The following is a 55993-nucleotide window of genomic DNA, read 5'->3' as shown; positions in this document are numbered from 1 at the left end:
CGGCAATGACGAGGAGTTCAGCGCGCCGGGGCTGCGGGAGGCGCCGCTGGTGATCGGTTTCGAGGTCAGCGACACCGGGATCGGCATCAGCGAGGACAAGCTGCAGGTGATCTTCGAGGCGTTCCAGCAGGCGGACGGCACCACCAGCCGGCGCTACGGCGGCACCGGCCTGGGTCTGTCGATCAGCCGCAACATCGCCCATCTGCTGGGCGGGGAGATCCACGCCAGGAGTCAGCTCGGGCGCGGCAGCCGGTTCACCCTCTATCTGCCGGCGCAATACCAGGGGGCCGGTTCCCCGCCACCGCCGGCGGAGGTCGAGCCGCCGGTCTCTTCGGGGCGCCCGGCCCCGGAGGCGGCGGCCGGTCCGGCGCTGGCGGAGTTCCTGGAAGAGCCTCCGGCCGACCATCTGGACGCCGTGCTGTCCGGGCGCAAGGTGCTGATCGTCGACGACGACGTGCGCAACGTCTTCGCGCTGACCAGCGTGCTGGAGGGCTACGGGATGGACGTGCTGTACGCCGAGGACGGCCAGGCCGGCATCGACCTGCTGCAGCGCAACCCGGACGTGGCCCTGGTGCTCATGGACGTCATGATGCCGGGCCTGGACGGGTACGCCACCACCGAGGCGATCCGCGGCATGCCGCAGTTCACCGACCTGCCGATCATCGTCATCACGGCGAAGGTCATGAAGGGCGACCGGGAGAAGAGCCTGGCCTCCGGGGCGTCCGACTACGTGCCCAAGCCGGTGGATGTGGATCATCTGCTGGACCTCATGCGAACCTGGCTGCAGCGCGCCACGGTGCGCTGAACGGCCGGCCGGGCGCCCCGCGCCCGGCCGGCGGACGGCGGACGGTCAGGGCGCACGATCATGATCAGGAGACACCAGGCGTGGACGACAAGGCGAAGATCCTTCTTGTGGACGACCGTGAGGAGAACCTCGTCGCGTTGGAGGCGATCCTCAGCTCACTGGACCAGGACCTGGTGCGCGCCCGCAGCGGCGAGGAGGCGCTCAAGGCGCTGCTCACCGACGAGTACGCGGTGATCCTGCTGGATGTGGTGATGCCGGGCATGGACGGGTTCGAGACCGCCCGCGACATCAAGCGGCGCAAGAAGACCCGGGATGTGCCGATCATCTTCCTGACCGCGGTCAACAGCGACCCGGACTACGCCTTCCGCGGTTACGCCGCCGGTGCGGTCGACTTCATCGCCAAGCCGTTCGACCCGTGGGTGTTGCGCGCCAAGGTGTCGGTGTTCGTGGAGTTGCACCGCAAGAACCGGCAGTTGCGCGACCAGGCGGCCCTGCTGCGCGACCAGGCGGCCCTGCTGCGCGCACGGACCGGGTCCACCGAGCCGGGGCCGCCGCCGGCCGAGCTGTCGGCCGGGCTGGCCGGGATCGAGGAGCAGGTCGGCGCGGTGCTGCAGCAGTCGCCGTCGACGCTGCGGCCGACGGTGGAGGAGCTGGCCCGGCGGGTCGCCGACCTGCGCGCCGCGCTGGACGGGCTGTCCGATTCCCGGCATCCGGCCACCGGGCGTACGGGAGCTTCGGAGAACTGACCGTTCGGCCACGCTTGTCCGTCTTGGGCACCGGGCAGGGTTCCGCTGCGGAGGTGGGCGCATGGCGGGCTCTGCGGGCGGCGGGACGGTGGCGCTCTTCGCCGCCGGGGCGGGCACGGGCCTGCTCGCCGGGGCCGCCTCGTGCGCGTCCGTCCAGTTCGGGCTGCTGACCGGGGCGGTGCGGGAGGCCGGCCGGCCGCTGCTGCCGGTCATCGCGTTCCTGACCGCCAAGCTGGCCGCGCACACCGTGCTGGGGGCGCTGCTGGGCGCGGTGGGGGCGGCGGTGGCGCCCGGTCCCCGGGTCCGCGCCGCGCTGCTGGTGGCAGCGGGTGTGCTGCTGACGGTGTTCGCCCTGGACCTGCTCGGCGTCCCAGCCGCGCGGCGGCTGCTGCGGCGGGAGGGCCAGTCCGGGCACTGCGCCGCACCGCCGGCCGGTAGGGGGCCTGGAGTCGTGGGAAATCCCGGGGCGGCGCGCTCGCCGGGAGCCTTCGGGCGGTTGCGGCGGCCGGTGGCGCTGGGGGCCTTCACGGTGCTGGTGCCGTGCGGGCTGACCCTGTCGGCCGAACTGCTGGCGGTCGGTTCCCGCTCGGCCCTGGGCGGCGCGGCGGTGATGGCCGGGTTCGTGCTGGGCACCGCTCCGGTGTTCGCGCTGCTGGGGATGGCGCTGGGGCGGGGGCTGGGCGCGCTGGGCGGCGGCCTGGGCGCCGTGGCCGGTGCCGTGGTGCTGGTGGTGGCCGGGTGGACGCTGATGTCGGGGCTGCGGCTGGGCGGCTGGCTGCCCTCCCCCGGCCAGGCGCGCGCCGTGGCGGAGGGGTCGGCGGAGTTCGTACGGACCGACGGCGCGGGCGTGCAGACGATCACGGTGTGGGCGCTGGACCGCGGATACCGGCCCTCGGCGATCGTGGCGCGGTCCGGGCTCCCCACGGTGCTGGTCGTGCGGACCAGGGAGACGCGGGGCTGCACCAGGGCGTTCGTGATCCCAGGGCGGGACCTGGAGCGCATGCTGCCGGTGACGGGCGAGACCAGGATCCCGCTGGGCTCCCCCGCCCCGGGACGGCTGCGCTACACCTGCGCCTCGGGCCACTACCCCGGCGGCATCACCTTCCGCCGCTGACCGCGCCTGCAAGCCGCCCGGCCGTCCGCGCCGTGCGCTGGGCGCTTGCGGCCGTATGACGATCGTCCGGGCACGCGCCCGTCTCGATCATCGTCCGGCGATCGGGACCGGGCGCGTGCCGCGACGGCGGGTCGGCGGTCAGCCGGTGAGGCGGGTCCGGGCGGCGGCGATCCGGGCCAGCGTGGTGTCCCGCCCGAGGACCTCCAGCGACTCGAACAGCGGGAGCCCGACCGTGCGGCCGGTGACGGCCACCCGGACGGGGGCCTGGGTCTTGCCGAGCTTGAGGCCGAACCCGGCGCCGACCTGCTCCAGCCGGGTCTTCAGCTCCTCGGTGTTCCAGGGGGCGTCGCGGTAGGCATCCTCGGCGGCGGCGAGGATCTCGGCGGCGGGCTCCTTCATGGCCTTGTTCCAGGACGCCTCGTCGAAGACCGGCTCGTCCAGGAACGCGAAGTCCACCATCGTCACGATCTCCGACAGCACCGCCACCCGGGTCTGGGCCAGCTCCGCCAGTTGGGCGAACACTCCCATGTCCGCCTCGAAGGGCGCCCGCTCCAGGAACGGCAGGCAGGCGGCGACGAAGTCGGCGGCCGGCAGCGCCCGGATGTAGTCGCCGTTGATCGCCCGCAGCTTTTTGACGTCGAAGAAGGCCGGGGATGCGTTGACGTCCTCGATGCGGAACTCGCGCTCGATGACCTCCCAGGGCACCACCTCGCGGTCCCCCGACGGCGCCCAGCCCAGCAGCATCAGGTAGTTGCGCATCGCCTCGGCCAGGAAGCCCTCGGCCTGGTAGTCCTCCAGGGCCACCTTGTCGCGGCGCTTGGACAGCTTCTGCCGCTTCTCGTTCACGATCACCGGGACGTGCGCCCAGACCGGCGGCTCGTGCCCGAGCGCCTCCCACAGCAGCTGCTGCTTGGGGGCGTTGGACAGGTGCTCCTCGCCGCGGACCACGTGGGTGATGCCCTGGGCGATGTCGTCCACCGCGTTGGCCAGCAGGAACGGCACCGACCCGTTGGAGCGGGCGATGACGAAGTCCTCCAGCACCCGGTTCTCGAACGTCGGCTTGCCGCGGATCAGGTCGACCACCGTGGTCTGCCCCTCGTCGGGGGTGCGGAAGCGGACGGCGCGGCCGTCGCCGGGGCCGAGGCCACGGTCGCGGCAGTACCCGTCGTAGCCCTTGTTGGAGTCGCCGGTGCGGGCGATCACGTCCTCGCGGGTGCAGTCGCAGTAGTAGGCGCGGCCCTGCTCCAGGATGGTGTGCAGCGCCTGCTGATGCGCCTCGAGGTTGGCCGACTGGAAGTAGGGGCCCTCGTACTCGTCGGCGTCGATGCCCAGCCAGGCCAGCGCCCGGATGATGCCCTCGGTCCACTCGGGCTTGTTGCGGGAGGTGTCGGTGTCCTCGATCCGCAGGACCAGCGTCCCCCCGGACTGCCGGGCCATCACCCAGTTGAACAGGGCGGAACGGGCCCCGCCGACATGGAACATGCCGGTCGGGGAGGGTGCGAAGCGTACACGGATCGAAGACGTCGACATGGGCACAAGCCTAGGGCTTCCCGGGCGCCGGCCCGGCATCGTCACCCGGTCAGGGTGTCCAGTGCGGGTCGCGTCCGGCCAGCCCCAACGCACGGTCCAGCGGCGGCGCGGACTCGGGGACCTCCACCTGCGGGCCGAAGGCGCCGTACTTGCGGGCCGTGTCGGCCATCTCCCGGACCTGCCGCCACAGCGCCTGCTCCAGTTCGTCCCCGAAGCCGGGCTTTTGGCCGGTGGCCGCGGCCAGGTCCCAGCCGTGCAGCAGGAACTCCGCGAACATCATGCCGCCGACGAAGGAGGCGGGCATCTGTCCCGCCGGGGTGAGGGCGGTGACTCCCTCCCACGCCGCCGGCTCGGACCAGGCGGCACCGGTACGGCGGGCGCGCTCGGCGTACCGGGACGCCCAGCCGGGCTCGGCGGTCAGGTCCGTGTCCCCGTCCGCGGAGTCGGGGGGCGGCGTCTTGCGGGCGGCCGCCTCCCCGGGCCCGCTCGTCCACTTGATGAGGTGGTTCACCAGTGCGCGGACGTCGAAGTCGGGGCACGGGGTGGGGTCGCCGAGCCGGGTCTCGTCGATGCCCTCGACGACCGCGACGGCCGCCTCGGCGGCCTGTGCCATCAGGGGCCTGAGTTCCATGATCGCCTCTCCTGGGTGTGTCGTCCGGATCAGTCCATGAGGATCGCAGCCCGAGCGGGTCCGCGATCCTCGTGACTGTCCACCTTAGGAAAGCCCGGTTCGGGCGGTCTTGAAGAAATGCGACACTGGGCCCCATGACCGGGAGCGTGCCGGACTCGACCAGGGGCATCCTGCGGGCCACGACCGCCCTGCGGCGCTTCCGGATGCATCGCCTGGCGCCCTCCTCCGAGCTGGCCCCCTACGCCGAGTATCACTGGATCCTGCGCTGGGACCTGCGCGGCCAGCCCCCGCACAGCCAGCAGGTGCTCACCCACCCGTCGGTGCACATGACCTTCACGACCGGCGGGCGCGCCCGGGTCGTCGGCATCGTCCGGGGGGTGTTCACCGAGACCATCTCCGGGCACGGCAGGGTGGTGGGGGTACGGTTCCTGCCCGGCGGGTTCCGCCCGTTCCTGGACGGGCCGGTGTCGGCCCTCACCGGCCGGTACGTGCCCGTCGAGGAGATCTTCGGCCCGCAGGCCAGGGTCGTGGCCGACAAGGTCATCGCGGCGCCCGAGGAGGCCGAGGCGATCGCCCTGATGGAGGACCTCCTGCTGGCGCGGGTCCCCGAGCGGCCCGACCCCGCCGTCGCCGAGGTCGCCGCGATCGTCGGGCGGATCGCCGCCGACCCCACGATCAGCCGGGTCGACAGGCTGGCCGCCGACCTGGGCGTGGGGACGCGGTCGCTGCAGCGCCGCTTCGCCGAGTACGTGGGGGTCGGGCCCAAATGGGTGATCGGCCGCTACCGGATGCAGGAGGCGGCCGAGCGCGCCGCGGCCGGAGACGGCGTCGACTGGGCCGCCCTCGCCGCCGAGCTCGGCTACGCCGACCAGGCCCACTTCGTGCGGGACTTCACCGCCACGGTGGGCACTCCCCCGGCCCGCTACGCGCGGGACTGCGCCACCGGAGCCCCCGGCGAGGCCGGGCGGAGGGGCTGAGAGGATCGGCGGATGAGCGAACCCCTGGACGGTCCCCCCGACGACCCCCTGACGAGCCTCACCGCGTTCACCGATCTCGCCCGCGAACGGCTGGCGGCCCACGACCACACCGTGCTGGACGGCGGGCCGGGCGTGCGGCGGGCGGCCGTCGCGCTGTGCGTGGTGGAGCACGAGGGCGCGCCCTCGGTGATTGTGATCAAGCGGGCCGCCCGGGGCCGCAACGCCGGCCAGTGGGGTCTGCCGGGCGGCGGAGTGGACGCCGGCGAGACCGCCGAGCAGGCTGCCCTGCGCGAGCTGCACGAGGAGATCGGCCTGTCCGCCGGTCCCGCCGACGTGCTGGGCAGGCTGGACGACTTCCCCGCCGCCTCCGGGTTCGTCATCACCCCGCTGGTGCTGATGCCGGCCGATCCGGGGCCGCTGCGTCCCAGCCCCGATGAGGTGCACTCGGTGCACCATGTGGGCCTGCGGCGGCTGGCCGCCGACGACGCGGTGCGCTGGGTGCCACAGCTGGACGGCGGGCGGCTGCTGCAGATGACGCTGGGCCCGCGGATGGTGATCCACGCCCCGACCGGCGCGATGCTGTGGCAGTTCCGCGAGGTCGTGCTGCTGGGCCGCGCCGCCCGGGTGGCCGACTTCCTGCAGCCCGACTGGACACGCCGGTAGGGCCCCCGGGGCTCAGTCCTCTGCGTTCAGGCGGGTGAGCCAGGCGCGGGCCCGGTCCAGGTGGCCGTCGAGCAGGCCCTGCAGCGGGTTGATGCGGACCAGCAGGTGCGAGCCCTCCGCGAGGTGGTCCAGCAGGCGTTCGGCCGCGTCCGGCTCGTCCTCGAACCACACGAACGGCCGGTCACCCACCCAGGCGGCCACGTGCCGGGCCTTCCACGCGCCGAGCGAGACCGCCTCGGCCGTGCCGGGGAAGTCGGGGATCGGCACGAACGGCAGCGTGGGCAGCCCGATGCGCGGCGCGATCCACTGGTTGGCCCTGTCACACCAGTAGCTGGCCCAGGCCAGCTCGGCACCAGTGGAGGCGGCCAGCTCGACCAGCATCGGCCCGTGCCCGCGATTCAGCCAGAGCTTGAAGGGGACGCCGTTGGGGGCGACCCGGTGACGGCGGTAGCCGATGTGCGGTCGCTGGAAGGGGTTGAGGACTCCGTCGACGTCCAGCAGCACCAGCGGCTTGCCCATAGGAGGACACTACGGCACCGCTCACCTGGCCGGAAGACAGGGCGCATCGGCGCGACAAGCGGGTCGAACACCTGCACAATTGCTGCCGACGACCGAACAGAAGGCGGATCGAGATCGTGACGATGTCCCAGACGTCTCAGACGTCCCAGACGGGAGCGGGGAACGGCCCCGGCAACGCACTGCACCTGCGGATCGCCGAGGAGCTCGGCGTGCGGGAACGGCAGGTCCAGGTGGCCGTGGAGCTGCTGGACGGCGGCGCCACGGTGCCGTTCATCGCCCGGTACCGCAAGGAGGCGACCGGGGCGCTGGACGACACCCAGCTGCGGCGGCTGGAGGAACGGCTGCGCTACCTGCGCGAGCTGGAGGAGCGGCGCACCGCGATCCTGGAGTCGATCCGCTCCCAGGGCAAGCTCGACGAGGCCCTGGAGAAGCAGATCATGCAGGCCGACTCCAAGGCCCGGCTGGAGGACATCTACCTGCCCTACAAGCCCAAGCGGCGCACCAAGGCGCAGATCGCGCGGGAAGCCGGGCTGGAGCCGCTGGCCGACGGGCTGCTGAACGACCCGACGCGGGACCCGCAGGCCGCCGCCGAAGTGTTCGTCGACCCCGGCAAGGGGGTGGCGGACGCGGCGGCGGCGCTGGAGGGCGCCCGCGCCATCCTGGTCGAGCGGTTCGGCGAGGACGCCGACCTGATCGGGGCGCTGCGCGAGCGGATGTGGTCGCAGGGTCGGATGGTGTCGCGGGTACGGGAGGGCAAAGAGGAGGCGGGCGCCAAGTTCGCCGACTACTTCGAGTTCTCCGAGCCGTTCACCAAGCTGCCCTCGCACCGGGTCCTGGCGATGTTCCGCGGCGAGAAGGAGGAGATCCTCGACCTGGAGCTGTCGCCCGAGGCCGACGACGACGCGGCGGCCGCGCCCGGCCCGAGCTGGTACGAACGGCGGATCGCCGGCGCCTTCGGGGTCGCCGACCAGGGCCGGCCGGCCGACCGGTGGCTGGCCGAGACGGTGCGCTGGGCCTGGCGCACCCGCATCCTGGTGCACCTGGGCATCGACCTGCGGACCCGGCTGCGCCAGGAGGCCGAGGACGAGGCCGTGCGGGTGTTCGCCGCCAACCTGCGCGACCTGCTGCTGGCCGCGCCGGCCGGCACCCGCGCGACGATGGGACTGGACCCGGGCCTGCGCACCGGCGTAAAGGTCGCGGTGGTGGACGCCACCGGCAAGGTGGTCGACACCGCCACCATCTACCCGCACGAGCCGCGCCGCCGCTGGGACGAATCGATCGCGGTGCTCGCCGGGCTGGCCGCCAAGCACCGGGTGGAGCTGGTGGCGATCGGCAACGGCACCGCCTCGCGGGAGACCGACAAGCTGGCCGGCGACCTGATCAAGCGGCACCCGGAGCTCACGCTCACCAAGATCGTGGTGTCGGAGGCGGGCGCCTCGGTGTACTCGGCCTCCGAGTACGCCGCCCACGAGCTGCCCGACCTGGACGTGTCGCTGCGCGGGGCGGTCTCCATCGCCCGGCGGCTGCAGGACCCGCTGGCCGAGCTGGTCAAGATCGACCCCAAGTCCATCGGGGTCGGTCAGTACCAGCACGACCTGTCGGAGACCAAGCTGTCGCGGTCGCTGGACGCGGTGGTGGAGGACTGCGTGAACGCGGTCGGGGTGGACGTCAACACCGCCTCCGCGCCGCTGCTGACCCGGGTGTCGGGCATCGGCGAGGGGCTGGCCGCCGGCATCGTCGCGCACCGTGAGGCCAACGGCCCGTTCCGCACCCGGCAGGCACTGCGGGAAGTGCCGCGGCTGGGCCCCAAGGCGTTCGAGCAGTGCGCCGGCTTCCTGCGCATCCAGGGCGGTGACAACCCGCTGGACGCCTCCAGCGTGCACCCGGAGTCCTACCCGGTGGTGCGCCGCATCCTGGACGCGACCGGCACCGACATCAGGGCGCTGATCGGCAACGGCAAGGCGCTGCGGTCGCTGCGGCCGGCGCAGTTCGTCGACGACACCTTCGGGCTGCCGACCGTCACCGACATCCTGGCCGAGCTGGAAAAGCCGGGCCGTGACCCGCGCCCGGCGTTCAAGACCGCCGCGTTCGCCGACGGGGTGGAGACGCTGGCCGACCTGAAGGCCGGGATGGTGCTGGAGGGCGTGGTCACCAACGTGGCGGCGTTCGGGGCGTTCGTGGACGTCGGCGTCCACCAGGACGGGCTGGTGCACATCTCGGCGATGTCGAAGACGTTCGTCAGCGACCCGCGCGACGTGGTCAAGCCCGGCGACATCGTCAAGGTGCGGGTGCTGGACGTGGACATCCCGCGCAAGCGGATCTCGCTCACACTGCGGCTGAACGATGACCCGGCCGAGCGCCGCGACCGCTCCGGGCAGGGGCGCCGCGACGGGGGGCGCCGGGACGGCGGGCAGCCCCGCGGCGGTGGGCGCGGCGGATCCCGCGGTGGGCCGCGGGGCGGCTCGCGCGGGCAGGGCGGGGGCTCGCAGGGCGGCGGCGCGCTCGCCGACGCGCTGCGCCGCGCCGGGCTCGACAAGGGCCTGCCGGGCCACAACCGCTGACCGCACGGGTCACCGCGAGGAGATCCGTCCCGCCCCGCAACGCCCTGCCGCACGGCGGGCGTTGCGGGGCTCTCCGCTCCCGCGGAGCCCGGCGGTGGACGCCGGGCTCCGGCACGGGTCCCGGAGAGGTCAGCCCTCGTCGGCGCTCTCGTCGAGGTCCAGGCCGACGACGGACGAGCAGTTGGTGCAGATCCATTCGGCGATGACCGCCTCGGCCTGCATGTCGCGGGTCTGGTAGGGGCGGCCGACCCGCCGCCGCCGCATCCCGTGGCCGCAGCCGGAGTGCAGCAGCAGGCCGCACATCCGGCACGGCCACACGTCCTCGTCATGGCGGCGGCAGCCCGGGCAGGGCCGCACCGCGGGCAGGTCGGCCGGGTCGAGTTCGGCCAGCCACTCCCGCTCCAGGTCCAGGTACTCGTCGGCCGGCCAGTGCCGGTCGGCCAGCCAGGCCAGGTACTCCTCGGCCTCGGGTTCGAGCACCGCGGTCATGGACTCCGGGTACCTGGCGGACGCCTGTGCCTCCCGTCTGGCGGGCCGGCGTGCCGTCACGATGAGACACGTCGCGAACATCGCGACGAACATGGAGAGCACGATCATGTCCTCACGCCGGTGGCGTCCCTTCCGTCCGAGCCCGCGTGCGCCTAACCGGCGCGTAATGCTGAAAGCGCTCGAACGCTACAAGAAAGAACCCTCCCGGAAAAGTCGATCAAAAATTGATCTACCTGGACATGACGGAACCCGGTCGGGCGGGACGCCCTCCCGGGTTCCGCGCTCCTCGCCCGGACCCCCGCGCCGCGGGGGCCCGGGTCGGACCGGTGAGCCTCAGCCGAGGCCGTTCCTGATCGCGGTGATCTGCTCACCGCCGGTGGTGTCGCCGCTCAGCTCCCAGAAGAAGGCGCCGCCCAGACCCTGGTTCTTGGCGTAGCCCATCTTCCCGCCGATGGTGGCGGGGGTGTCGTAGCTCCACCACTGGTTGCCGCAGTGGGCGTAGGCGGTGCCGCCCACGGTGCCGGTGGCCGGGCAACGGGTCTTGAGCACCTTGTAGTCCTCGATGCCCTGCTCGTAGGTGCCGGGCGCGGGGCCGGTGGCGCTGCCACCGGGTGCGCTCTGCGTCACGCCCGTCCAGCCGCGGCCGTAGAAGCCGATGCCCAGCAGCAGCTTGCTCGCCGGGACGCCCTTGGCCCGCAGCTTGGCGATGGCCGAGGCCGAGTCGTAGCCCTGGATGGGGATGCCGTTGTAGGAGTTCAGCGGCGAGTGCGGGGCGGTCGGCCCGGTGCCGGCCCAAGCGCCGAAGAAGTCGTAGGTCATCGGCAGGTACCAGTCCACGTACTGGGCCGCTCCCCCGTAGTCGGCGGCGTCGATCTTGCCGCCGGAGGTGGCGTCCGCGGTGATCGCGGCGGTGACCAGGTTGCCTGAGCCGAACCGGGCGCGCAGCGCCGACATCAGGGTGCGGAAGGAGGCGAAGCCGCTGGTGTCGCAGGTCGCGCCGCAGGCGTTGGGGTACTCCCAGTCGATGTCGATGCCGTCGAAGACGTCCGCCCAGCGCGGGTCCTCCACCAGCTTGTAGCAGGACTCGGCGAACGCGGCCGGGTTCTGCGCGGCCTGCCCGAAGCCGCCGGACCAGGTCCAGCCGCCGAACGACCATAGCACCTTCAGGTGCGGGTACTTCTTCTTGAGCTTGCGCAGCTGGTTGAAGCTGCCGCGCAGCGCCCCGGTGTCCCAGCTGTCGGCGACGCCGTCCACGCTCTCGGCGGCGCTGTAGAAGCGGTCGTAGTCGGCGTAGCTGTCGCCGATGGTGCACTGGCCGTTCTGGACGTTGCCGAAGGCGTAGTTGATGTGGGTGAGCTTGGCGGCCGAGCCGCTGGTGTCGATGTTCTTGACGTGGTAGTTGCGCTGGTAGACGCCCCACTGGGCGAAGTAGCCGATGACCTTGTCGCCGCCGCCTCCCGAGCCGCCGGGCTCGGTGGTGACGCTGACCGCGTTGGAGGCCGCCGAGGTGTTGCCCGCCGCGTCTCGCGCTCTGACCGTGAAGGTGTAGGCGGTGTTGGCCGACAGGCCGTCGACGGTGGCCTGGGTGCCGGTGACCGACGCGGCCTTGGTGGAGCCCCGGTAGACGTCGTAGCCGGTGACGCCGACGTTGTCGGTGGAGGCGGTCCAGGCCAGGGAGACGGTGGAGGAGGTCTTGCCGGTGGAGCGCAGACCGGTCGGCGCGGTCGGGGCCTGGGTGTCGCCGCCGGGGCCGGGGCCGGACCCGTCACAGGCGGCGCCGTTGACCAGGCAGCCGGAGATCTGGCCGCCTCCGGAGCCGTTGAAGCCGAAGCTCGCCGTGGCCCCGGCGTTCAGCGTGCCGTTCCAGCCGACGTTGGTGAAGGTGTAGTGGCCGCCGGAGGAGGTGCGGACGGCGTCCCAGGACGAGGTGATGGACGTGCCCGAGGGCAGGTCGAACTCGACCTTCCAGCCGTTGACCGTGGCCGTGGTGCCGTTGGTCACCGTGCACCGGCCCTCGAAGCCGGTGCCCCAGTCTGAGGTCTTCGTACACGAGGCGGTCACCGCGGCGGCGGAGGCCGTGGGTGCCAGCGCCACCGCGCCGGCGGTCGACAGCAGCGCCGCGACGGCCACCGCCGTCACCCGCCGCCCGCTGGTCATGGGCCCTTTCGGGAACATGGTCCTCCTGTCAGCTCGGCCCCCGAACCACTAGGAACAGACATCTCTTAGGAAAGTTTCCTAAGAATTGGCCTGAGGATAACGCCCGGCACACTCCGCTACAAGGCGGTCGACGCAGCGTTCTGTGCCGGGTCCGGGTGGTCTATCGGCCATGCAGGGGACGTACGGAAGTGGAGCCGGCGAATTTCTGCGGCCACGGATCCGTCCCGCCCGCATCACGGCATGGCGGCCCGTCCGGCGGACGCCCGGACCATGAGCCCGACGCGATGCGGGTCACTCCGCAGGGCCGGCCGAAGGAAGGGGCCGACGGCCGGACCGGCCGGCGGGAGGGTCAGCCCACGGGATCGACCGGCGGCGCGGGGTCGGCCCGGACCGCGCGCCAGATCCGCTCGGGCAGCAGCCGGGCGGCCTGCGCCAGGTCGATCCCGGGGTCGCCGGCGAGCCGGCGGCGGGCGGTCTCCGCCACCGGCCCGATCACCAGCATCTCCAGCAGTGGCTCGGGCAGGTCCACGATCCGGCCGGCCGCCACGTGCGGGCGCAGCCAGGCGGCGATCCGCGCCATCCGCGGGGCCTTGGCCTCGGCGATGCGCGCGGCGTGGGCGGGCAGGAAGCCGGCGTAGGACGAGGCGTGGATGAAGTGCGCCGCCGGAGGGTTGTCGCGAACGAACCCCAGGTAGGCCCGGACCAGGGCCTGGACGCCCGCCCGTGCCGTGCGGGCGTCCTCGAGCGCGTCGGCGATCGCGTCGAGCAGGTCCGCCATGCAGCGGGCGTACAGCGCGGCGGCCAGGCCGTCGACGCTGCCGAAGTGGTGGTAGAGGCTGCCGCTGCTGACCCCGGTCTCGGCGATCAGGGCGGTCATCGTCAGCGCGTCGGGCCCCTGGGCCGCGTACAGGTCGAGGGCGGCCGTCAGCACCCGGTCGACGGTCGCCTCACCCCGCCGGTGCTTGGGCGACATGCTCCGGCAGCCTCAGGGAACGTCGTGGCGGACGGGCGGTGGCGTCTGCGGCACGCCGGTGAGCCCGGCCGCCTGGTCCCACAGCCGCCGTGCCAGCGTCCGGTCGGCGGCGACGGGCTCCAGGGCGTGCTCGTCCTCCAGGTGGAAGTAGCGGCCGGTCAGCCCGGCGGTCTCGCCGGACAGCGCCAGCCGCACGACGGGCCGGGCACCGGTCTCCGGGCTCTTCCACGTCAGCTTGACGGCCTTGAGCAGCCAGCCCAGCGGACCGCGGCGGTCCCCCAGCCCGGTGCGGATGACGCCGGGGTGCAGGGCGTTGATGGTCACCCCGGCATCCTGCCAGCGTTCGGCGAACAGCGGGACCAGTAGCAGGTTGCACAACTTGGTGTCGGCGTAGGTACGCATGGGGTGGAAGTCCAGCCCGGTGGGCGTCCGCTCCGGATCGGCCCGCCCCTTGACGTAGAGCCCGGCGCTCACCTGGACGACCCGGGCGGACGAGGCCGCCAGCAGTTCCTCCAGTTCCAGGTTGAGCAGGAAGGGCGCCAGGTGGTTGGTGACGAACGCCTGCTCCAGCCCGTCCTCGCCCAGCACCCGGCGGCTCGGCCACAGCCCGGCGTTGTGGATCAGCACGTCGATGTGGGGGCAGGCCTCGCGCAGCGCCTCGGCGGTCGCCCGTATCGTCCGGACACCGGACAGGTCGCCGACGACCAGCCGAGGACTGCCCACGGCGGCCAGGCGGGACCGGGCGGCCTCGCCGCGTTCGCGGTCCCGGGAGACCAGGACGACGTCGCAGCCCTCGTCGAGCAGCCGCGCCGCGACGGCGTACCCGATGCCCCGGTTGCCTCCCGTCACGACGGCGGTCGGGCAGCGGTCCGGTCGGTCTGTCCGTGCGTTGCTCATGACGGGAGCGTAGGGGATTCCAGAGAGCTTCTCTAGAGAAGTTCTCTATTTGTGGTCTGCTGTCACCCGGCGGCCGCGCACGGCCGGGCCGGCGTCCGCGGTCGCCGTCCGGCCGGCGGGCGGAGGCGTTCCCGCCGTGGCCGGGTACGGGTCGTCAGTCCCGTTTCCGGGTCCGGGCGGCGTCGCGTTCGGCGGCCAGCCGGCGGGTCTCCGCCGAGACCGGGGCGGCCAGGATCGCGGTGACCACGTCGATCAGGTAGCTGGTGAACAGCCGGTCGTCGGAGTGCGGACCGGACCGGGCCCGCCGGGCCAGTTCGATCGCGGCGTGCAGGATGGCGGTGTAGCGCCGGTGCAGCCGGGCGGCGTCCTCGGCCAGCAGCGGCTCCACCAGCGCCCGCCAGCGGTGCAGGCTGCCCCCGATCTCCCCCGGGTCCGCCGGGACGCGGCCCGGCGGACCCTGCGGGCGGCTCACCAGCTCCGCCCAGATCTGCAGGAAGTGCCGGCCGCCGTCCGGGTCGGCGAGCTTGGCGGCCGGCGGGCGGACCAGCGCGGCGGCCAGCGCCCGCACGTCCGGTTCGCCCGCCGCCTCGTAGGCGTCCAGCAGCGCGTGCCGACGGGCATCCACATCCGGCAGATGCCGGGCCATGATCGCCCGCAGCACCCCGGCCCGGTCCTTGAAGTGATACTGAACGGCGACGGCGTTGCGGGCCCCGGCCGCCTGGTTGATCTCACGGAGGCTGACCGCGTCGATGCCGCGTTCGGCGTAGAGCCGCTCGGCGGCCTCCAGCAGGCGGGTCCGGGTGTCGGTCACTGGTTCCCGATCGCGTGTTCCAGGGCCTCTTCCAGGGTCTCGGCGTAGCGCTCGCGGGCGGCGGCGCGGCGGGTGGGCAGGTGGGCGGTGGGCCACAGGCCCGGCACCGGCTCGTACTCCTTGAGCAGTTGCCGGGCGAGGGTGATCTTGTGCACCTCGGTGGGGCCATCGGCGATGGCCAGCGCCTCGGCGCCCAGCAGCATGGCGGCGAAGGGCATCTCGTTGGACACCCCGAGCGCCCCGTGCAGGTGCATGGCGCGCTGGACGACGTCGTGCAGCACCTTGGGCATGGCCGCCTTCACCGCGGCGATGTCCTTGCGGACCCTGCGGTAGTCCCGGTGCTTGTCGATCAGCCAGGCGGTGCGCAGCACCAGCAGCCGGAACTGCTCGATCTCGATCCAGCTGTCGGCGATCTTCTCCCGGGTCAGCTGCAGCTTCGCCAGCGGCCCCCAGCGGGTCTGCCGGGAGACCGCCCGCTCGCACATCATGTCGAAGGCCCGGCGGACCTGCGCGATCGTGCGCATCGCGTGGTGGATGCGGCCGCCGCCCAGCCGGGTCTGGGCGATGGCGAACGCGCCGCCCTCCGTGCCGAGCAGGTGGTCGGCGGGCACCCGGACGTCGTTGTAGCGCAGGTAGCCGTGCGAGCCCTCCCGCCCCTCGTGGCCGGGCCCGACTCCGACGTTGCGGACGATCTCCAGGCCGGGGGTGCCGGCGGGCACGATGAACATCGACATGCCCTCGTAGGCGCTGACCTCGGGGTCGGTCACCGCCATCACGATGATGAAGGCGGCGTGCTTGGCGTTGGAGGAGAACCACTTCTCCCCGTTGATGACCCACTCGTCGCCGTCCCTGACCGCGCGGGTGGTGAACAGCGTGGGGTCGGCGCCGGCGTGCGGCTCGGTCATCGAGTACGAGGAGGAGATCTCCCCGTCCAGCAGCGGCCGCAGGTAGCGCTCCTGCTGCGCGGGGGTGCCGAACAGCGCGATGATCTCGGCGTTGCCCGAGTCGGGCGCCTGGCAGCCGAACACCGACGGCGCCCAGCGGGAGCGGCCCAGGATCTCGTTCAGCAGTGCCAGCTTGACCTGGCCGTACCCCTGGCCGCCGAGTTCGGGGCCGAGGTGGCAGGCCCACAGCCCGCGGTCCCTGACCTGCTGCTGCAGGGGCCGCACCAGCGCCCGGTGGCGCGGGTCCGCCTTGTCGTAGGGGTCGCCGAGCACCAGGTCGAGCGGCTCGACCTCGTCGCGGACGAACGCGTCGGCCCAGTCGAGCAGCTTCTGGTAGTCGGGGTCGGTCTCGAAGTCCCAAGCCATGGCCGGCCTCCTCGGTGGGGGTTCCACCGATGATCTATCCGCCTCAACCATTAATGCAAGCGCATCACTGTTACTCTCCGGCATGTGAGCGCGCAGATCAATCCGGACGTGGTGGACTTCGGGGCCCTGGCCGCGTGGATGGACGAGCAGGGCCTGCCCGGCGGGCCGCTGGAGGACATCGGGCTGCTGGCCGGCGGCACCCAGAACGTGCTGGTCGGGTTCCGGCGCGGCGGCCGGGCGTACGTGCTGCGGCGCGGGCCCCGACACCTGCGGGCCCGCACCAACGACGTGCTGCGCCGGGAGGCGCGGGTGCTGGCGGCGCTGGACGGCACCGACGTGCCCGCCCCGCGCCTCATCGCCGCCTGCCCGGACGAGCAGGTCATGCACGGCGCGGTGTTCTACCTGATGACACCGGTCGAGGGGTTCAACGCCACCACCGAGCTGCCCGAGCCGCACGCCGGTGACCCGGCCATCCGGCACGAGATGGGCCTGGCCGCGGCACGTGCGCTGGCCGCGCTGGGCGCGGTCGACCACGAGGCCGTCGGGCTGGCCGACTTCGGCAGGCCGGAGGGGTTCCTGGAGCGCCAGGTCAGCCGGTGGATGTCGGAGCTGGACTCCTACTCGGCGCTGGACGGCTACCCCGGCCCGGACATCCCCGGCCTGGAGAAGGTGGCCGACTGGCTGGAACGGCACCGGCCGCTGTCCTGGCGTCCGGGGATCATGCACGGCGACTACCACCTGGCCAACCTGATGTTCGCCCACGACGGGCCGCGGGTGGCGGCGATCGTGGACTGGGAGATGTGCACGATCGGCGATCCGCTGCTGGACCTGGGCTGGCTGCTGGCCACCTGGCCGGACCAGGCCGACGGGACCGCGCAGATCGCCGGCCCGCTGGGGCTGGCGGGCGGGCTGCCCTCCCCCGCCGAGCTGGTGGCCGCCTACGCCGGGCGCCCGGAGGCGACCGCGGGCCGCGACCTGGACTCCATCGGCTGGTACACGGTACTGGCCTGCTTCAAGCTCGGCATCGTGCTGGAGGGGACGCACGCGCGGGCCTGCGCGGGCAAGGCCCCCCGGGAGACCGGCGACCTGCTGCACGCCATCACGCTGGGGCTGTTCGGCCGCGCCCAGCGCATCATCGCGTCCTGAAGCCGAGGACCTGCGGCGCGTAACGGCGCGGCCGGCCGGCCGATGTCCACAGCGAGGCGGCCCGCGGGCCGCACCCCCCGAAGCCTCGCGTTCGCGCCGGGCGCCGCGCCATCCGGAGGTACGCCTTGAAGATCTTCGGCAGGGACCCGGCCGCATGGCTGGCCCTGGTCGCCGTCGCCGTCCAGTTCCTCGTCGCCTGGGGGGTGGATCTGAGCGAGGCCCAGCAGGCGGGCATCAACGCCGTCGCCACCATGGCGATGGGCCTGGCCATCTCGTGGGTCGTCGCCAAGGACAAGGTGATCCCGGCGGCGGCCGGGCTGCTCACCGCGGTGCTGCAGCTGATGGTCTCCTTCGGCTGGGACATCAGCCAGCAGCAGATCGCCACGGCGGGCGCGATGGTAACGGCGGTGCTCGGCCTGTACCTGCGCACGCAGGTGACCGCGCCGGTCGCGCAGGACGGCAGCAGGGTGCCGACGGAGGGCCCGCTGTCGCGGAACCCGGGACCCGACGGGCCCTCCCCGGCCCCGCAGCGGGTCAGCGAAGAGGGCTGAGCGCGTACGGGGACGGCGGCGCCGCGGCCTTGGCGGCGGCGATGGACTCGACGATCTCACCGACCCGGATCGCGGTGTTGGACAGCAGCGTCGAGGTGATGCCGTGGGTGTGCTCGGTAGCGCCCTGCAGGTAGATGCCGCAGCGCAGGTCGTCGGTGGTGGCGACCCGGTAGTCGCGCCCCACGCTCAGCGCGCCGCCGGGCAGCCGCAGGCAGTGCTCCCCCACCTCGCCCAGCAGCGCGGCCGGGTCACCGACGCGGTAGCCGGTGGCGTAGACCAGGGCGTCGGCCTCCAGCGTGGTGCGCTCCCCGGTCGGCAGGAACTCCACGGTGGCGCGGACGGCGGCGGGGCCGGCGTCGAGTTCGGCGATCCGGGAGACGTTGAGGATGCGCAGCCGCCGCGCCCCGGTCACCTTCTCCTGGTAGGCGCGCCGGTACAGCTCGTCGATGAGGTCCAGGTCCACCACCGAGTAGTTGGTGGAGTGGTGGTAGTCGAGCAGCATCCGCTTGACGTCCTCGGGCGCGGCGTAGAAGTGGTCCACGGCCTCGGGGTCGAAGATGCGGTTGGCGAACGAGCTGTCGTCGGCGGGCGTGTAGCCGTACTTGGTGAAGATCGCGCAGACCTCCGCCGACGGGAACGTGCGGTGCAGGTACTCGGTGACCTCGGCGGCGCTCTGCCCGGCCCCCACCACCAGCAGCCGCTTCGGCTCGCGCAGCCCGCCGGCCCGGTGCAGCAGTTCGTGGCTGTGCCAGACGCGCTCGCCGGCCGTCACGCCCGGCGGCAGCACCGGCTCCAGCCCGGCGGCGATCACCAGGTTGCGGGCGCGGTGGGTGACCAGCTCGCCGGAGCCGCCGCCACGCCGGACCACGACCTCGACGGCCTCCACGGGCCCGTCGCCGGGCACCGGCCGGACCGCGACCACCTCCGCGCCGTACTCGACCTGGTCGGTGAAGCGCGCGGCGGCCCACTCCAGGTAGTCGTGGAACTCCGCCCGCGAGGGGAACATCGTCTTGTGGTTGATGAAGTCGGCCAGCCTGCCGCGCGCCTTGAGGTAGTGCAGGAAGCTGAACTCGCTGGCCGGGTTGCGCATCGTCACCAGGTCCTTCAGGAAGGACACCTGCATGGTGGTGCCCTCGATGAGCATCCCCCGATGCCATCCGAAGGCCGGCTGCCTCTCGAAGAACACCGCGTCGATCCCGTCCGCCGCGTCGTGCTCGCGCAGCGCGATGGCCAGGGCCAGGTTGGAGGGACCGAATCCGATGCCCACCAGGTCGTGCACGTGGTCTGCCGGGCCGCAGGTCGGGGGGAGGGGCATGGGTGTCCTTTCGGCGGGGTCGGCCTTCGGTGACTTCCGAAACGGGCGCTCAACAGTTAGGTTAGCCTCGCCTAACCAAGGCGAGCCTAACCTTCTTAAGGCGCACGCCACAAGGCCGCACTCAGGACACCATGCGCAAGATCGCGTTCGCCCGGGGGTGGGGGCGGGCGCCGCGGCGCCCGCCCCCACCCCCGGGCGAAGTTGCTGGAACGTTCCAAGATCAGGTGCCGAACGGCTTGGGCGCCCCCTTCTCGCCGCGGCCGGAGCCCCACTCGAGGACCTCGTACTTGACGCCCTTGAGATGGCCCACGTCGGTGCCCGCGTGGTACTTGCTCGCGGGCCGGCCGCCATCGTGCAGGTAGCGGAACGAGTAGGTGTCCAGGTCGAGCATGATGCCCCGGTGCGACGGCTCGCCCGGCCCGCGGTCCCCGACGAACCCGACCACGCTGCGCCCGTTGTAGGTGACCTTGACCTTGGTCAGCAGCGGCCAGCTCGGGCTGGCGAACATGCCCTTCTGCATGGGCTTGCCGCTGGCGGGCGCCCCGGTGTCGCCCCGGATACCCGAGCCGTCGTCCCAGAAATAGGAGGCGGTGGTGTAGCCGGTCAGCAGCGCCCTGGGGGCCGCGGCCTTGCTCTCGACGGTCGTGGGCGCCCCGGCCTCCTGCCGGGCGGCGGCCGCGGGGATCTGCTCGGCGGCGGCGGGCTCGGCGGTCAGCTTGGTGATCGTCCCGACGGTGATGCCGGTGACCAGGACCGCTCCGGCCAGGCCGGTCAGCGCGACGCGCCCGGTGGGCTTGAGCTCGACGCGCTTAGCAGGCTTGGCGTGCTTGGCGGGCTTGGCGGGCTTGGCGGGCTTGCGCATGGATTTCCTTTCGTGGGCCGGCGGGCACGGCGGATCCGCCACGGGCCCGGGAAAGGGCACGCGACCGCCGGCCTCACGGCCTAGAGGGAAGGTGGGAATCACCGGCGCGGGGCGAACAGCCCAAGGGCGTCGCAACTCGGCGACAGGGCCGGCGATGACAGGGCCCGCATGGCGTGCGGGGCGCCACGGCTATTGGATCTACTGTCTCGGGGTCTGACTTGGCGGTTCGTTGACCGCCGCTTGCCGCGAGTATAAGTACGGATACCAAGAACAGGTCAAATGCCCGGTTCTATTCATCTCCGCAGGTAGATCTTTTAGGACCGCCTTGAACCGGCTATGCGGACACATGCTCGCGGCGCCCTGGGAACGCGTGCTGCGCCACCGGTGCACCGCCCGAACCGGAGCATGCGCATCGGCCCCGCCGCTCGGTCGAAGCGGCGGGGCCGATGTTCTTCGCGCGGGGGGTCAGGCCGGAAGAGTGAGACTCATTGGAGACCGCAGGGCCGCGGCGTCGCCGTCGTCGCGGCATCCGGTGATGGAGCGCGTGGAGATCATCGCCCGGCGAGTCTCATGCAGGGAGGCCGGCGATCGGACCGATCGCGGATCTCACGGGACGATAGGACGGCGGGACGCCTGGGGGCCGTCATGGCGGCCCGGCACGGCGACGACGCCGGGCCGGGACCGTACCGCCCCGGCCGCAGGGCGTCGGGCGAGATCAGGGCTGGGGGTAGCCGACCGGCTCACGCGTCGGGAACACGTGCGAGCCGTCGTGGCGGCGCTGCGCGGCGGGCGGGATCGGGGCCGGCGGGCCGACGGGGGCCGCGGGCGGCGCAGGCATCGCGGGCGCCGCGCGATGCTCGCCGAGGATGAGGGCGAGGGCGCGGACAGCGTCGGCGTCCATGCGCACGATCACGCTGGGGCAACCGGTGGAGTCGACGAAGGGCGACACTCCGGGGGCGCTGGTCACCCCTCTCCGTTCGAGCGCCTGTCGCATCTCCTCGCGGAGTTCATGTGCGAGCCACAGGGCTTCACGATCGCTGTCGGTCAGGTGTGCGTTCATCGCGATCTCCGGGGGGGTCACGCCGGGGGGCCTGCGGGCTATCCTGCTCCGTACATTGTGCAGGTGCAAGGTCTGATGCACGTGCATTTCAACAAAAGATCGCGCGTAACCATCCCGCGGCCCGCTCGTTGTGCACCGTGCGGGACGTGTCGTGGCAGCCTGGACACCAGGCCCGTACACCGGTGACGATGGTCCGCATCGCCGCCCCGCCCGGCCGGCGCCACCCCCGGGAGTTTCCCCATGAGCCGAGCTCACGCCGAAGGCGAGCCGCCCCTGGGCGAGGTGATCGCCTACCCCAGGAACGGCCCCACCGCGCTGCGCATCGCGCTCGGCGCCCAGCTGCGCCGGCTGCGCGAGGCGCGCGGGCTGTCCACCGAGGAGGCCGGGTACGCCATCCGCGGCTCGCACTCCAAGATCAGCCGGATGGAGAATGGCCGGGTCGGCTTCAAGGAGCGGGACGTGGCCGACCTGCTGACCCTGTACGGCGTGCGGGACGCCGACGAGCGCACGGCCCTGTTGGGGCTGGTCCACCAGGCCAACACGCCGGGCTGGTGGCACCAGTACGGCGACGTGCTGCCCGACTGGTTCCAGGTCTACATCGGCCTGGAGCAGGCGGCCTCGCTGATCCGTACCTATGAGGTGCAGTTCGTGCCCGGCCTGCTGCAGACTGAGGACTACGCCCGGGCGGTGGTGCGGCTCGGCCATCCGGACGCCACCGCGGAGGAGATCGAGCGCCGGATACGACTGCGGATGACCCGGCAGGGCCGGCTGCACGGGACCGATCCGCTCCGGCTGTGGGCGGTCGTGGACGAGGCGGCGCTGCGCCGTCCCCTCGGCGGCCCGGAGGTGATGCGCGCCCAACTCCGGCATCTGGTCGAGATGACCAGGCTGGACCACGTGACGCTGCAGATCGTCCAGTTCGCGGCGGGCGGGCACGCGGCCGCGGGCGGCCCGTTCTCCATCCTTCGCTTCGGCGAGCCCACGTTGTCGGACGTGATCTACCTGGAGCAGCTCACCAGCTCCCTGTACCTGGACAAGCCTGCCGACGTGGACCGCTACCGCCAGGTCATGGACCGGCTGTCGGTGGACGCCTGCCACGCCGGGCAGACCCGCGGGCTGCTGGAGGAGATGCTCCGGCGGATGTGACCGGCCCGGGACGGCCGAGACACGTCAACATGGACGCGGCGGCCGCGATCGGGGGCGTGGTCGGCGACGTACAGGGACGGACAGCCGCCCTGACGCGGGCGGCTGCGGGAGCGCGGACGGATTCCACGGCGCACCGTGTTCCGGCCGGGGCTCCGGTTGGCACGCTCAGAACTCCCATTCGGCCCCATTCCTACACATTCCGGCATTTCGCTCTGGGCGGGTTCTCCCGGACCTTCGCGATCTACGGAGTAGATCGCCTTGGGTCGGGCGCGGGCGACCGGATGGGCCCGCCGGGAAATCCCGGCCCCGGTCCAGGCCGTTCCCACCCGGCTGTGACGCCGGATCGGCACGGTCCGGCGAGCGGGGTCGGACGATCTTCCGTAGAACGGTTGAAGATTGGAACAATTCCGCGCAAGCTGTCCCCTGTGCGCGTAAGGCGGGGGTGGATCAGCCACCTTCCGCGCCACCGCCACCGCCCGCGACCGCCGACAGGACGCCATTGATGTTCGAGATATGGGAGAGCGGCGAGCCGGCCAGGTTCGTCAGTGACGCCGAGACCCTCAAGGGAGCGCTCGACAAGGTCGACACGATATGCAGGCTCCGCCACGACCAGGCCGCGGCGGACCTGGAGCAGCCGCAGGACGGCTACCGCTTCGAGATCCGCGACGAGGACGGCGCCTCGCTGGCGATGCTCGCCTACCGGCCGGACCCGTCCCGTCCGTACCAGAGCGTGATCGTCCAGGAGCTGCTGGAGCAGGACAAGCCCTGACCGCGGACCGGGCAGGGGCCGGGCGGGACGGGCCCGGATGAAGACGGGGCGGCGTGCACCAGGTGCCGGGGGACACGCCGCCCCTGTCGTACGCACCGGGCTCCCGACCGTCCTTCAGGCGGCCACCCGGCGGGCGAGCCGGTCCCGGAGCAGGTCGATGGCCTCGGGCAGGCTCGGCGCGGCGGCCTGGGCGCGCAGCCTGCGGCCGCCGAGGTCGATGACCGCCTGGGCCAGCGCCGGCCGCGGCGGCGCCGGCTCGGCGAGCACCGTCAGCGTCACCCGCGCCGACGCGACGCGGCCGCGGGCGCCGGTCAGCGCCGCGCGCACCGCCCGCTCGGCCCGCTCCACGTCGTCTCCGGCGACCTCGCCCGAGATCACCGTCTGCACCGTCGGTTCGTTGCCCGTGGTGTCGTGCATCCGTCCCCCAAAGACGTGACCTTGGGCGGACGGTAGGCGCCGCCCGCCCCCTCGGTCGTAGGACAGACACCCCCGCCACGACGTTCACAGCGGGCACGGAGAGCTATGTCACGCCGGCGTTCCCCCAGGTCAGGCCCCCGTGCTGTAGATCACCTTCTCCGGGGTCAGCCGCACCGTGACGCGCTCCTCGCCCGGCTGGCGGAACGGGTAGGTGTCGGCGTTCAGGTACTTCTTGGCCAGGCGGTCGATGATCTCGTCGGCGCCCTCGGGCTCCAGCCGTGCCGTTCCGGACACGCTGAGGTAGTGGTAGTCGTTGTCGGGGTCCGCGACGCTCACCGCGATCCGCGGGTCGGCCTTGAGGTGCTTCTCCTTGGCCCGGCCGACCGCGGTGTTGACGATGACATCGTCTCCGTCCACGTCCACCCACACCAGGGTGCTGTGCAGGGACCCGTCCGGCCGCACCGTGGTGACCCAGCCGTGCAGGGGACGGCTAAGCAGCGCCTTGGCGTCGTCGGTGAGCTTGTCCATCGTGATTCCTCCGGTCGAATAGTGATCATCCGGCTTCAGCGCCGGCACGCGCCGGTCTGTTCCCGGTTCACGGCGAAGATCTCGGCCTGTCTCCGGTTCACGGCCAAGACCTCGATCCGTCCCGGTTCACGGGCGAGGCCTCGTCCTGTCCCGGTCCACGGCGGAGAGCTCCCGCCGTTCGCCGCCGGGGATCAAGATCGCATACGTTGGCGGCCATGTCCGAGAACAGGGAATCCGGCCGTCCCGCGAGTGCGGCGGTCCGAGAGATGCGCCTGGTGGTCACCACCCGTGACCGCCGGGACTACGACGAGGCGCTGCGGTTCTACCGGGACGTGCTGGGCCTGACCGAGCGGGCCGCGTTCTCCTCCGAGGGCGGCCGGGTGACCATCCTGGAGGCCGGGCGGGCCACCCTGGAACTGGCCGACCCGCCGCACGCGGAGTTCATCGACGAGGTCGAGGTGGGGCGGCGGGTGGCCGGTCACATCCGGGTGGCCTTCGAGGTGGACGACTCCCCCGCCGTCACGGCCGAGCTGGCCGAGGCCGGCGCCGCCGTGCTGGCCGAGCCGACCCGCACCCCGTGGAACTCGCTGAACTCCCGGCTGACGGGCCCGGCGGGTCTCCAGCTCACCCTGTTCACCGAACTGGGCGAACCACAGGTCTGACCCGGCGGGCCGTGGCGGGGTTTTACGCGGGCCGACAGCGCGTGTAGCGTCAGCTGAACATCAGTTCGAGGACCTGTCAGCGCGACGCCAGCGAGGTGCCCACGTGCGCGACCGCGAGCCTGACACCGAGCCGGGCGGGGCGTCCGGCACCGAGCCGCCCGCGCCGCGGCTGCTGCGCCGCTGGGATCTCGGCGACGCCCGCGAGATCGTCGCGCTGCCGGGCGACGGGCCGCACCGGGCGTGGCGGGTGGAGACCGGCGCCGGCACGGTCCTGCTCAAGCGGTACGGGGACGCCGACCGGCGGCGGGTGCTGTTCGAGCACTCGGTGACGACGGCGCTGGACGCGGCCGGGCTGCCGGTCCCGGCCCCGGTCCCCGCGCGCACCGGCCGTACGCTCGTGCAGGCCGAGCGCCGGGCGTACGCGCTGTACCCGTGGACTGAGGGGACGCGGCGCGGCGGGCTAGAGCTGTCGCTGGACCAGTGCCACCGGCTCGGGGAACTGCTGGGGCGGCTGCATGCCGAGCTGGACCGGCTGACCCCGCCGGTCCAGCAGAGCCTGCTGGTGCCGACCAGCCGCGCCGCCGACACGGTGGCCGCCGTCGACCGGCTGCTGGCGGCGCTGCCGGACGACGGCGACGACTTCGATGCGCTGGCCGGGCGGCGGCTGCGCGAGCGGCGGGCGCTGCTGGAGGAGCTGACCGACCACCAGCCGCCCGAGGTGGAGGCGTTCGCGGTCGGCTACGTGCACGGCGGCTTCCACGCCCAGAACCTGCTGTACGGCCGGACCCGCCAGGTCGCGGCGGTCGTCGGGTGGGGTGGCCTGCGCGTCGCGCCGTTCGCCGGGGACCTGGTGCGGGCGGCGGTGGCGCTGTTCGCCGGGTACGGCGACGAGCGCGGCCTGGACCTGGACCGGGTCGAGTCGTTCGTGCGCGGCCACCGCGCCGCCTTCCCGCTGGACGCCGGGCAGCTCTGCTCGGCGGTGCACCGGCTGTGGTGGGAGCACCTGTGCGACCTAGGACCGCTGCGCCGCCACTACCTGGAACGCCACCTGGAACGCGGGGCCGGCCGCGATCACCTGCTCCCGGCGGACGTGGCGCTGGTGGCCTGGTGGACGGCGCATCTGGACCGGACGCTGGACGTCTTCGCCGCCCCCTACACCGCTGCCGACCGGCAGGAGCAGGCCGGTCATCTTGACGGTCCGTGACGACGCGCCCTAGTTGTGGAGCGTAACGACCGTCGAGGTTCGAAGGAGCGGCAGCATGCCGATCGTCGCACTGCTGGGCACCGGGATCATGGGTTCGGCCATGGCCCGCAACCTCCTCAAACACGGGATACGGGTACGGGTGTGGAACCGCACGCAGGCCAGGGCCGAGCCGCTGCGGGCGGACGGGGCGCAGGTGGCGGCCTCTCCCGCCGAGGCCGTCGACGGCGCCGACGTGGTGATCACGATGCTCGCCGACGGGCCGGCCGTGCTGTCGGCGATGCGCGACGCGCCGGATGGGCTGCGCGCCGGGCAGGTGTGGGCGCAGATGAGCACGGTCTCGCTGACCGACCTGGAGTCGCTGGCCGCGCTGGCCGCCGAGCATGGCCTCACGTTCGTGGACGCGCCGGTCCAGGGCACCCGGCAGCCGGCCGAGCAGGGCGCGCTCCTCGTCCTGGCCGCCGGGCCCGAGGCGGCCCGCCCGGCGCTGGAGCCGGTGTTCGAGGCGGTCGGACAGCGGACGCTGTGGGTGGGCGAGCACGCCGGGGCCGCGATGCGGCTGAAGCTGGCCGCGGTGGGCTATGCGATCTCGTTGACCACCGTGATCGCCGAGGCGCTGTCGCTGGTCGAGGGGCTCGGCGTCGATCCCGCGCTGTTCCGTGAGGTGGTGAGCGGGGGGCCGTTGGACAGCGGCTATCTGCAGGCGAAGATGCGGGCGATCCTGGACGGGGACTACACCACCAGCTTCAGCGTCCGCAATGCCGGCAAGGACGTTCAGATGATCACCGAGGCGGCCGCCGCGGCGGGGCTGCGGCTGGACGTGGCCGCGGCGGCGGGCGAGCGCTTCCGCCGCGCTGAGGCCGCCGGGCACGGTGAGCAGGACATGGCCGCCACCTACTTCGCCAGCTTCACCGGGTGAGGCCGCCATGGACGTGCTGAGCAGCCGTACCCTGCTGCGTCCCGCCGACCCGGCGCGCAGCCACCGCTTCTACCGCGAGGTGCTCGGCCTGGCGGTGCACCGGGAGTTCGGGCCGCCCGACGAGCCCGGCGTGGTCTACTTCCTCGGCCAGGGCCTGCTGGAGGTCTCCGGGCGCTCGGACGACGGCCCGGGCGGTGCGATGATGCTCTGGCTCCAGGTGCGCGACGTCGAGGCCGAGCACCGCCGCCTGCGCGAGGCAGGGGTCAGCGTGCTGCGCGAGCCCCGTCAGGAGCCATGGGGGCTGATCGAGATGTGGATCGAGGACCCGGACGGTGTGCGGATCGTGCTGGTCGAGGTGCCCGCCGACCATCCCCTCCGCCGCGACCTGCGCCCACTGCCCTGAGCCGCCCGCCGCCGGACGGTCCCCGCTCCGGGACCGCCCGGCGGCGCGGGGCGTCTCAGGGACGGGCGAAGAGGGGATCCTCCCGGTCCGCCTCCCCGGACCGCCCGTTCTGGTCCTGCCCGGCGGGCGCCGGGGGGCCGTAGGGGGACGAGGCCGGGGTGAATGAGCCCGATGCGGCGTTGTAGCCGGTGGCCGGGGCCTCGTACAGGCCGCCGCCGATCGGTGCCGGGGACGGTACGGCCTCGTGGCGGGGCGCCGGACCGCCGGGCACGGACGCCGGACCGCCGGAGGCGGCGCCCGGAGCCGGAGCGGCGGGGGCCTGGGCGGCCGAGCCCGCCACGGGCACTCCCGGCAGCACGCCGGACGACACGTTCTGGGTGAGCTGGTCGATCTGGCGGCGGGCCCGGTCGGCCTCGGCGCGGGCGGCGTCGCGCTCGGCCGCCAGCGCCGCCAGCGCCGCCTGCAGCTCGGCGACCGTCTGGGCGAGCTGCTGGGACTGCCCGGCCTGCTCGGCCATCCGCGCGGTGAGCCGGTCGCGTTCGGCCAGCGCCTGCTGGGTCTGGGCCAGCGCGGCGTCGCGTTCGCCGAGCGCCTCCCCGCAGCGTGCGGCGGCCCGGGCGGCCTCGGCCTCGGCCTCGGCCTGGGCCCGGCGGGCGGCGGTGCGCTCCTCCTCGGCCTTGGCGGCCGCCTGGACGGCCTGCTGCCGCTGCGTCTCGGCCTCCCGCATGGCGGTGCGCAGGTCCTCGGCGCCCTGCCGGGTGACGGCGGCCTCGGCCCGCTGCGCCTCGGCGGCCGCCTCGGTCTCGGCCAGCTTGGCGTGCAGGGCGACCAGCTCGGCCCGGCTGGACTCCAGCGCCGACAGCAGCTCGTTCTCGCGGGCGGTGACCCGGTCCCGCTCGGACTCGGCGGCCTGCCTGGCGGCCACCGCCTGCTGGGCGACCTGGTGCGCCTCCTCCCAGGCCTGCTGGGCGGCGTCCCGCTTGGCGGTGGCGAGCTTGGCCTCCTGGCGGGCGCGCCGGGCCTCCTCCTCGGCCGCCTGCATCCGCGCCCGGGCCGTGGCGGCCTCGTGGCGCGCCTCCTCGGCCTGCCGCTCGGAGGCGTCGCGCTCGCTCTGCGCCACGGCCAGGTCCCGGGCGGCCTCGGCCCGGATCTCGGCGACGCGCCGCTCCACCCCGGCGACGCTCAGCTCGGAGGTCAGCGACTCGGCGAGCCCGTCGGCCATCTTCTCCAGGCGCTCGACCAGCTCCCAGGTCCAGGCGACCTGGCCGGTCAGCCCGGGCGCGTCCCGGCCCCGCTCGCGGCGGCCGCGTGCCTCGCGCTCGCAGACGCCGTCGTTGTCCTGGCAGTACCGGATGGTGCGGGAGCCGCCGACCGGCTGCGGCACCGGACGCCCGCAGTTGGCGCAGGGCCACACGGTGACCGGGTCCCCGACCCGGGCCACGGCGGTGTCAGCGTCCCCCTGACCGCCCGCATCCAGGGAGTGCGCGACCAACTCCGCACCGTTGACGCCGGGCTCATCGCTGTTTGGCATAGATGCACTTTACGCACTTGACATATGAGGCTGTAGTGACTTGGGAGGTGATGTGGCGACTTACACCCGTCTCCTTCGGGTGAGCACCGGTCCATGCCACTGCCTGCAGTCATGCCTATACTCCCGGCTGTGCGCGAGGAAGGATCAGGCCGCCGGGCGGTGACGGAGGCGCTGGCGGACGTCGCCGGTCTCGGCCCGTTCTTCGCCGTCTCCACCGACCCGGCCGAAGAGGTCGATCCGCTGTGGCGGCCGTTCCCGGACGGGGTCGACGCGCTCATCGAGGTGACGGCCGCGCGGCTGCGCACCGGGGAGGTCAGGGTGGCCGCCTCCACCGCGCAGCTCGGGCTGGCCGCCAGGCTGTGGTCGCCGGTGCTGGGCTGCGCGCTCGTCCACGGCGTCGTGCCGAGCCTGGCCTCGCTGCGGTACCGGGCGGGCGCGCCGGGCGCCGTCCCGCTGTGGCTGCCGGAGGTGTCCGGGCGGCGGGTGACCGGCCCGGACGAGCTGGCCGCGGCCGTCTATCAGTCGGTCGTCGTGGAGCAACTCGAAGGCATCAACTCCGCGGTACGCGACCGGACGGGCGTCGCCGCCGGGCTGCTGTGGGGCAATGCCGCGTCCGCGCTGGTCGGCACGCTGCGGGTGCTGGCCGGGGCGCGGCCCGCCCTCACCGCCCCCGGTCTCGGACTGGCCGCGCGGCTGCTGGCCACCGGCGGGCTGCGCGGTGCCGGTACGCCCATCGGACCGGGCCTGGGTTTCCGGCGCCGTAGCTGCTGCCTGTACTACCGGGTCTCGGGCGCAGGCCTGTGCGGCGACTGCTGCCTGGACGCGGTGCCCGTACAGCCCGGAGGGTAGTGGCGCCGCGTCAGGCCCTGCCTCGTGGTGGCGCTCATGGCGTTTGCGCCACCGCTCCGGCCCGGCCTCGTTCCTGACGCGCTCGGAGGATGCGCGGCCGGTCGTTCGCGCAGGCCCGCCGGACCCGGGTCGTGTCGTCGCGGTCGCTGCCGTGCCACCAGGTCTCCGGCAGGGCCGCGCGGCAGCCGCCGGGATGCGGCACCGGCACGGCCCGGCAGGTGGCGGGGAGCGCGTGGTCAGACGGCGTGGTCGCCGTGGCGCTGCTCGCGGTGCTCGCGGTGCTCGCGGTGCTCGCGCCAGCGTTTCAGCATGGCGTCCAGCTCGGCGCGCATGAAATCGAAGAACTCCGCCGCGTCGGCCAGCCGGTCGGCGGCGGGGGTGCCCGACCCGGCCAGCCGCTCGCCCTCGCGCAGCGTCCGTGTCCAGAGCCTGAGGGTCTGGTCGCGGCCGGCCATCATCTCGTACCAGACGTCCGGGCGGACCAGGTACACGTCGCGGCGCGTCCCCGGGTCGCGCTCCCGGGCGACCATGTTGACGTGCCCCAGGTAGCGCACGGCGCCCGAGATCGCGGCCGGGCTGGCCTGCAGGGCCTCGGCCAGCTCGGCGGCGGTCATCCGGCCGGCGTCGCTGGTCAGCAGCGCGGCGAACACCCGTGAGGGCATGCGCGGCATGCCCGCGTCGACCAGTTGTCCGGCGAACCTCTCTACAAAGCCCGCCAGGGCCTCGGCGTCCCGCTCCTCCCGCCGGTCGTCGCGATGGGCGATCGGCGCCTCGTTCACGGTGTCATCAGCTCCTTCGACAAGGTGAGCAGAGTTTATCCGATTCACAACATTCACGGATTTGTGAAAACGGTGTAGCTTCTGAAGACATGAACACAGCGATCTCGGTGTCCGGTCTGGTCAAGACCTTCGGCCGGACCCGTGCGCTCGACGGGCTGGACCTGACCGTCTCCCCCGGCGAGGTGCACGGCTTCCTGGGCCCCAACGGCTCGGGAAAGTCCACCACCATCCGCGTGCTGCTGGGCCTGCTGCGGGCGGACGCGGGCACCGCCGAACTGCTCGGCGGGGACCCCTGGCGGGACGCCACCGCGCTGCACCGGCGGCTGGCCTACGTGCCCGGCGACGTCACCCTGTGGCCCAACCTGTCCGGCGGAGAGGTGATCGACCTGCTCGGGCGGCTGCGCGGCGGGCTGGACCCGCGGCGCCGCGCCGAGCTGCTGGAACGCTTCGAGCTGGACCCGCGCAAGAAGGGCCGCGCCTACTCCAAGGGCAACCGGCAGAAGGTGGCGCTGGTGGCGGCGCTGGCCTCCGACGCCGAGCTGCTCATCCTGGACGAGCCCACCTCCGGCCTCGACCCGCTGATGGAGGAGGTCTTCCGGCAGTGCGTGCGGGAGGAGCGGCGGCGCGGCCGCACCGTGCTGCTGTCCAGCCACATCCTCAGCGAGGTCGAGGCGCTGTGCGACCGGGTCACCATCATCCGCCGGGGCCGCGCGGTGGAGTCCGGCACGCTGGACGAGCTGCGCCACCTCACCCGCACCTCCATCCAGGCCGAGCTGGCGCGGCCCTCGGACGGGCTGGCGGGGCTGGCCGGGGTGCACGGCCTGGAGGCCGACGGCGCCCGGGTGCGGTTCGAGGTGGACGGCGGCCGGCTGGACGAGGTGCTGCGGCACCTGGTCGGCTCGGGCGTGGTCAGCCTGGTCAGCCGGCCGCCCACGCTGGAGGAGCTGTTCCTGCGGCACTACGCCGACGATCTGGGCGCCGAGGCGAAGGCGGCGGCGCGATGACCGCGAACGCCGGGGCGCGCACGCTGCTGCGGCTGGCGCTGCGCCGCGACCGGGTGATGATCCCGGTGTGGGTGGGCCTGCTGTTCGTGCTCGCCCTCACCGTCCTCACCGGCTATCAGGGGCTGTACTCGGAGGAGGCCGAACGCCGCGAGTTCGCCGCCGGGATCAACACCAACACCTCGCTGCTGGCCTTCTACGGGCCGGCCCACGCCGCCTCGGTCGGCGCGTTGACCGCCTGGCGGCTGGGCGCGGCCGCCGCCGTGCTGGTCTCCGTCATGAGCATCCTGCTGGTGGTCCGCCACACCCGCGCCGAGGAGGAGGACGGCCGGCTCGAACTGGTCAGCGCCGGGGTGGTCGGCCGGTACGCACCGCTGACCGTGGCGCTCGGCACCGCGTTCCTCGCCAACCTGGCGCTGGGCCTGTCGGTCACGCTGCTGCTGATGGGCGAGGGGGCGGCCGGCGCCGTGGCGTTCGGGCTGGCCTGGACGCTCACCGGGACGTTCTTCGCGACGGTGGCGGCGGTCACCGCACAGCTCACCGGCAACGCCCGGGTCGCCAACACGATCGCCATCACGCTCCTCGGGGCGGCGTTCCTGCTGCGCGCCGTCGCCGACTCCGGCGGCGCGAACGGCCCCACCTGGCTGTCGTGGCTGTCGCCGATCGGCTGGGGACAGCAGGTGCGCCCCTACGCCGGCGACCGCTGGTGGGTCCTGGCGCTGCCACTGGCCGGTGCGATGCTGCTGGCCGCGCTGGCGTACTCGCTGGTCGCGCGACGGGACCTGGGCGGCGGGCTGCTGCCGTCCCGGCCGGGGCCCGCGCAGGCCGCACCGTCGCTGCGCTCCCCGCTGGCGCTGGCCTGGCGGCTGCAGCGGGGCGCGCTGGCGGCCTGGGCCGCCGGGTTCGCGGTGTACGGGCTGGTCTTCGGCGGGACGATCGAGGGCGTCGACGAGCTGGCGGGCGACAGCCCGAGCACCCGGGACGCGATCGCCCGGATGGGCGGGACCACCGACCTCACCAACGCCTTCCTCGTCACGGCGTTCGGGCTGATGGCGCTCACCGCGTCCGTCTACGCGGTGCAGGCGATGCTGCGGCTGCGCGGTGAGGAGGCCCACGGCCGAGCCGAGCCGTTGCTGGCCTCCCCGGTGAGCCGGGTCCGGTGGGCCGGCGGGCATGCGCTCATCGCGCTGCTCGGCACGGCGCTGCTGCTGGTGGTCGGCGGGGTGACGACCGGCCTGACCTACGGGCTCACCAGCGGGGATCTGGCAGGTGCGATGGCCGACGCGATGGGGGGCGCGCTGGTGCAGGTCCCGGCGGCCTGGGTGCCGGCCGGCATCGCGCTGGCCCTGCTGGGGCCGGCGCCGCGGGCCGTGGCGGGCGCCTGGGCGGCGATCGCGGTGTTCCTGCTGCTCGGGCAGGTCGGTCCGCTGCTGGAGCTGGACCAGTGGGCGATGGACCTGTCCCCGTTCACGCACGTTCCCAAGCTGCCGGGCGCGGCCATGGCCGTCGCGCCGATGGTGTGGCTGGCGGTCGTGACGGCGGCGCTGGCCGCGGCCGGGCTCTACGGCCTGCGCCGCCGCGACATCACCGCCTGAGCTCGGGCGGCGGCGTCCACGGGTGCGCGGCGGGGAACGCCGTGCAGGTCACCGCGTCCCGCCCGTGCCCGGGGTCACAGCGGAATCTGCGCGATGGCCTTGAGGATGCGCTTGTCGGAGACCGGGTAGCGGGTGCCCAGCTGCTGGGCGAACAGGCTGACCCGCAGCTCCTCGATCATCCAGCGGATCTGCCGGACCGCCTCCTCGTCGCGGCGGGCCGGCGGCAGCCGGTGGAGCAGGTGCTCGTACTCCTGCCGCATCCGCTCCACCTGCTGCATCAGCAGCCGGTCCCGGCCCGGGTTGTCCGGCAGCTTGTCCAGCCTGACCTGCATCGCCCGCAGGTAGCGCAGCAGGTCCGGCAGGCGCTGCCAGCCGGTGGCGGTGACGAACCCGGGCGCGATGAGCTCGTCGAGCCGGGCCCGCAGATCGGTCAGCGACGGCACCAGGGTGAGGCTGGCGGTGCCGCGCAGCCGCCGGTCGACCTCGTGCGCCGTTCGCAGGATCTTCTCGACATGGCCGACGATGACGGCGGCGGTGTCGGCGAGCTCGGCGCGTACGTGGTCGTGCAGCCCGGTGAAGCCGCCGGCGTCCCAGGCGGGCCCGCCGGCCTCGGCCATCAGCTTGTCGGCGGCGGCGGTGACGCAGTCGTCGAACAGCGCCGCGACCGAGCCATGCGGGTTGTGGCTGAGCGCCAGCTTGCCCTGGTTGGTCAGCCCGTTCTGCAGGAGCTTGACCGGGGACGGCGAGTTCAGCAGCAGCAGCCGGCGGGTGCCCCGCCACATCGCCTGCCGCTGCTCGGCCGGGGTCTCGTACATGCGGACGGCGACGCTGTCGCCCTCGTCGGTCAGCGCCGGATACGCCTTGACCGCGTATCCGGCCTGCCGGCGTTCGAAGATCTGCGGCAGGTCGCCCAGGTCCCAGGTCTTCAGCCCGGCCCGCTCGATGCCGTCCTGCTGCGCGACGGTGGACAGCGTGCCGCGGACCTTGCCCCGCAGCCGCCGCTTGAGGTCGTCCAGGTCCTTGCCCTCGGCGACGGTGCGCCCGCGGCCGTCGACCACCCGGAAGGTCATCTTCAGGTGGGCGGGGACGCGCGCGAGGTCCCAGCTCTCGCGGGCCACGGTGACGCCGGTCATCGCGCGCAGCTCGCGCTCCAGCGCCGCCAGCAGCGGCTCGCTGCGCGGCGACACCCGCGCCAGCACCTTGCGGGCCACGTCCGGGGCGGGCACGAAGTTGACGCGCAGCTGCTTGGGCAGCGACCGGATCAGTTCGGTGACCAGCTCGGCGCGCAGCCCGGGCACCTGCCAGTCGAACCCGTCGGGGCCGACCTGGTTGAGCACCTGCAGCGGGACGTGCACGGTGACGCCGTCGGTGCCCGCGGCGTCCGCGCCCGGCTCGAACAGGTAGGTCAGCCGCAGCCGCAGCGGCCCCTGCCGCCACTCGTCGGGGTAGTCGGCCTCGCTGACCTCGTCCGCGCCGGCGTTGATCAACATCTGCTTGTCGAAGTTCAGCAGATCCGGGGTCGTGCGGCGGGCCTTCTTCCACCAGGCGTCGAAGTGCCGGACCGAGATCGCCTCGGCGGGCAGCCGCTCGTCGTAGAAGTCGAACAGGGTCTGGTCGTCGACCAGGATGTCGCGGCGGCGGGCCCGGTGCTCCAGGTCCTCGATCTCCTCCAGCAGCGCCCTGTTCTCGTGGAAGAACGCGTGGTGGGTCTCCCACTCGCCGTCCACCAGGGCGTGCCGGATGAACAGCTCGCGGGCCAACTCGGGGTCGATGCGGCCGTAGTTGACCCGCCGCTGGGTCACGATCGGCACGCCGTAGAGGGTGACCCGTTCATAGGCCATCGCCGCGCCCTGCTTCTTGGACCAGTGCGGCTCGCTGTAGTTGCGTTTGACCAAGTGCTGGGCCAGCGGCTCGATCCAGTCGGGCTCGATCCTGGCGTTGACGCGGGCCCACAGCCGGGAGGTCTCCACCAGCTCGGCCGACATGATCCAGCGCGGCGGCTTCTTGAACAGGCCCGAGCCGGGGAAGACCGCGAACCGGGCGCCGCGGGCGCCGAGGTAGTCGCGCTTTTCGGGGTCCATCAGGCCGATGTGCGACAACAGACCGGCCAGCAGCGACCGGTGGACGCGCTCGGGCTCGGCGTCGGCGGTGTTGACGGTGACGCCCAGGCCCTTGGCGACCTGCTTGAGCTGGCCGTGCAGGTCCTGCCACTCGCGGATCCGTAGGTAGTGCAGGAACTCGTTCTTGCACATCCGGCGGAACTGGCTGCCTGACAGCTCCTGCTGCCGCTCCCGCAGGTAGTTCCACAGGTTGAGGTAGGCCAGGAAGTCGGAGGCGGGATCGGCGAAGCGGCGGTGCCGCTCGTCGGCGGCCTGCTGCCGGTCGGCCGGCCGCTCGCGCGGATCCTGGATCGACAGCGCGGCGGCGATGACCAGCACCTCGCGCACGCAGCCGTTCTGGTCGGCCTCCAGTACCATGCGCGCCAGCCGCGGGTCGACCGGAAGCTGCGCCAGCTTGCGGCCCAGCGGGGTCATCCGCTTGCGCGGGTCCTTGGCGGCCGGGTCGAACGCGCCCAGCTCGTGCAGTAGGTCGACGCCGTCCTTGATGTTGCGGCGGTCCGGCGGCTCTACGAACGGGAACGCGGCGATGTCGCCCAGGCCCAGGCTGGTCATCTGCAGGATGACCGAGGCCAGGTTGGTGCGCAGGATCTCCGGGTCGGTGAACTCCGGGCGGCTCGCGAAGTCCTCCTCGGAGTACAACCGGATGCAGATGCCCTCCGATACCCGGCCGCAGCGGCCCTTGCGCTGGTTGGCCGACGCCTGCGAGATCGCCTCGATCGGCAGCCGCTGCACCTTCAGGCGGTGGCTGTAGCGGGAGATGCGCGCGGTGCCCGGGTCGATGACGTACTTGATGCCCGGCACCGTCAGCGAGGTCTCGGCGACGTTGGTGGCCAGCACGATCCGGCGGCCGCGGTGCGGCTGGAAGACGCGGTGCTGCTCGGCGGCCGACAGCCGCGCGTACAGCGACAGGATCTCGGTGTCGCGCAGGTTGCGCTTGGCCAGGGCGTCGGCGGTGTCGCGGATCTCCCGCTCGCCGGACAGGAACACCAGGATGTCGCCGGGCCCCTCCAGCATCAGCTCGTCCACCGCGTCCGAGATGGCCTGCACCTGGTCGCGGTCGGGGTCGGCGTCGGGGTCCTCGGGGTCCACGATCGGGCGGTAGCGGACCTCGACCGGGTAGGTGCGGCCGGAGACCTCCACGATGGGCGCCTCGCCGAAGTGCCGGGAGAACCGCTCCGGGTCGATCGTCGCCGAGGTGATGATCACCTTCAGGTCGGGGCGGCGCGGCAGGATCTCCTTGAGGTAGCCCAGCAGGAAGTCGATGTTGAGGCTGCGCTCGTGCGCCTCGTCGATGATGAGCGTGTCGTAGCGGCGCAGCAGCCGGTCGCCCTGGATCTCCGCCAGCAGGATGCCATCGGTCATCAGCTTGACCAGCGTGTCGTCGCTGGAGGTGTCGGTGAAGCGCACCTTGTAGCCGACGGTCTCGCCGAGCGGGGTGCCGACCTCCTCGGCGATGCGGTCGGCGACGGTACGGGCGGCCAGCCGGCGCGGCTGGGTGTGCCCGATGGTGCCGAGCACCCCGCGGCCCAGCTCCAGGCAGATCTTGGGCAGCTGGGTGGTCTTGCCCGAGCCGGTCTCCCCCGCCACGATGACGACCTGGTGGTCGCGGATCGCCGCGGCGATGTCGTCCTTCTTCTGGCTGACCGGCAGCTCGGCCGGGTAATTGATCGACGGCACCGCCGCCCGGCGGCGCGCCACCCTGGCCTCGGCCCGCTCGACGTCGACGGCGATGCGCGCGGTGACCGCAGCCAGCGCCTCCTCGCGCAGGCCCCGCGCCCCGTCGATACGGCGGCGCAGCCGGTGCTGGTCCTCGGGCATCAGCTCGGGCAGACGCTGCCGCAACTCGGCCAGCGGCGATTTCACACGCGTTCCTTCACAGTCGTCGCAGTCGTCGAAGCGGCGGGCACAACCCACAAGACCGTAGTCACCCTACGGACGCAAGGCGATCGATTTTTCGCCCGGCCCCTGCAACAACCCCGTCCGGCGGCTGATTCCCACCGCGGCGGCCCGCCACGGTGACGCATCCTTCACCCCCGGGTCAAGATGATCGTCACCAAATCACCGGCCGAGACGTTACATCGGGTAAAGAGGAGGTTCTCGTGCAGACCACACCGGCGGGGTCGTCCGATCCGCAGAGCCTGCGCGCCCGGCGCGAGGCGGTCGTCCGCGAGCATCTGGAGGCGGAGAACGAGCTGGACTTCGACCGGGCGCTGGACCCGTTCGACCATCCGCGCTACGAACTGGTCGCCACCGGCCAGGTCTTCGACGGCGCCGAGGAGGTGATGGGGTACTACCGCGCCACCCGCGCCGCCTTCCCCGACCAGCGCAACGAGAACGTGGTGCTGCGGCACGCCGACGACGCAGTGATCGTCGAGTTCGACCTCCAGGGCACCCACCTGGGGCCGTACCTGGGCTTCGAGGCGACCGGCAGGCGGTTCACCTGCCGGATGGTCGCGCTGTTCCTGTTCGACGGCGACCGCGTCGTGTGCGAGCGGGTCTACTTCGACCTGGTCACCATCGCCGCACAGCTCGGGCTGCTCGGCCAGGTGGCCCGGCTGGGCGAGCAGGCGCCCGGCTAGGCTCGCCGTCATGAGCGTGCGGGACCTGATGCGCCACCCGATCGTCCAAGCGCCCATGGCGGGCGGGGCGTCGGGCCCGCCGCTGGCGGCCGCGGTGTCGCGGGCGGGCGGCCTGGGCTTCCTGGCGGCCGGCTACAAGAGCGCCGCGCAGGTGCGGGCCGAGATCGAGCGGGTCCGGCGGGAGACCGACGTCTTCGGCGTCAACCTGTTCGTGCCGCAGGACGCCGAGGTGGACGCGGCGGCGCTCCAGGCCTATCGGGAGCGGCTCGCGCCCGAGGCCGCACGGCTGGGGACGGCGACCGGCGAGCCGGCGGGCGGGAACGACGACTGGGACGCCAAGGTCGCCGACCTGCTGGCCGACCCGGTGCCCGTGGTGAGCTTCACCTTCGGCTGCCCGTCCCGGGAGGTCGTCGAGGCGTTCCGCGAACGGGGCTCGCTCGTCGTCGTCACCGTGACCACACCTGAGGAGGCCCGGTCGGTGCCGGCCGCCGACGCCCTGTGCGTGCAGGGCGCGCAGGCCGGCGCGCACCGGGGCTCGTGGGCCAACGCGGACCTGCCCGCCTACGAGGTGCGGGACCTGCTGGCCGCCGTGCGGCAGATCACCGACCTGCCGCTGATCGCCGCGGGCGGGCTGGCCACCGGCGCGGACGTGGCGCAGGTGCTGGCGGCGGGCGCGATCGCCGCCCAGGCCGGCACGGCGTTCCTGCGCACGCCCGAGAGCGGCGCGCCCGCCGCACACAAGGCCGCGCTGACCGACCCGCGTTTCACCGCGACGGCGATGACCCGGGCGTTCAGCGGGCGGCCCGCACGCGGGCTGGTCAACCGGTTCATGACCGAGCACGGCCCGTACGCCCCGGCGGCGTACCCGCACGTCCACAACATGACCACGCCCCTGCGGCGGGCCGCCGCAGGACGGGGCGAGCAGGACGCGATGGCGCTGTGGGCCGGGACGGGCTTCCGGCTGGCCGCCGACCGGCCCGCCGCCGAGGTACTGGAGGCGCTGCTTCCCGAACGCCGGTAGCGTGTCCGGAAGGTGACGCCCCGGGTTCACCGCTTGGCGGATCGGCGGCCACCGACGCCTCGTCGCGCCGGGGCCGGCCCGTGTCAGACGCCGGTGTTCCCATGGGCGGACGCTGTGGCTCAGGCGTTGCTTCCACTGCGGTCGGGCAGCCGGCCGGCGGCCGTGGTGCGCAGCCGCGCCAGCACCTCCAGCGGGTCGTCCAGCACCTCGCTGAACGCCAGCTCGGCCGCGCCGACCAGCGTGGTGTCGTCCCCGAGCTCGGCGGTGCGCAGCTTCACCCGTTCCCGCGGGGCGGCCAGCGTGCTGGTGGCCAGCCGGCTGCGGACCTGTGCGGCCGAGCCCAGATAGATGTCGCGCAGGGTGCCCCCGAAGATCACCATGCCGGGGTTGAACACGTTGACCAGGTTGGCCACGCCCAGCCCCAGCCAGTCCCCCGCCCGGTGCAGCGCATCGCGGGCGGCGGCGTCACCGCGGGCGGCGGCGTCCACCATGGCGCGCACCGCGTCCCGGCCGACCCGCCCGGCGCCGGTGCGCCCGGCGTTGGCCAGCAGCGCGTGCTCGCCGATCTCGGCCTCCAGACAGCCCCGCGAACCGCAGGCGCAGCGCCGCCCGGACGGGTTGACCACCATGTGCCCGACCTCGCCGCCGTACCCGTCCACCCCGTCCAGCAGGCGGCCGCCGACGATGATGCCGCCGCCGATCCCGACGTCCCCGTGCAGGTAGATCAGGTCCGTGCAGCCGGCCCCGATGCCGCGCCGGTGCTCGGCCAGCGCCCCCAGGTTGGCGTCGTTGCCGATGGACACGGTCAGCCCCAGGCCCAGCCGCCGCGACAACGCGTTCCCCAGCGACACATCGATCGCGCCCAGGTTCGGCCCGTAGCGGATCATGCCGTCGGCGCGGCGCACCGTCCCGGAGAACGCCGCCCCGGCGCCCACGCACACCGCGTCGCGGTCGGTCCTGCGCACCAGCTGGCGGGTGAAGGCGGCCAGCGCGCCCACCAATTCGTCCGGGTCGAACGGGACGCGCGGACGCGTCGCCTCCCGCCGCTCCAAGATCACCCCGCCCAGCCCGACCCGGGCCGCCACCAGCCGGTCCACCCCGATGTCGAACGCCAGCACGTACACCCTGGTGGACTCGGGCCGCACCACCAGCGAGGGCCGACCGGCCCGCCGGGGGGTGTCGCGCGGCAGTTCCTCGCGCACCACCCCCGCGGCGGTCAGCTCGCTGGTCAGCGCCATGATGGTGCTGCGGTTGAGGCCCATCCCCTCGGCCAGTTCGGCGCGCGAGGCCGAACCCCGCAGATGGATGTGGCGCAGCAGCGTGCCCAGGTTGTGGCGGCGGACCTCCTCCTGCGACGGGGCGGCGCGCATCATCCCGGTCCGGCTTCGTCGCCCCGGCGGGCCCGACCTACGCCGTTCATCCGGGCGGGCACGCCGGACGGGCCGTCGGCGCCGCGGCCCGAGGTGATCAGCTCCACCACCTGGGCGTGCGTCACGTCCGACGCCCTGACCTGGGCGACCGTGCTGCCGAGGAACATCGCGCAGATCCGGTCGGCCACCGCGAAGACGTCGTTCATGTTGTGCGAGATCAGCACCACGGCCCGGCCCTTGTCGGCCAGCCGCCGCACCACCTCCAGCACCTGCTGGGTCTGCGCGAGGCCCAGCGCGGCGGTCGGCTCGTCGAGCACCACCACCTTGCTGTCCCACAGCATGGCGCGGGCGATGGCCACGCTCTGCCGCTGCCCGCCCGACAGACTGGACACCGGCTGCCGCACCGACTTGATGGTACGCACCGACAGGCCGGTGAGGGTGCGGGCGGCCAGTTCCTCCATGGCCGGCTCGTCCAGCACCAGCCCGCTGCGCCACTCGCGGCCCAGGAACATGTTCTGGACGATGTCGAGGTTCTCGCACAGCGCCAGGTCCTGGTGGACGATCTCGATGCCCAGTTCGGCGGCCTCGCGCGGGCTGTTCACCCGTACCCGGCGGCCCTCAAACAGGTAGTCGCCACTGTCCATGGGCAGGATCCCGCCCAGGCACTTGACCAGCGTGGACTTGCCCGCCCCGTTGTCACCGACGAGCGCGGTGACCTCCCCGGCGTAGGCCGACAGGGCCACGTCGTGCAGCACCTGGACCGGGCCGAAGCTCTTACCGACTCCGCGCAGGTCGAGCACGGGTGTCACGGACATCTCGCAGGGCTCCCCACCTGACGCCTCATCCCAGGAGCTGAGGCGGTCGCCCGCCGCCGCGGTGAGCCTACCAGCCGGGCCCTCCCCGCGGGGGCGGCCCGGCCGTCGGCTCCGTGCGTCCGGCTCACCTCACCGCCCGGCGGCGGCGCGCCTGCGGCGGGCGAGCGCGTCGATGCTCGCGGCGAACAGCAGCACCCCTCCGGTGATGAGCATGTTCAGGTACGCCTGCGCGCCCATCAGCCCGAGGCCGTTGGCGATCACCGAGACCACCAGGCCGCCCAGCACCGCGTCGATGGCCCGGCCCTTGCCGCCAAACAGGCTGGTGCCGCCGATCACCGCGGCCCCGACCGCGTACAGCAGGACGTTGCCGGCACCGGCGTCCGGGGTAACCGAGTTCAGTCGGGAGGCGTCCACCATGCCGGCCACCGCGGCCAGCGTGGAGGCGATCATGAACACCGACATCCGGATGGCGGTCACGTTGATCCCGGCCCGGCGGGCCGCCTCGGCGTTGCCGCCCACCGCGTACACGTGCCGGCCGTAGACGGTACGGCCCAGCACGAAGGTCGCCACGATCACCAGGATCGCCACCACCGGCACGCCCCAGGGGACGCCGTTCAGCACGATCAGCGGGCTGGGCGCGCGGTCCAGGCCCATCAGGAAGGTGCCAAACAGCAACGCCGCGGCGACCACCGCGATCTGCGCCAGCACCAGGCCCAGCGGCCGTCCGGCCAGCCCACGGGCCCGCTGCCGCCGCCAGCGCAGCAACTGGGAGGCCGCGAACCCGGCCGAGCACACCACGGCCAGCGTCCAGCCCAGCCAGATCGGCATGTTGTCGTTGGCCAGCGCCACGATGACGTCGTCGCGCACCGGGACGGTGCCGCCCTCGCCGATCAGCCGCAGCGTGATGCCCTGTAGGCCCAGGAACAGCGCCAGCGTCACCACGAAGGACGGTATTCGCACCACCGCCACCAGCAACCCGATAGCGGCGCCGATCACCAGCCCGGTGACCAGCGCGGCGAGCACGGCGACGTACCAGGGCTGCCCGGTCTCGACCATCAGCTTGGCCATCACCGCGGCGCACACCCCGCTGGTCACCCCGGCCGACAGGTCGATCTCGCCGAGCAGCAGCACGAACACCAGGCCCAGCGCCAGGATCGTCACCGACATGGCCTGCACGAACAGGTTGGCGATGTTGCGCTCGGACAGGAACGTCTCCGGCCGCAGCACGGTGAACAGCAGGATCAGCGCGACCAGCCCGAAGACCGACGGCAGCGCGCCGAGTTCCCCGGCGCGCACCCGCGTCCAGTAGTCGCGGACGGCCGAGGACAGGGTGTGCTCGCGCCGGTCGATCGCGAAGTCGGAGTCAGCCACCTGCACGGCGGCCTCCTTGAGCTCGTGGGAGTGGGTTGACATCAGCAGTCCCGATCACAGGGTGTTCTCGGCGGTCGTCGGGGCCAGACCGAGGTCCCCCGACCGGCCCGCGGTGATGAGCTCGACCACCTGGGTCGAGGTGACGGCGGCGCGCTCGACGTGGGCGGCCACCCGGCCCAGGTACAGGGCGGTGATCCGGTCGGCGACCTGGAACACATCGTTCATGTTGTGTGAGATCAGCACCACCGCGTGGCCCGTGTCGGCCAGCCGCCGCACCAGGTCCAGCACTTGCCGGGTCTGCGCGACGCCGAGCGCGGCGGTCGGCTCGTCCAGGATCACCACCTTGGACTCCCACAGCACCGCCTTGGCGATGGCGACGGTCTGCCGCTGGCCGCCGGACAGGCTCGCCACCATCTGGCGCACCGACTTGACGGTGCGCACCGACAGCCGGGACAGGGTCTGCCTGGCCGACTCCTCCATGGATGCCTCGTCCAGGACGACCCCGCGGGTGCGTTCGCGGCCCAGGAACATGTTCTGCACGATGTCCAGGTTGTCGGCCAGCGCGAGGTCCTGGTAGACGACCTCGATACCGAGCGCGGCGGCCTCCCGGGGACCGCCGATCGCGACCGGGCGGCCCTCGAAGAAGAACTGCCCGGAGTCGACCGGATGGATCCCCGCGATGCACTTGATGAGCGTGGACTTGCCGGCGCCGTTGTCGCCGACCAGTGCGGTCACCTGCCCGGGGTACACGGCGAAGTCCACGTCGTGCAGGACCTTCACCGCGCCGAAGCTCTTGTTCACCCCGGTCAGCTGAAGTACCGGGGTCGCCTTGTCAGCCACTGTGCTCCTCTCGGACGAGCCGAGGGGCGCCCGCGCCTTGTGAGCGCGGGCGCCCCGGGCCGGTCACTGAATGCCGGCTTCCTTGCACTTGTCGGCGTAGTCGCCCGCGCAGAGCTCTTCCTGCTTCACGAAGCCGTCGTCGACGACCTGCTTGACGTTGTCCTTGAAGATCCCGATCGGGGTGAGCAGCACCGAGGGGACGTCACGGTTGCCCTCGGTGTCCTTGGTGGTGCCGTTGGTCTCGGCCTTCTCGCCCTTGAGCAGCGAGATCGCCAGCTTGGCGGCGGCGTCGGCCTGCTGCTTGATCGGCTTGTAGACGGTCATGCACTGGGTGCCGTCCAGCACGTTCTGCAGGCCCTGCAGGGTGGCGTCCTGGCCGGTCACCGGGACCTTGCCGGCCACCTTGTTCTTCTTGAGGATGGACACCGCGGCGTTGCCGAGCCCGTCGTTGGCGGCCAGCACGCCGTCGATCTTGCCGTTCTGCTGGGTCCACATCTGCTCGAAAATGGTGGCGCCGCGCTGGTTGTCCCAGCCGGGCACGGCCTGCTCGGCGACCTTCTTGTAGCCGGACACCTTGTCGAGCACCGAGTGGGCGCCCTGGGCGAACAGGGTGGCGTTGTTGTCGGTGGGCGCGCCGTTCAGGTAGACGATGTTGGCGTCCTTGTCACCCAGGCACTTCTGCAGGCCCTTGCCGAGCTCCTCACCGACCTTCACGTTGTCGAAGGAGACGTAGTAGTCCGACACGCCGCCCAGGGTCAGCCGGTCGTAGTCGATGGTCTTGACGCCCTGCTGCTGGGCCTTGCGGGTCACCGCGGCGGCCGAGTTGGAGTCGATGCCGTCGATCAGCAGCACGGTCACCCCGCTGGTGATCATCTGGTCGGCGATGGTCTGGAACCGCTGGGCGGACCCCTCGGCGTTCTGGATGTCGTACTGCACGCCGGCGGCCTTGAACGCCTCCGCCAGGTAGGGCCGGTCGAAGCTCTCGTAGCGGGCCGAGGACTTGGTGTCGGGCAGGATCACGCCGACCTTGCCCTTGACGGCGCCGACCTGGCCGCCCTCGGCGTCATCGCCGGAGTCGTCCCCGCAGGCGGTGAGGGTGAGGGCCGCCACCACGGAGATCGCGGCGACGCTGAGGATGCCCTTGCGCATCTGCACGGGTCCTTTCTGGAAGGCGACCACGGGGTGGTGGCCGCAGGGGTGGTTCCCGGACGTGTTCGCAACGCGCGTCGCACGGTGGGCCGGGTCGCGGACCACCGGTCGAAATGTTGTGCCCCGCAACATATGTCGTCGCGACCAGCATCGCCAGGGGGTACGAGCCCCGGGTTTGTTGCGAGCAATAACAATCGGGCAACAGCGACGGAACACACCCGCAGGTCGCGGTTGGCCCCGGCCGGCCAGCCCCCGCCCTTGTCCTCGTCCGTGTCCTCGGCGAGGATCGCGCGGCGCCCGCGATGCCGACGACGCCCGCGTCGCCCACAGCCTCCGGAGGTCGCCGGAGGCGCCGGAGATCAGCCCCCGCCCGCCCGGAACACCTGTCCGGTCAGCTCGGTCAACCGGGTCGCGGCCATCCGGAACGAGCCGCCCGCCGGATGCAGGGTCAGCACCACCACGATCCGGCGGTCGCCCTCCCCCACCGTCCCGGTGGTGTGCAGCACCGGACGCCCCAGCCCCAGATCGGGCGCCGCCGCCGCTCCCGGCGCCGCCACCGCTCCCGGCCCGGCGGCAGAGACCGGCTCGGGCCTCAGCCCAGGCTCCGGTGCCGCCATCGCTCCAGGCTCCGCACCCGCCATCGGCCGCAGCCGCAGCCCGTTCGCCGTCGCCCCGCCGCAGGGCTCGTCCGGCACCGTCCCGAATCCGGACCACCCCTGCTTGACCGCCCACGGCCGTGGCAGCGCCCGAGGGATCCCGAAGTACTGGTCGAACCCGTCCTTGCCGCACCGGGTCGCCCTGCGCAACTCCCCCAGCACAAACCGCCGGGTCCTCTCAGGCGCCTTCTCCAGCAGATAGCGGTACGTCTTCACCACGTCGTACGCGCTGATCGCGGTGTACCCCCAGTACCCCGGCCGCGACGCCGGCGGCGGCGCCGTGTCGGCCAGCCGGAGCCGCCGCACCATCCGCGTGACGATCGCCCCGCGCCCCCCACGGTTCCACAAGGCCGTCGCCGCCCCGTCGTCACTGGACCGCAGCATCCCCCGCAACAGCGCCAGATCCCCGGCCGGCACCGCCCGCCCACCACTACGTTCCAGATGATCCAGCGCGATCAGGATCTTCACCACCGAGGCCGACCGCACCGTGCCGTGCGCGTTGTGCTGCGCCGTCACCTTCCCGGTCTCCCGGTCGAACACCATGTAGCCGGCCCGCACCCCCTTGGGCACCCGCGGCACCACCCGCCGCCCCACCGTCCGCGAAGGCTCCGGCCTCGTCGTCCCCGCCTTCGCCACTCCCCCCGGCCCGGCGTGCGGCTCCCCCTTCTCCGTACACCCGCACATGCCCATCCCGAGCACCGCCACCGACAAGGCCACCAGCCCGCGCAACGTCAAGGAAGGCACCCGCCATGCCTACCAGCCCCCACCCACCCCGGCCACCCATGTGCCGCGATCTAGGTACGCACCAACCCTCCGACTGCGCTAAGGTAGTCACGCCTGCTGCGGCAGGCACCGGGATGTGGCGCAGCTTGGTAGCGCACTTGACTGGGGGTCAAGGGGTCGTGGGTTCAAATCCCGCCATCCCGACGGTGAGCAAGGCCCGTTGAACGAGGCGAAAAGCCTGGTCAACGGGCCTTCGCTTTGGGTGTTCGAGTCAGACCGAGCGGCTAGACGACCTTGAGCCGGGGACCACTTGGGGACCTACGGACGCTGAGGTGGTCGCTCAGGGCCTTGCCGGCGGCGGTGATCGAGCGGACATCCGGATGCAGGTAGCGCTGAGTGGTGGTCAGCGAGCCGTGTCCGGCAATCTTTCGGAGGACGTGCACCGGAATCCCGGCATCGGCCATCCACGTCAGACCGGTGTGCCGCAGGTCATGACGGCGCAGATGCTCGTACCCGAGCCGGGTGACGACCTCGTCCCAGTGGGTGGCGTCCCGCAGGATCGCCGTGGTGATGCGGCCACCGCGTGGGCCGGTGAACAGGCGCGCGTCAGGATCGTCGCCAGCGGCGTCGAGACGGCGGATGACCAGGTCGCGGATTTCCTCGATCAGTGGGATGGTGCGGGCGCGCTTGCCCTTGGTGCCCTTGTCGACCAGGCCGCCGGGGCTGGGGGTGGTCTGCCGTCGGACCGTCCACATCCAGTTGTCGCGGTCGATGTCGCGGGTCCGGACACCGGACACCTCGCCGATGCGGGCGGCGGTGCTGGCGGAGAACAGGACCACATCACCCCAGCCCGGGTAGCGGTCGGCGGATCGCTCCACGAGAGCGTCAGCGAGGGTGACGAGCGCTTCCCAGTCCGATAGGGCCAGGGAGCGGGGGTCGTCCAGTTCGTCTTCGGCTTGTTTGTAGTGGCGCTGCCAGCCGGTGATGCGGGCCGGGTTGCGGTCGATGATGCCGTCGCGCACCGCCTGTTCCATGACCCGCACCAGGACCGCCAGGCTGTTCTTGACCGTGGAGCGTCCGCACTCATCGGCGATCCAGGCGTGAACGGTCCGGTCAACGGCTCCGTTCGTGATCATCCGGACGGGAAGATGCCCCAGCGCTGGAACGACGCGTTTGCGCCAGCCCGCCAGGTAGGGATCCAGGGTCTTGCTTTCCAGGCCACGAAGGGCCAGGGGCATCACGGTCTCGCCGTAGGCCGCGAGGGCCATCGTGGCGGTCATGGGGTCGATGCCCGCTTGGGCGGCCCGTTGCAGGGTGTCGATCCAGGCTTGCGCCGCCTCGATGGTTTCCACCGCTTCGGATTTGGAGCGCCGTCGCTTCGTGCCCGGGTCGGTCCAGCGCACCCGGGCGCGGTAGGGAAGCCGGCGGTCCGGCCGGTGTTCGATGTCGACCGACAGCGATACACCGATGGGGGGCATCTCCTGATAGGTCACGTATCAGCCTCTCTGGGGTCAATGCGGCGGTTGGCCAGCCAGCGCTCGACATCGAGCACGCTGTAGCGGGTGACCGCTCCGGACATCCGCACGAAGGGGGGTCCTTGGACGGGGTTCGAAGTTCGCCAGCGCCGAAGGGTGGACGGGTCGACTCCAATTATTTCAGCGAGTTGTTCAGTCGTGTACCAGCCGCCGAGCAGCAGCTCAGCAGAGGCGTGATTTTCGTCAGCGGTGGTCATGCTGTCATCTCCTGCGGTTCACGGTGGTCAAGCAGCGACGGTTGAAGCATCGAGCACGGCTTAGCTATGAGCCGTAGCCGGCTTGGCGTCGTCGGCGAGCTTGGTCGGCGGCGGTGTCAGCCAGGAGGGCGTCTCCCGCGTTGAGCCATCCACTGTTGGCATGGGTAAACCAGCCCACGGCGAAGGCGGTTTACTTCTGACGCTCACCGAGGGCGCGGTTTTCGCCGTTTTGAGTTTGGCGATAGGTGATGCGGGCTTCACGGAGTGCGACCAAGATGGCCGAGTAGCGGTGGGCTTTAGTGCTGAAGAGGCCGTCGCAGCTGAGGGTTTGCGTCCATCAGTGCAGGTCCGTACAGCTGGGAAGGTCGTGGGGTTTTCAGCGGGCGGCGACGGGGTTTTTGGTGTGGTTGCCGTGATGATTCGCATACAGGGTGGCCGTTCCAGGAGTGGCTCGGTGGAAGGTGAGGCCAGTAATCGCGGTGGCTTGGTAGCGCATTGCTTGAAGAGACAACGATCTCAGTTTCAGTGAGTCCCCTCTCTCAGGGAAATGACGCGTATGACATTCTGTTTTTCTAGGCGATGCCCTATCCGCCGAGTCGCTTGGGATGGGGTTTGGTGGATTACGCGACACAGGAGGGGGCGTACTCGTCGTTCTCGATCACGCCCGGAAGAGCTTGTGTGTCATGGATGTGTTGGCGATCGAGGCGGTCATGGAGCCTCCGGAACCTGTGGCAGTCGAGGCGTTCGCTCAGCGGCGAATGCAGGCCCACCTCCGTAGGCTCGCAACCCGATGACGTGGAGGATCTGGAGGCGTTCTCCAACCAGCGACTGGAGTACGGTGCCTCATCTTCTGCGCACTGTTCTGGAGGGTGGTGGCGCACTTATTGGTTCGGTGGGGCGTTCTCCGCTGAGGCGTCATCGCTCAGCTCTCGCAGGGCCTGGCCAACATCGCCATGTGCGAAGGCGCGGCGGACTTCCTGGTCGTCCTGGACTCGTGCTACTGCCCGCATCAAGTCATTCAGCGTCACGGCCGCAGCGTGAACTGGGTCTTCACCTGATGGTGAGTCGCGGTGGCCTCCGTGCTGGCTGATGGTGACCTGCGGCTGGGTGGACCTACGTCCCGATTCGCGGATCGCCACGGAGGCAGCCGCCAGGCCGTCCGCCAGTTCCGCCCGCTGCTCTGACGTCAGGTCGAGGTTCTCGCTGGTCTCGACCAAGAGTTGGAGGACTGCACGCAGCCGGCTCCAGGAGTCGGTGGCGGCGTAGGCGCTGTCTCTGGCTACGGCGAGCGCGTTGCCACCGGCGGCTCGGGCGCTGGCTGCTGCGGGAGTGTGCGGGTCTTGGGCGCGGCGGAGGGTGTCGAGGACCGCCTGCCAGGAGTAGCGGAGGTCCTTGCCCGTCCGCAGCGCGGGGAGTTGTCCTGCGGCGGCCATACGGCGGATGGTCTTTTGTGACAGTCCCAGCCTGAGCGAGAGCTCTTTGGTGGTCAGGATGTCGGGGTGCCGATCCGCTTCACTACTCATGGCGTTCCTTGGGCGATCTCTGCTGGGACGCCCTCACGTTAGCTGAGGGCAGATGCCCCCCTGCGATCTCTTCGCAGGCCAAGGCGGAGGAGGTGAGGCCGATCACCACACGTTCCGCGCCATCGGGGCATCGGGTCACCCGTCCTCCGTGTGGTGAGGGTGGAGAGCTTTCTGTCTGGTGACCTCATGCCATACCCCCACAGTTCGGGCAGGCCATCCGCGTGGGGTGCTGGGGTGGAGCCGTAGCAGGTTTGGAACAGTGGGCCAGCTCGGGTGGACGGCCGTCTGTTGTGATGCATGGCTCTCCCTTCTGCTGGCTCCGGGGGCCTTGTCGGCAGGGCCTCCACAAGCCGCTTGACGCGCGGACGCGCCTGAGGCTGAAGGCGTTGCGAGGAGCTTGTGGTGCAGCAGCTCGTGCAGGGCTACGCCTTCAGCGACACCGGCCCGAGTCCATGACACCGACGATGCAACTTAAGGATCTTCGGACCGTATCTTCCTTCAAAGGGTCGCATAAGGGTCAAGATGGTTCAAGAGGTGTCATAGTTCTGGGTGCGTCCCGTCCGATCGTGCACATGGCGACGTCACCCGGACGCGGACAGCGCTCCAGCAGGCCGGGTCGTGCTTGGAGGGAAGTTCCGGCCGGCGTCACCGAGGGAGCCAAGGATCAGGCAGAGCGACACCTGGGACCTGAGATCGAGGAACAAGCCCAGGGTCGGTTGCGCGGCTGGTGGCGGCAGGCCGCTCGGGTGGTGATGGCGCTGCTGTCTCTGCGAGGCTGAAGAGTTCCGGCGGACGCCGGGATCGGTTGTCTCGGCTGTCCATCGTGTCGGCCAGTGGGTCCTGCAGTTGCGGGACCGCCTGGTGGCTGAGCAGGCGCGGATCGGGTCGCCTCTTGTCCGGGCCGTCCGCCCTGCCCTGAATCCGGGCACGGGGCGTCATCGCGGAGGGTGAAGCAGGGCAGCCGGGGCCGGCTGCGGTGCGTCCGCGCCGGGCTAGCGGCTGGATCCGCGTCCGTGGTCGTATCTGGGGCCGGGTGGCCGGGAGGCCTCGTACTGGCGGTCCTGCTCGTGCGCGGCGGCGCGGCCGGCCTGGTGGGCGGTGCGGCCGGTGGTCTGTCGGCGGTGGTGCTGGGTGCGCTGCGTGCGCTCCTGGTCGGCGTGGTCGGTGGGCATCTGTCGGCGAAGGTTCTGTTCGGTGGTGATGGCCGCGAGCTGGCGGTGGGCTTCGTCGGCGTCGACGGCCTGGTGGGGTGTGTCGATGCCGGCGAGGTGGGCGGCGTAGGCGCGGCCCAGGGTGGTCTGGGCCGCGCGTTTGGGGGCAGTGCGCAGGTCAGCGCGGATCGCGAGGGCCAAGTACTCGTCCCACCGCCGGGTCAGGGCGGCCAGGTCGGCGGTGGCCGCGCCGTGGTGCCAGCGGCCGCTCTCCTGGTCGGCGCCGCTCTCTTGGCCGGCGCCGGGCAGGTGGAGGGCGGGGGCCTGGCGGTAGGCGTCGGCGGCCTGACGGGCGAGTCGGTCGGTGCGCTGCTGGGCGGTGGTCTGCCGGTCGCAGGCGGCCTGCCAGGCATCGTGGGCGTCCTGCAGTTGCTGCTGGGCCTGGGCGCGGGATATGCTGGCCATGCGCAGGGCTAGGCGGCCGTGCTGGGTGAGTTCGCGGGCAGCGGTCACCTGCCGGGTGGCGTCGGCGATGTCCGCCCCCGCCTGGTCGGCCTCTTCTCGTGCCTGGGTGAGCTGGGCCTCAATGTCGGCGGCCTGGGCGAGGGCTTGGCGGCGTTCAGCCAGGACGGTGGCGGCGGGGCCTTTGCCGCGGCGAGCCGCCGCGGTCTCTGCTGCGGTGCGGGCCTCGATGCGCTGGAAGCGATCGAGCTGGGCGCGGTAGGCGGTGGCCAGGCGGTCCAGGTACTTGTCGGTGTAGGTGCCATACGGCCGTTTGCGCCAGTGCGGCACCGCAGAGGGCTGAATACTCTCACGCCCGGCCCCAGCAGCCTGGGCGGCCGGAGCGGCTTCGGTGGCTGGGGTGCCAGTGGGAGGTGCAGGAACGGTGCCGAGTTCGGTGAGCGCGAGCCGGTCGGCGCGGTCGCCGGTCAGGGTGCGGGCGTAGGCGCCGATCGCGCGGGCCAGTTCGTCGACGGGGCTGTGCGGGGCGCCGTGGCGGGCCCGGTCGGTGTCGGTTTCGAGCAGGTCACGTGGCAGGTACAGGTGCGCCTGCTTCCGGTTGCGGCTCATGGCGGGGTAGACGGTGTGCGGGCCCAGGCCCGGCCCGTACACGAAGGTGATGTCGCTGGTTAGTCCTTGGGCTGAGGCCACGGTCATCGCCGTGCCGTATGACAGGTCGCCGGCGGCGATGCGGGCGGCGGGGATGGTGGCGGTCTCTACCCCGGGCCCGTCTTCGGTTTGGCTTCGCCGCTGCACCACCGGGTCGCGGCCGTTGAACCCGGTGACGATGCCGCGGTAGCCGTTGAGGACGTCGACGGCGTCGGCCGGGGCGTCCTTGTGCCGGGTCCGGTAGTCGTTGCGGCGGACGCGGACATAGTCCCCCACGGCCAGGGCGAGGGTGCCGCCGGTGGCGAGCTGGTAGCTGTGGTCAGGGCCTGTGATCTCCCCACGTTTACGGCGGGTCAGGCGCGCGCCCTGGTTGAGCAGGTCGACGTCGGCGTTGGTGCCGGTCAGCATCAGCAACCGGTCCAGCTCCTCATGGACGTCCCGTTCGCCGCTGGTACGGGCCAGGTGGTCGCGGGCCGACTCCCAGTCAGTCAGCATCCGCGCCAAGGTGTCCTCGCGCCTGCCTCCGGCGTGCACGCGGCCGGCGACGGCCCAGGTACGCAGGGCACCGTGTCGGTCCCCGGCCCGCCACAGCTGCAAAGCGCGGCGTTCCAGCGGTTCGCGCTGGCGGCGGTTCTCGGTCAGCAGCGGGCCTGCGACCTGCCGGTGGATTTCAGCCAACGTCCCCCTGACACCAATGGCCTTCATCTGCAGCGGGTCGCCGATCAGCACGGCCTTGGTGCCGGTGCGCTGGGCGGCGGACAGGACATCAGCGAGTTGCCGATCATCGGCCATCGCGGCCTCATCGATGACCAGGACGTCGACGCCGTCCAGGCCGGGGGCATCCGGATCCTCCAGCGCCCGCTGCACGGATGCGATCGTCGATGAGGGGATGCCGGTTTCGGCCTGCAAGGCCTGGGCGGCGACCGCTGCGGCGGCGGCGCCGCGCACGACCATCCCGGCCGCCTCCCACGCCGCCCGGGCGGCCGCCATCAGCGTCGTCTTGCCCGCCCCGGTCACGCCGACCACCGCGTCGACACCATGCCCGGCGCCGGTCAGCCGCTGGATGACCTCGCGCTGCTCCCGGCTCAGCTCGAAGCCGGCGGCGGCCTCGAATGTCTCGATCGCCAGCTCGGCGGCCTGGGCATCGACCACGGCCAGACCCTCGTCCTCGCGGCCGGGCCGCTGATAACCGTCCCGGGCGGCGGCGAGGATCTGCTGTTCGGCGGCGATGATGTCGCGGGTGGTGTAACGCTCAGGGTGGGTCCTGTAGGCCGGGCCCTGTCGTTCCAGCCGCACCGCTGGACCTTCCCCGGCCACCACCGCGTCGGCCAGTTCCTCGGCGGCGGCCGCCGATGTGATGCCGGCGGGCAGCTCGTCCAGGACGGCGGCCAGTAGCTTCGGCCGAGTGACGACCTTGGCGTGGGCGGTAAGGCCGTGTTCGGGATCGAACACCGCGGCGGCGATCCGTTCCGCCACCTCCCCCGCGGGCCGCCCCGCCCATTCCGCAGACCGCTCCACCCGTTCCGCAGACCGTTCCGCCCGTTCCGTGGTCCGTTCCGCCCGTTCCGTGGTCCGTTCCGCTGGCTGTTCCGCGTTCCGCCGGGACGGAGGAGAGGGCGGAACAGTCCGCGGAGGGCGAGGCGGAAGGTCCGGTCCTACTGGCCCGTCCGGTCCGCCGATTCCGGTACCACCGTCCGGCCCACCGCCGCGGCGGGCCGCTGCCACGACCGTGTCTGGATCGGCTCCGGACTCCACCGTCTGCCTGCGCCAGGATTCCCTTAGGTCAGCCTCCAGTGTTCCGGTGGCCACCGGGGCATGGACCAAGCTCGCCGGTGCGAGCGGAGCGGTGTCCTTGCCTTCCCGGCACATCGCGGACGCCGCCTTGATCTGGGCGGTGGTGGCCCGATCCGGATCGATGCCCAACCGGACCAGCATTCCGCTGGTCTGGCCGGACCGCTTGGAGAACACCTCCCGCAAGCGGGCGGGAACACCGGCCAGCTCCCACACCCGGCTCCCGGGCACCCGTTCCCACCGGAACCCCAGGGCGGTGGTCTTGGCGCGGAAGCGGGCTTGGGCCAGCGCCCCGACTACCTCCACATGCCGGTAGAACTCCCAGCCGCCGTTGCCAGCGTGCTCCACCGGCCGTCCGCACCGCAGACCATGTGCGCGATAACCGCATGCGCGTGCAGGTGCGGATCCGGAGTCTGCCCCGCCACAGGGCGGGCGACGTCGTGCCACATGACCCAGCCCAGTAGACCGCTGGTGGGGATACGGCGGGCGGTACGGCCGTCGCCGTGCTTGCCGCGCATCACGTAGCCGCACCACCGCTCGACCTCGGCCAGCGTCTCGGTCACCGCCTCACGGAAGGCGTTTTGCAGCAGCGCTGCCGCCTGCGGATCGGCCAGCGCCCACCACACGCTCGGCGTCTTCGGAATGTCGATCGTCAGGTCGAACCCGCGGTCCCCGACCCGCACCGTCTCGGCGCGGTGCGCCCGCGCCACCGTCAGCTCCCTGGCCTCGTAGACGGCACCCAGATCGACGCCGAGCGCGCCGGCCAGGCGCTCCAGGTCCTTGACGGCCACCCGGTGCGTTTCGCCCTCGCGGGCCACCATCCGCGTCATCTGCGCGAGCCGTGCCCGGCCCCACCGCGACGCCGCCACCTCGGTAGCCGGCACCCCCCGCGCGGCCGCCAACTCCTCCACGGCGGCGAGGAACGGAGCAGCGGGCAGCTTGCCACGGGGATGTGCCGCCCGCTTCGGCTCTACCAGCCGCTCGCCGGTCTGGGGATGAACGCCGTCCATCAACGCCCGCGCCTTGGCCTTGTCGGCCTCACCCGCCAGCGCCGCGCCGGCGGTGATGCCGACCTCGGCGAGCCCACCGCCGAACCACGTCAGCCGGTCGGCCTCATCCATCCGGTACCCGGCCTGAGCCTCAGCCTCGGCGGCGTGCCCATGCTCCCGGGACAGCCCGCAGCCAGCGGAGGCTTCCAGGCGGTAGTCGACCTGCGCGATGGCCGGGCCGATCGCTGTCACCCACGCCACCGCCACATCACCCCCGCCGTGTCCCACCGGCCGCTCAGGCCTTTGCGTCCCGACAGGGATACGTGGGTCCAAAGCGTTGATCATGCACGTGAAAATTAGGATGCATGATCACTTATTGCCCTGTCTAGGCCCAACTGTCTTAGACATGTCGTGATGTCTTATTTAGCCGGATGGCGACATCCTCAGTGAGGGCGCTCGGCTCGGGCTGCCACCACAGGGCCGGGGAGGACCCTGAGTACTGGGAAGCGGGGGTGGTTTCCGTGAGCGGGTGGAACTGTCGGTACCGGGTCGTAGCCCGCGGGGTGTCATAGCGGAAGGCCGCGCCGCTGGGAGGCGTTGGCATGTCCCGTGATGATGGGTCCGCCCGGTCGGACCGGTCGGCTGCGTCGGCCGTTCGGGGAGCGGTGGTACTGACCGGCTGCGGCGTTGCAGGCGGCGCCGCTGGGGTGAGTGCGCCAGCCGGGCCGGGCCGGTCGAGGTGTTGATGTGGCGGCCGGCGGTGCCGGGGCCGGAGACCGTGGTGTCGGCGCGGGTGACCGAGCGCATCTTAGCTTCGATCCCTGACGACACCCGCCGTGCCTACATGCGTTCGTGGAACGATTTCACCGCCTGGTGCGCGCGGGTGGGGCGGACCGCGCTGCCGGCCACCACTGAGACGGTGGCCGAGTTCATGTCGGTCCGCGCCGACGGCGGGAAGGCGCCTCCTATCTGACCAGCAAGTTGGCCGCGATCCGCGTCGTCCATCGAACGAGCGGGGCCATGCCACCCGACCCCGGCGCCGCTTTGGCGGTGATCAAGAGCTACTGGCGGGAGCGCGCGACCGCCGGGCTGCCCGACGCACGCCGGGCGCCCGTGCTGGCGGTCGATCAGTTGCGGACGCTGGTGGCCGCCTGTGCCCTCCCGCCCGAACCGCTCGCCCCGGTCGATGTCGGCTTGGGCGATCTGCTTGGTGCGGCCGCGCCGCCACCGGTCCCGGTGCCACGGCCGCAGGCGCTGGTGGTCTGTGACCAGTTCCTGCTGGTGCTGGGCTGGGCGATGATGGCGCGGCGCGGTGAACTGGCCGCGCTGAATTTGCCGGACGTGGTCGAGGTCGCCCAAGGCCTGGAGGTGGCGGTGCGGCAGTCGAAGGTCGACCAACACGCGGTCGGCCGCATCGCCGCCATTCCGTACGGCGGCGGGGCCAGTCACGAGACGGTCCGCCGGACGATCCTGGGCCTGTCCGTGCCCAGCCGCTGGGAGACCGCCGAGGCCGTCCTCCTGGCCCTGTGCGAACTCGCCGGGGTGAATCCCGACGAGAGCCGCTGAGACGCCCCGTCCCCCTCCTACCGCGAGGCGTTCATGGAGGCCTGGAACGATGCCCTCGACGCCGACCCGTCCTCCCCGGCACCGCAGCCCGCCAACAACCCCTGGGTCACCAGGAACGGAGACTTCTCCGATGATCCACCCTTCTGACCCCGCCCGCCTCGGCAGCAACGGGGCACTGCCACGCGGACCCAGACCCTCCACTCTGGGTGCCGTCAGGCGTGTCACCGCCAGCAAGCGAGAGCAGCCGTTGCCAGCGGGTGTGACACAGAAGCGAAATCACCTGTCGCATAGCCTCGTCAGAGGCAGCGTCCGCCCGGCTCGGGGTCCGCCGGGCCGGGGGTGATCCGGCAGCATCATGTACCACGTCGGCTCTAGGAGGTCCTGGTGGCGTCCGTTCCCCCTTATCCCGGCCGGAACGGCCGGCCTGGCCTACCGCGCGTCGCGGCCGCCGTCGAGCACTTCCTCGACTCCATCCAGGACCCGGCGACCCGCGCCGACTACGCCCAGACCCTCGCACACCTGATCGACCTCTTCCCCGCCTGGTTCCCCGTCGTTGGCCTGGACTGCGAG

General features: G+C 72.4%; 50 protein-coding genes, 1 tRNA gene and 1 pseudogene (1 of these 52 cut by a window edge). 23 read left to right on the top strand and 29 right to left on the bottom strand.

Annotated elements, in window-relative coordinates:
• From C4U03_RS37120 to C4U03_RS37110, 3 genes are all read left to right on the top strand, one after another.
• Nucleotides 1–805 carry part of the coding region annotated (locus tag C4U03_RS37120; protein ID WP_146087665.1) for a hybrid sensor histidine kinase/response regulator on the top strand (this coding region is incomplete at its 5' end). 1667 nt of the annotated region lie to the left of the window's left edge, so 805 of the 2472 annotated nt are shown.
• Nucleotides 806–885: 80 nt separating this feature from the next.
• Entirely contained in the window at nucleotides 886–1551 is a 666-nt protein-coding gene (locus C4U03_RS37115) for a response regulator (RefSeq protein ID WP_103944483.1), read from the top strand.
• Between the two features lie 61 nt (nucleotides 1552–1612).
• On the top strand, nucleotides 1613–2665 hold the full coding sequence (locus C4U03_RS37110; protein WP_103944482.1) for a sulfite exporter TauE/SafE family protein: 1053 nt from the start codon (nucleotides 1613–1615) through the stop codon (nucleotides 2663–2665).
• 138 nt (nucleotides 2666–2803) lie between these two features.
• On the opposite strand, the gene gltX is transcribed toward C4U03_RS37110, so the two are convergent.
• The gene (gene gltX / locus C4U03_RS37105; RefSeq protein WP_103944481.1) at nucleotides 2804–4195 is read right to left on the bottom strand and encodes a glutamate--tRNA ligase; all 1392 of its coding nucleotides are present in this window, start codon (nucleotides 4193–4195) and stop codon (nucleotides 2804–2806) included.
• Nucleotides 4196–4244: 49 nt separating this feature from the next.
• Nucleotides 4245–4826, bottom strand: coding sequence for a TIGR03086 family metal-binding protein (locus tag C4U03_RS37100; protein WP_200827721.1), 582 nt, complete (start codon nucleotides 4824–4826; stop codon nucleotides 4245–4247).
• A gap of 134 nt (nucleotides 4827–4960) precedes the next feature.
• Here C4U03_RS37100 and C4U03_RS37095 point away from each other — a divergent pair, with 134 nt between their 5' ends.
• Nucleotides 4961–5803, top strand: a complete 843-nt coding sequence (locus C4U03_RS37095) for a helix-turn-helix domain-containing protein (RefSeq protein WP_103944480.1) — start codon at nucleotides 4961–4963, stop codon at nucleotides 5801–5803.
• A gap of 12 nt (nucleotides 5804–5815) precedes the next feature.
• Nucleotides 5816–6466, top strand: a complete 651-nt coding sequence (locus C4U03_RS37090; RefSeq protein ID WP_103944479.1) for an NUDIX hydrolase — start codon at nucleotides 5816–5818, stop codon at nucleotides 6464–6466.
• 12 nt (nucleotides 6467–6478) lie between these two features.
• On the opposite strand, the gene C4U03_RS37085 is transcribed toward C4U03_RS37090, so the two are convergent.
• On the bottom strand, nucleotides 6479–6985 hold the full coding sequence (locus C4U03_RS37085) for an HAD domain-containing protein (protein ID WP_103944478.1): 507 nt from the start codon (nucleotides 6983–6985) through the stop codon (nucleotides 6479–6481).
• Nucleotides 6986–7107: 122 nt separating this feature from the next.
• Between C4U03_RS37085 and C4U03_RS37080 the strand changes: the two genes are divergently transcribed.
• Nucleotides 7108–9546: a Tex family protein gene (locus tag C4U03_RS37080; RefSeq protein ID WP_103944477.1), complete on the top strand. Its 2439-nt coding sequence runs from the start codon at nucleotides 7108–7110 to the stop codon at nucleotides 9544–9546.
• A 129-nt stretch (nucleotides 9547–9675) separates the two neighbouring features.
• Here C4U03_RS37080 and C4U03_RS37075 read toward each other — a convergent pair whose 3' ends face one another.
• The 6 genes from C4U03_RS37075 to C4U03_RS37050 all read right to left on the bottom strand — a co-directional run bounded on the left by C4U03_RS37075 (nucleotide 9676) and on the right by C4U03_RS37050 (nucleotide 16183).
• Complete coding sequence (locus tag C4U03_RS37075) at nucleotides 9676–10143, bottom strand: hypothetical protein (protein ID WP_103944476.1); 468 nt, start codon at nucleotides 10141–10143, stop codon at nucleotides 9676–9678.
• A 225-nt stretch (nucleotides 10144–10368) separates the two neighbouring features.
• Entirely contained in the window at nucleotides 10369–12210 is a 1842-nt protein-coding gene (locus C4U03_RS37070; protein WP_103944475.1) for a glycosyl hydrolase family 18 protein, read from the bottom strand.
• 331 nt (nucleotides 12211–12541) lie between these two features.
• Nucleotides 12542–13165 carry a TetR/AcrR family transcriptional regulator gene (locus C4U03_RS37065; protein WP_103944474.1) on the bottom strand — a complete coding sequence of 208 codons (624 nt, stop codon included), beginning with the start codon at nucleotides 13163–13165 and terminating at the stop codon, nucleotides 12542–12544.
• Nucleotides 13166–13177: 12 nt separating this feature from the next.
• Entirely contained in the window at nucleotides 13178–14062 is an 885-nt protein-coding gene (locus C4U03_RS37060; protein WP_103944473.1) for an SDR family NAD(P)-dependent oxidoreductase, read from the bottom strand.
• A 154-nt stretch (nucleotides 14063–14216) separates the two neighbouring features.
• Nucleotides 14217–14873, bottom strand: a complete 657-nt coding sequence (locus C4U03_RS37055; protein WP_103944472.1) for a helix-turn-helix domain-containing protein — start codon at nucleotides 14871–14873, stop codon at nucleotides 14217–14219.
• A complete protein-coding gene (locus tag C4U03_RS37050) occupies nucleotides 14870–16183 on the bottom strand; it encodes an acyl-CoA dehydrogenase family protein (RefSeq protein WP_103944471.1) in 1314 nt (437 codons plus the stop codon). The genes C4U03_RS37055 and C4U03_RS37050 overlap by 4 nt, the downstream gene beginning before the upstream one ends.
• Nucleotides 16184–16267: 84 nt before the next feature.
• Between C4U03_RS37050 and C4U03_RS37045 the strand changes: the two genes are divergently transcribed.
• Nucleotides 16268–17329: a phosphotransferase family protein gene (locus C4U03_RS37045; RefSeq protein ID WP_235018366.1), complete on the top strand. Its 1062-nt coding sequence runs from the start codon at nucleotides 16268–16270 to the stop codon at nucleotides 17327–17329.
• Nucleotides 17330–17454: 125 nt separating this feature from the next.
• Nucleotides 17455–17880: a hypothetical protein gene (locus C4U03_RS37040; protein ID WP_103944470.1), complete on the top strand. Its 426-nt coding sequence runs from the start codon at nucleotides 17455–17457 to the stop codon at nucleotides 17878–17880.
• Here the strand turns inward: C4U03_RS37040 and C4U03_RS37035 are convergent.
• The 3 genes from C4U03_RS37035 to C4U03_RS37025 form a co-directional block, all read right to left on the bottom strand.
• On the bottom strand, nucleotides 17864–19195 hold the full coding sequence (locus C4U03_RS37035) for a lysine N(6)-hydroxylase/L-ornithine N(5)-oxygenase family protein (protein ID WP_103944469.1): 1332 nt from the start codon (nucleotides 19193–19195) through the stop codon (nucleotides 17864–17866). The two genes, C4U03_RS37040 and C4U03_RS37035, sit on opposite strands and share 17 nt — an antisense overlap.
• A gap of 220 nt (nucleotides 19196–19415) precedes the next feature.
• Nucleotides 19416–20057 carry an RlpA-like double-psi beta-barrel domain-containing protein gene (locus C4U03_RS37030; RefSeq protein WP_235018365.1) on the bottom strand — a complete coding sequence of 214 codons (642 nt, stop codon included), beginning with the start codon at nucleotides 20055–20057 and terminating at the stop codon, nucleotides 19416–19418.
• A 715-nt stretch (nucleotides 20058–20772) separates the two neighbouring features.
• Nucleotides 20773–21117 carry a hypothetical protein gene (locus C4U03_RS37025; protein WP_146087664.1) on the bottom strand — a complete coding sequence of 115 codons (345 nt, stop codon included), beginning with the start codon at nucleotides 21115–21117 and terminating at the stop codon, nucleotides 20773–20775.
• Nucleotides 21118–21357: 240 nt separating this feature from the next.
• Here C4U03_RS37025 and C4U03_RS37020 point away from each other — a divergent pair, with 240 nt between their 5' ends.
• Together C4U03_RS37020 and C4U03_RS37015 are read left to right on the top strand one after the other, a co-directional pair.
• Nucleotides 21358–22263: a helix-turn-helix domain-containing protein gene (locus C4U03_RS37020; RefSeq protein WP_103944467.1), complete on the top strand. Its 906-nt coding sequence runs from the start codon at nucleotides 21358–21360 to the stop codon at nucleotides 22261–22263.
• Nucleotides 22264–22765: 502 nt separating this feature from the next.
• Nucleotides 22766–23032, top strand: a complete 267-nt coding sequence (locus tag C4U03_RS37015; RefSeq protein ID WP_103944466.1) for a hypothetical protein — start codon at nucleotides 22766–22768, stop codon at nucleotides 23030–23032.
• Nucleotides 23033–23146: 114 nt separating this feature from the next.
• On the opposite strand, the gene C4U03_RS37010 is transcribed toward C4U03_RS37015, so the two are convergent.
• Both C4U03_RS37010 and C4U03_RS37005 read right to left on the bottom strand, forming a co-directional pair.
• Nucleotides 23147–23449 (bottom strand): HPF/RaiA family ribosome-associated protein, encoded by a 303-nt coding sequence (locus C4U03_RS37010; protein WP_103944465.1) that lies wholly within the window; start codon nucleotides 23447–23449, stop codon nucleotides 23147–23149.
• Nucleotides 23450–23578: 129 nt separating this feature from the next.
• Entirely contained in the window at nucleotides 23579–23977 is a 399-nt protein-coding gene (locus C4U03_RS37005; RefSeq protein WP_103944464.1) for a PPOX class F420-dependent oxidoreductase, read from the bottom strand.
• A gap of 215 nt (nucleotides 23978–24192) precedes the next feature.
• Here C4U03_RS37005 and C4U03_RS37000 point away from each other — a divergent pair, with 215 nt between their 5' ends.
• The 4 genes from C4U03_RS37000 to C4U03_RS36985 all read left to right on the top strand — a co-directional run bounded on the left by C4U03_RS37000 (nucleotide 24193) and on the right by C4U03_RS36985 (nucleotide 27162).
• Nucleotides 24193–24639, top strand: coding sequence for a VOC family protein (locus C4U03_RS37000; protein WP_103944463.1), 447 nt, complete (start codon nucleotides 24193–24195; stop codon nucleotides 24637–24639).
• Nucleotides 24640–24742: 103 nt separating this feature from the next.
• Nucleotides 24743–25843: a phosphotransferase enzyme family protein gene (locus tag C4U03_RS36995; protein ID WP_103944462.1), complete on the top strand. Its 1101-nt coding sequence runs from the start codon at nucleotides 24743–24745 to the stop codon at nucleotides 25841–25843.
• Nucleotides 25844–25898: 55 nt separating this feature from the next.
• Nucleotides 25899–26759, top strand: a complete 861-nt coding sequence (locus tag C4U03_RS36990; RefSeq protein ID WP_103944461.1) for an NAD(P)-dependent oxidoreductase — start codon at nucleotides 25899–25901, stop codon at nucleotides 26757–26759.
• 7 nt (nucleotides 26760–26766) lie between these two features.
• A complete protein-coding gene (locus C4U03_RS36985; RefSeq protein ID WP_103944460.1) occupies nucleotides 26767–27162 on the top strand; it encodes a VOC family protein in 396 nt (131 codons plus the stop codon).
• A gap of 55 nt (nucleotides 27163–27217) precedes the next feature.
• On the opposite strand, the gene C4U03_RS36980 is transcribed toward C4U03_RS36985, so the two are convergent.
• A complete protein-coding gene (locus tag C4U03_RS36980; protein ID WP_146087663.1) occupies nucleotides 27218–28693 on the bottom strand; it encodes a coiled-coil domain-containing protein in 1476 nt (491 codons plus the stop codon).
• A 129-nt stretch (nucleotides 28694–28822) separates the two neighbouring features.
• Between C4U03_RS36980 and C4U03_RS36975 the strand changes: the two genes are divergently transcribed.
• Nucleotides 28823–29542 carry a (2Fe-2S)-binding protein gene (locus tag C4U03_RS36975; RefSeq protein ID WP_235018364.1) on the top strand — a complete coding sequence of 240 codons (720 nt, stop codon included), beginning with the start codon at nucleotides 28823–28825 and terminating at the stop codon, nucleotides 29540–29542.
• Nucleotides 29543–29778: 236 nt separating this feature from the next.
• Here C4U03_RS36975 and C4U03_RS36970 read toward each other — a convergent pair whose 3' ends face one another.
• Nucleotides 29779–30321 carry a GbsR/MarR family transcriptional regulator gene (locus C4U03_RS36970; protein ID WP_235018363.1) on the bottom strand — a complete coding sequence of 181 codons (543 nt, stop codon included), beginning with the start codon at nucleotides 30319–30321 and terminating at the stop codon, nucleotides 29779–29781.
• A gap of 89 nt (nucleotides 30322–30410) precedes the next feature.
• Between C4U03_RS36970 and C4U03_RS36965 the strand changes: the two genes are divergently transcribed.
• Both C4U03_RS36965 and C4U03_RS40850 read left to right on the top strand, forming a co-directional pair.
• Entirely contained in the window at nucleotides 30411–31325 is a 915-nt protein-coding gene (locus tag C4U03_RS36965) for an ABC transporter ATP-binding protein (RefSeq protein ID WP_103944457.1), read from the top strand.
• Nucleotides 31322–32917, top strand: a complete 1596-nt coding sequence (locus C4U03_RS40850) for an ABC transporter permease (protein ID WP_160147227.1) — start codon at nucleotides 31322–31324, stop codon at nucleotides 32915–32917. The genes C4U03_RS36965 and C4U03_RS40850 overlap by 4 nt, the downstream gene beginning before the upstream one ends.
• 74 nt (nucleotides 32918–32991) lie before the next feature.
• Here the strand turns inward: C4U03_RS40850 and hrpA are convergent, their stop codons facing one another.
• A complete protein-coding gene (gene hrpA, locus C4U03_RS36955; RefSeq protein WP_103944456.1) occupies nucleotides 32992–36900 on the bottom strand; it encodes an ATP-dependent RNA helicase HrpA in 3909 nt (1302 codons plus the stop codon).
• Between the two features lie 236 nt (nucleotides 36901–37136).
• On the opposite strand from hrpA, the gene C4U03_RS36950 reads away from it, so the two are divergent.
• A complete protein-coding gene (locus tag C4U03_RS36950; protein WP_103944455.1) occupies nucleotides 37137–37616 on the top strand; it encodes an ester cyclase in 480 nt (159 codons plus the stop codon).
• 10 nt (nucleotides 37617–37626) lie between these two features.
• Nucleotides 37627–38637 (top strand): nitronate monooxygenase, encoded by a 1011-nt coding sequence (locus C4U03_RS36945; RefSeq protein ID WP_103944454.1) that lies wholly within the window; start codon nucleotides 37627–37629, stop codon nucleotides 38635–38637.
• Between the two features lie 119 nt (nucleotides 38638–38756).
• Here the strand turns inward: C4U03_RS36945 and C4U03_RS36940 are convergent, their stop codons facing one another.
• The 6 genes from C4U03_RS36940 to C4U03_RS36915 all read right to left on the bottom strand — a co-directional run bounded on the left by C4U03_RS36940 (nucleotide 38757) and on the right by C4U03_RS36915 (nucleotide 45573).
• Nucleotides 38757–40007: an ROK family protein gene (locus C4U03_RS36940; RefSeq protein ID WP_200827722.1), complete on the bottom strand. Its 1251-nt coding sequence runs from the start codon at nucleotides 40005–40007 to the stop codon at nucleotides 38757–38759.
• On the bottom strand, nucleotides 40007–40822 hold the full coding sequence (locus C4U03_RS36935) for an ATP-binding cassette domain-containing protein (RefSeq protein WP_103944452.1): 816 nt from the start codon (nucleotides 40820–40822) through the stop codon (nucleotides 40007–40009). Before C4U03_RS36935 ends, C4U03_RS36940 begins: the two co-directional genes overlap by 1 nt.
• 129 nt (nucleotides 40823–40951) lie before the next feature.
• On the bottom strand, nucleotides 40952–42235 hold the full coding sequence (locus C4U03_RS36930; protein WP_103944451.1) for a sugar ABC transporter permease: 1284 nt from the start codon (nucleotides 42233–42235) through the stop codon (nucleotides 40952–40954).
• Nucleotides 42236–42247: 12 nt separating this feature from the next.
• Nucleotides 42248–43033: an ATP-binding cassette domain-containing protein gene (locus tag C4U03_RS36925; RefSeq protein ID WP_103944450.1), complete on the bottom strand. Its 786-nt coding sequence runs from the start codon at nucleotides 43031–43033 to the stop codon at nucleotides 42248–42250.
• A 63-nt stretch (nucleotides 43034–43096) separates the two neighbouring features.
• Nucleotides 43097–44182, bottom strand: a complete 1086-nt coding sequence (locus C4U03_RS36920; RefSeq protein ID WP_103944449.1) for a sugar ABC transporter substrate-binding protein — start codon at nucleotides 44180–44182, stop codon at nucleotides 43097–43099.
• A gap of 359 nt (nucleotides 44183–44541) precedes the next feature.
• Nucleotides 44542–45573: a D-alanyl-D-alanine carboxypeptidase family protein gene (locus tag C4U03_RS36915; RefSeq protein ID WP_235018362.1), complete on the bottom strand. Its 1032-nt coding sequence runs from the start codon at nucleotides 45571–45573 to the stop codon at nucleotides 44542–44544.
• A 118-nt stretch (nucleotides 45574–45691) separates the two neighbouring features.
• On the opposite strand from C4U03_RS36915, the gene C4U03_RS36910 reads away from it, so the two are divergent.
• Nucleotides 45692–45765, top strand: a tRNA-Pro gene (locus tag C4U03_RS36910).
• An 80-nt stretch (nucleotides 45766–45845) separates the two neighbouring features.
• Here C4U03_RS36910 and C4U03_RS36905 read toward each other — a convergent pair.
• The 6 genes and pseudogenes from C4U03_RS36905 to C4U03_RS36885 form a co-directional block, all read right to left on the bottom strand.
• On the bottom strand, nucleotides 45846–47039 hold the full coding sequence (locus tag C4U03_RS36905; protein WP_103944484.1) for a tyrosine-type recombinase/integrase: 1194 nt from the start codon (nucleotides 47037–47039) through the stop codon (nucleotides 45846–45848).
• 11 nt (nucleotides 47040–47050) lie between these two features.
• On the bottom strand, nucleotides 47051–47293 hold the full coding sequence (locus tag C4U03_RS36900) for a helix-turn-helix transcriptional regulator (protein ID WP_103944447.1): 243 nt from the start codon (nucleotides 47291–47293) through the stop codon (nucleotides 47051–47053).
• Between the two features lie 881 nt (nucleotides 47294–48174).
• On the bottom strand, nucleotides 48175–48816 hold the full coding sequence (locus C4U03_RS36895) for a helix-turn-helix domain-containing protein (protein WP_103944446.1): 642 nt from the start codon (nucleotides 48814–48816) through the stop codon (nucleotides 48175–48177).
• A gap of 992 nt (nucleotides 48817–49808) precedes the next feature.
• On the bottom strand, nucleotides 49809–52553 hold the full coding sequence (locus C4U03_RS36890; RefSeq protein WP_235018361.1) for an AAA family ATPase: 2745 nt from the start codon (nucleotides 52551–52553) through the stop codon (nucleotides 49809–49811).
• 429 nt (nucleotides 52554–52982) lie between these two features.
• A pseudogene (locus C4U03_RS43100) lies at nucleotides 52983–53174 on the bottom strand (relaxase domain-containing protein); the annotation flags it as partial.
• Nucleotides 53165–54118: a relaxase domain-containing protein gene (locus C4U03_RS36885; protein ID WP_160147225.1), complete on the bottom strand. Its 954-nt coding sequence runs from the start codon at nucleotides 54116–54118 to the stop codon at nucleotides 53165–53167. The gene C4U03_RS36885 and the pseudogene C4U03_RS43100, both read right to left, overlap by 10 nt.
• Before the next feature lie 484 nt (nucleotides 54119–54602).
• Between C4U03_RS36885 and C4U03_RS36880 the strand changes: the two genes are divergently transcribed.
• The 3 genes from C4U03_RS36880 to C4U03_RS36870 all read left to right on the top strand — a co-directional run.
• Nucleotides 54603–54830 carry a hypothetical protein gene (locus tag C4U03_RS36880; RefSeq protein ID WP_103944443.1) on the top strand — a complete coding sequence of 76 codons (228 nt, stop codon included), beginning with the start codon at nucleotides 54603–54605 and terminating at the stop codon, nucleotides 54828–54830.
• 47 nt (nucleotides 54831–54877) lie between these two features.
• Nucleotides 54878–55423 (top strand): site-specific integrase, encoded by a 546-nt coding sequence (locus C4U03_RS36875; protein ID WP_103944442.1) that lies wholly within the window; start codon nucleotides 54878–54880, stop codon nucleotides 55421–55423.
• Nucleotides 55424–55807: 384 nt separating this feature from the next.
• The coding region (locus C4U03_RS36870) for a hypothetical protein (protein ID WP_146087641.1) at nucleotides 55808–55993 on the top strand (186 nt) is incomplete at its 3' end.

The organism is Thermomonospora echinospora, assembly GCF_900108175.1.
Classification (GTDB): domain Bacteria; phylum Actinomycetota; class Actinomycetes; order Streptosporangiales; family Streptosporangiaceae; genus Thermomonospora; species Thermomonospora echinospora.
This window is presented reverse-complemented; position numbering and strand designations above follow the sequence as displayed.

Bases quoted from the DNA above. Each gene is read 5' to 3' on its own strand.
- C4U03_RS37110 (WP_103944482.1), top strand. From the start codon at position 1,613: ATGGCGGGCTCTGCGGGCGGCGGGACGGTGGCGCTCTTCGCCGCCGGG.
- gltX (WP_103944481.1), bottom strand. From the start codon at position 4,195: ATGTCGACGTCTTCGATCCGTGTACGCTTCGCACCCTCCCCGACCGGC.
- C4U03_RS37100 (WP_200827721.1), bottom strand. From the start codon at position 4,826: ATGGAACTCAGGCCCCTGATGGCACAGGCCGCCGAGGCGGCCGTCGCG.
- C4U03_RS37095 (WP_103944480.1), top strand. From the start codon at position 4,961: ATGACCGGGAGCGTGCCGGACTCGACCAGGGGCATCCTGCGGGCCACG.
- C4U03_RS37090 (WP_103944479.1), top strand. From the start codon at position 5,816: ATGAGCGAACCCCTGGACGGTCCCCCCGACGACCCCCTGACGAGCCTC.
- C4U03_RS37085 (WP_103944478.1), bottom strand. From the start codon at position 6,985: ATGGGCAAGCCGCTGGTGCTGCTGGACGTCGACGGAGTCCTCAACCCC.
- C4U03_RS37080 (WP_103944477.1), top strand. From the start codon at position 7,108: ATGTCCCAGACGTCTCAGACGTCCCAGACGGGAGCGGGGAACGGCCCC.
- C4U03_RS37075 (WP_103944476.1), bottom strand. From the start codon at position 10,143: ATGATCGTGCTCTCCATGTTCGTCGCGATGTTCGCGACGTGTCTCATC.
- C4U03_RS37070 (WP_103944475.1), bottom strand. From the start codon at position 12,210: ATGTTCCCGAAAGGGCCCATGACCAGCGGGCGGCGGGTGACGGCGGTG.
- C4U03_RS37065 (WP_103944474.1), bottom strand. From the start codon at position 13,165: ATGTCGCCCAAGCACCGGCGGGGTGAGGCGACCGTCGACCGGGTGCTG.
- C4U03_RS37060 (WP_103944473.1), bottom strand. From the start codon at position 14,062: ATGAGCAACGCACGGACAGACCGACCGGACCGCTGCCCGACCGCCGTC.
- C4U03_RS37050 (WP_103944471.1), bottom strand. From the start codon at position 16,183: ATGGCTTGGGACTTCGAGACCGACCCCGACTACCAGAAGCTGCTCGAC.
- C4U03_RS37035 (WP_103944469.1), bottom strand. From the start codon at position 19,195: ATGCCCCTCCCCCCGACCTGCGGCCCGGCAGACCACGTGCACGACCTG.
- C4U03_RS37030 (WP_235018365.1), bottom strand. From the start codon at position 20,057: ATGCGCAAGCCCGCCAAGCCCGCCAAGCCCGCCAAGCACGCCAAGCCT.
- C4U03_RS37025 (WP_146087664.1), bottom strand. From the start codon at position 21,117: ATGAACGCACACCTGACCGACAGCGATCGTGAAGCCCTGTGGCTCGCA.
- C4U03_RS37020 (WP_103944467.1), top strand. From the start codon at position 21,358: ATGAGCCGAGCTCACGCCGAAGGCGAGCCGCCCCTGGGCGAGGTGATC.
- C4U03_RS37015 (WP_103944466.1), top strand. From the start codon at position 22,766: ATGTTCGAGATATGGGAGAGCGGCGAGCCGGCCAGGTTCGTCAGTGAC.
- C4U03_RS37010 (WP_103944465.1), bottom strand. From the start codon at position 23,449: ATGCACGACACCACGGGCAACGAACCGACGGTGCAGACGGTGATCTCG.
- C4U03_RS37005 (WP_103944464.1), bottom strand. From the start codon at position 23,977: ATGGACAAGCTCACCGACGACGCCAAGGCGCTGCTTAGCCGTCCCCTG.
- C4U03_RS37000 (WP_103944463.1), top strand. From the start codon at position 24,193: ATGTCCGAGAACAGGGAATCCGGCCGTCCCGCGAGTGCGGCGGTCCGA.
- C4U03_RS36990 (WP_103944461.1), top strand. From the start codon at position 25,899: ATGCCGATCGTCGCACTGCTGGGCACCGGGATCATGGGTTCGGCCATG.
- C4U03_RS36985 (WP_103944460.1), top strand. From the start codon at position 26,767: ATGGACGTGCTGAGCAGCCGTACCCTGCTGCGTCCCGCCGACCCGGCG.
- C4U03_RS36980 (WP_146087663.1), bottom strand. From the start codon at position 28,693: ATGCCAAACAGCGATGAGCCCGGCGTCAACGGTGCGGAGTTGGTCGCG.
- C4U03_RS36965 (WP_103944457.1), top strand. From the start codon at position 30,411: ATGAACACAGCGATCTCGGTGTCCGGTCTGGTCAAGACCTTCGGCCGG.
- C4U03_RS40850 (WP_160147227.1), top strand. From the start codon at position 31,322: ATGACCGCGAACGCCGGGGCGCGCACGCTGCTGCGGCTGGCGCTGCGC.
- C4U03_RS36945 (WP_103944454.1), top strand. From the start codon at position 37,627: ATGAGCGTGCGGGACCTGATGCGCCACCCGATCGTCCAAGCGCCCATG.
- C4U03_RS36940 (WP_200827722.1), bottom strand. From the start codon at position 40,007: ATGCGCGCCGCCCCGTCGCAGGAGGAGGTCCGCCGCCACAACCTGGGC.
- C4U03_RS36935 (WP_103944452.1), bottom strand. From the start codon at position 40,822: ATGTCCGTGACACCCGTGCTCGACCTGCGCGGAGTCGGTAAGAGCTTC.
- C4U03_RS36930 (WP_103944451.1), bottom strand. From the start codon at position 42,235: ATGTCAACCCACTCCCACGAGCTCAAGGAGGCCGCCGTGCAGGTGGCT.
- C4U03_RS36920 (WP_103944449.1), bottom strand. From the start codon at position 44,182: ATGCGCAAGGGCATCCTCAGCGTCGCCGCGATCTCCGTGGTGGCGGCC.
- C4U03_RS36905 (WP_103944484.1), bottom strand. From the start codon at position 47,039: ATGCCCCCCATCGGTGTATCGCTGTCGGTCGACATCGAACACCGGCCG.
- C4U03_RS36900 (WP_103944447.1), bottom strand. From the start codon at position 47,293: ATGACCACCGCTGACGAAAATCACGCCTCTGCTGAGCTGCTGCTCGGC.
- C4U03_RS36895 (WP_103944446.1), bottom strand. From the start codon at position 48,816: ATGAGTAGTGAAGCGGATCGGCACCCCGACATCCTGACCACCAAAGAG.
- C4U03_RS36880 (WP_103944443.1), top strand. From the start codon at position 54,603: ATGTGGCGGCCGGCGGTGCCGGGGCCGGAGACCGTGGTGTCGGCGCGG.
- C4U03_RS36875 (WP_103944442.1), top strand. From the start codon at position 54,878: ATGCCACCCGACCCCGGCGCCGCTTTGGCGGTGATCAAGAGCTACTGG.